We start from the raw sequence: 57671 nt of genomic DNA, 5'->3' as shown, positions 1-57671 counted from the left end.
TTATCATCCAACAATAAGGAAGAAGATCAGGAAATCTTCTTGCAGGAAGATGGTAGTTATTTTGTCGATGGATCAGCTTATATCCGTGACGTGAACAAGTCACTTGAATGGGATCTGCCAACCGACGGTCCAAAGACCATGAACGGACTGATCACCGAAACACTTGAATCGATCCCCGATGCCAACGTCTGTCTTCAGTTAGAGAACTATCGAATAGAGACGCTACAGATCAGTGACAATGTGATAAAAACGGCTCGAATCATTGCGCTTCCTAAAACAGAAGCTGATGACTAAAATACTATAAAAAAGGGCCCTAGGGGCCCTTTTTTTACGAATCCAGTTTATTCCTAACACTCTGAATCTTATCATCCATACTCTGCTCACGATCGTTCCGCGTTCCCAGCCGCATAGATGTGGTAATACGTGGCGCGCCCAATTCGTGAACGACTTCATGGCAGCGTTTTACCGCCGCCATAACTTCATCCCAGTCGCCTTCCACATTGGTACCATAGGCGTGCATCTGATGATCAAGCTTCGCATCCTGCAGCACTCTTTGACATGCAGCCACATATTCAGAGACAGACACCCCTACACCCAGAGGAACGATACAGATATCGATCATCACTTTCATGGCTAGCTACTCTACCGGTTCGCCTTTTTCGCGAAGGACAATTTTTTTCCAGATCGCTATTTTCTGTTCGTTATCGTACGTGCCCCATTCACCAATTTCGATACCGGTGCGATGGCACGCTATACAAACATCATTTTCATCTAACGCACAAACACCAACACAAGGGCTGCGAACAGGACTCAGATCCTGAGATACCATAATTAATTTTCCTGCTTTTTAAAGCTGCTATTAAATCTACGCATATTATCCACATAATGCTGAGCATTTTGCTTTAAGCCAGCAACCTGCTCATCATTAAGGGGTCGTTTAATCTTGGCCGGAGATCCCACCACCAGCGAGTAATCAGGAATCTCCATACCCTCTGGCACCAACGCATTGGCACCAATCAGGCAGCCTTTGCCGATTTTCGCACCATTCAACACAACGGCACCAATGCCAATCAACGAGCCATCCCCTACTTCACATCCATGAAGCATCGCCATATGCCCAACTGTGACGTCAGCACCCAGCTTAAGTGTATAACCCGGATCAGTATGCAATACCGAACCATCCTGAATATTAGTACCCTCACCAATAATAATCGGGTCGTTATCACCACGAATCACTACGTTAAACCAGATACTACTTCGGTCATGTAACTCCACATTACCGATAACAGTGGCATTCTCGGCGACAAAATGCTCATTACCAATACAGGTAACTTTTTTATCTTCTAATGAATACAACACAACTCCCCCTCAAGAGTCATTCGAAAAACGGCGTACCTTATGCTCAGGTCGAGGCTTCATCGGAATCCTGGCATCGCACCCTTCATTGAGAAGCTCCACCAACATATAAGCCGTTAGCCCCCAAATCACATGCCCCTGATACTCCCAGGCTGGCACATAGAGGTTTTTACCCTTAAAGCGGATCTCATCCGTCGCATATCGCTGATCCGCCAGAAAAAAGCTTAGCGGCACCTCAAATACCTCATCCAGCTCACCAGGGTTAGCTACCAGCTCTAACTCTGAAGAGATAATCCCAACCCAGGGCGTCACCTGTAGACCATGTTTTGATATCACTTGTCCTAATGGACCGACCACCTCCACCGAATCAGGCTGCAGACCCACTTCTTCATGCGCTTCCCGCAATGCGGTGAACAGTAGATCAGGGTCTGTATCATCATGTTTGCCGCCTGGAAAGGCGATCTCACCACTATGGGTTGATAGGTGAGAGGCCCTTTTGGTTAAGATCACGCGAGGATCATCATGATCAGTCAAAGCAATAAGCACCCCGGCTTTGGGCTGATTACTTGGGAAGCTTCTGGGTTGAAAATCTTTTAATCGATCGCGTATCTTTTTGAGCATAAACCGTTCTTCTTATTGCTTAACCATAATAATATTACTCTGAAGCGGCCCTATAAATTAACCCCGCAGCTTGTTTTGTTTTCCTCTAGCTGCTCAGGATAGAATAAAGCATGACTATAGGAAGTGTGATATGAAGTTCTGTTCTAACTGTGCAGGCCCACTCGATTTGACAATCCCAGCGGGTGACAACCTGCCACGCCATGTCTGCAGCCAATGCGGAATGATCCATTATCAGAATCCGAAAATTGTAACCGGCTGCCTACCTGTCTTTGAAGACAAAGTACTATTGTGCAAACGTGCAATTGAGCCACGGAAAGGTTATTGGACACTTCCTGCGGGTTTTATGGAGAACGGAGAAAGTACTGAAGAAGGCGCTCTCAGGGAGACGTTTGAAGAAGCGAATGCCAAAGTTGAAATCAGCCACCTGTACACACAAACCTCCATTGTTCATGTTAATCAGGTGCAGCTAATCTATCTGGCCACTATGCCTGTAGCAGAATATTCAGCCAGCGCTGAATCACTAGAGGTCAGGCTTTTTAGCGAGAAAGATATCCCTTGGGAAGAATTAGCATTCACTACCATCAGGAATGCACTTACCTATTATTTTGCCGACAGGAAAGAAGATCATTTCCCACTCAGAAGCATCACTCTTCGGGGAAATTAACAGCGCTTTAAAAGCTCACGTTAGTCGGCAAAATATCGTTCGGTCAGATCATTCGCAGGAATTGGCTTTTCATAGTAATAGCCCTGCCCCTCGATACATCCGACCGAAGCCAGAAACTCAGCCTGTTCCGGCTTCTCAATCCCTTCAGCCACAGTGACCAAACCAAAGTGGCTCGCCACATCGATAATCGCCGATGTGATAGCCGCATCATCCGGGTTTTGTGGCAGATCACTAATAAAGGCGCGGTCAATTTTTAACTGATCCAGATTGAAGCGCTTCAGATAAGCCATACTTGAATAACCGGTGCCGAAATCATCCAGAGACAGTTGAACGCCCAGCTCCTTAAGCTCGTGCAGAAGAGTCAGGGTTTTCTCCTCATCCTGCATCAAGGTACTTTCGGTAATTTCGATCACTAAAGATTTTGGACTTAATCCGGAGGTCAAAAGCGCTGAACGGACCTCTTCAACCAATTCGGGACGGAACTGACGCACAGAAACATTCACAGACATTGTGAAAGGTTCTGTAGATTTTGCCGCCCACTCAGCCCCCTGTCGGCAGGCCTCAACTAACACCCAGCTGCCTATCTGCAGAATCAAGCCGGTCTCTTCCGCCAGTGGTATAAATCGGTTTGGTGGTACCAAACCCTCATTCGGATGACGCCATCGAATCAAGGCCTCAACACCTGCAAGAGAGCCATCACGGAGATTCAACTGCGGCTGATAGAAAAGCTCAAACTCTTGGTTTTCAACTGCTTTACGTAAGGATATTTCAACCTGCAATCGTTCAGATGCACGCTGATTCATTTCCGCGGTATAAAACTGGTAGTTATTGCGCCCCTGACGTTTAGCAAAATGCACGGCTGCATCGGCATTACGCAGCAACTTATCAAATGAATCCCCATCATTTGGATAAACCGCTATACCCACACTTGGGGTAATCATTAGGTGACTATCATTTTCCAGCGGTTGGGCAATATTGTGCAGAATTCGCTCGGCCAGATTAGCTGCCTGCTCAAGCTTATGTAGCTCAGGCATAAGGATCATGAATTCATCACCACCCAGGCGGCTTACTGTGTCACCTTCACGAACTAACTCAGTAATACGCTTGGCGACTTTCTGCAAAATCTCGTCACCAAAACGATGACCCAGACTGTCGTTGATATTCTTGAAGTGGTCCAGATCGATATACAACAATGCAAATTGTTGATCAGGCTGCCTGCGACTCAGAGATAACGTCTGGTCTACCCGATAGCCCAGCAGCCTTCGGTTAGGCAAATTAGTCAGCGGATCAAAGTCAGACAGGTAACGCAGCTTTTCTTCTACTTGCTTTCGTTCCGTCAAATCGGTGATCGAAGCAATATAATTACGCGCCATCCCAGCAGAATCAGTCACTGCCTGAATCGACAGCCATTGCGGGAACACCTCGCCATTTTTCCGGCGGTTCCAAATCTCACCACGCCAGTAACCGGAGGTATTAATCATCTGCCACATACTGCGATAGAAAGTTTCATCATGGCGCCCGGACTGCAGAAATTTTGGATTCTTGCCAACAACTTCATCTGCACTGTAACCCGTGATATCAACAAACGCATCGTTTACGGTCAGTAGACGATTATCGGAACCCGTTACCATGATGCCTTCACTGGCATTATCAAACACTTGTGAAGCCAGACTCAATGCTCTTTGTTTAGATTCAATTTCCCTATGGTATTCCGTGAACTTACGATTCAACCAGCCGGAAAACAGCAGCGAAAAGCCTAAGCTAAAAATTGTCGCCAAGAGCAGAAATATATAGATCTGCACCTGATCTTCCTGATGGGTCACTTGCAACAGATTTTTCTGCTTTTGAACTAACTCGCGGATATCCTCCGGATAAAAGCCGGCAACCAGAACCCAATCAAGGCCAGGCACACGATCGACCAATGACACTTTTCGATAGGGCCCATCACCATTTGGCAGAAACCATTCGTACTCAATAAAACCACCGCCAGATCGGGCTTTATTATGAATTTTTTCCAGAATCCGCTCTTCCTGTTTGAGGTACTGAGGGCTCAGCGACTGCTCTTTTTGCGATGTAATACCCGCAGAGGACAATAACTTACCCTCTGAATCAAACACCGCGATATAGCCATGTTCCCCAAACCGAATAGCTTCTAAACGTTTCAGGGCCTGAGCTTTCAGATCGTTTTCAATCTGATACAGATAATCACCGGCACCAATAACCCACTCAAAAGGCTCGAACGCTTTCACAAAGGCGATTTTGTCCGCCATATTTTTCTGGTCATGCGGGGGGTACCAACGATAACGGGAATAACCTTCTCGCTGCGGGTTTTCAACCGCCTCTAAAAGGCCACGCATGATGTAATGACCCGTATCATCCTGATTATCATACAGGGAGCGCCCTTCAACATGCGGCGCAGTTGGCAGCAGAATGCAGAGACCTTCAAAATCATCAATAAAGATATAACCGCGGCCATTAAAGAATCGAATATCCCTAAGCGCTTCGGTTACCAGCGTTTTAATTTCCGAGAGGGGACGGCGGTCTTTCTCACGCTCGTATAGGGTTGTTGCTATGACATGCGCCTTAAGAACTTCATCTTTTGACTTTTCTTTCAGCACCGTCTCTGCCTGAGAGACCATATAACCGATGTAATCTTTAGCGCTTTGCGTTTCTTTGCTGAGCTGCTCACGTCCACGCTCCATAAACTCTTCTTCAAGAGCAGCAAGACGGTTTTCATTATCGGTTTGATTTTTATAAAGAAAGTGAGCGGCAACGGAGGCGAGCAATAGCACAGTAATTGCTACTGTTCCCAGTAACAAGTAGCGCGGCAGCGCAGTAACATTCATCTGTGCCATAGATTGTTTCAACGTTTCTTAAGAAGGGAAGCTCGGCCTTGAATTCCCAAACCGTGCACATACATCCTGATTGTGCATTAACCGCCGCTTCAGCTACAACGGAGCCAACTCCCGACTCTACCAGAAAAAAAGCCCAACAGACCAGATGACCGGTCAATAAAAATGACCCAGATCAATCTCTAATTAACTATAGTCGTTCAACGCTATTATTTCTTCATGGTAGCGCCGGTAATCCGGACTATCACTACGGCTGTAATTTAGGTTCCTAAACAAGCCAGTAAGCTTAACAAAGTGATCTCTAACCTGTTGTTTATCCGTGAATTCCTGATCATTCATTAAACATCCACGTAACATCTCAAAAATAGCTTGTTGCCGTTCGATCGGGACCGAGATATCCACATCATCAAAAGCATCCTGCTGAAGGTAAACCTGATCCAGGCAGATCGATTTGTGATAGAGAATATAGTCTTTCAAGGTGACTCCCTCCTCGCCAGTCACCTGCATCATCTGTTGAACCGCTTCTCCCTGAATAAGTAACTGCTGCATCTCCTTTACCTGAGCCACCCATTCATCACCCAGATTCTCCGCATACCAGCCAGACAACTGATCAAGATACCGCGACCAGGATATCAGGGGGTCTACTGCAGGATATGCACGTTTATAGGCACGCTCCGCGCTTAACCCCAAAAATGTCTTTACCGTACGCAGGGTCGATTGTGTAACAGGTTCCTCAAAGTTGCCCCCTGCTGGTGAAACCGTACCGATGAGTGTCAGACTGCCCTGATCACCGGCGTTGTTCTGAATTAACCCTGCCCGTTCATAAAGCGCTCGTACAGCGGAATCAAGGTAAGCAGGAAACGCTTCCTCACCAGGGATCTCCTCTAACCGCCCCGATGTTTCTCGCATCGCCTGCGCCCAACGCGAGGTTGAGTCAGCAATTACCAGCACGTTATAGCCCATCTGCCGATAGTACTCCGAGATGGTGATCCCGGTGTAAATAGACGCTTCCCTGGCTGCGACCGGCATAGAGGAAGTATTACAGATAATAACTGTGCGATCCATCAGCGTTCCCCCTTTCGGGTCCGGCATATTGGGGAATTCTGTAATGGTTTCCACAACCTCACCCGCTCGCTCTCCGCAAGCAACAATCACTACGATGTCGACATCGGAAAAGCGCGAGATCAGACTCTGAAGTACGGTTTTCCCTGCGCCAAAAGGTCCAGGAATACAAGCGGTACCGCCCCTTGCTACAGGGAAGAAAGTATCGATCAGACGTATGGAGGTTAGCAACGGCTCGTCCGGATAAAGTCGCTGACTCAAGCCTTCCTTAAGTAAAGGCTCACTTACTGGAATCCTTACAGGCCACCGCTGTTGCATGGAAACTTCTTGCTCTTCACCATTTTGCGTCCGAATACGAGCCACCGGCGTCGCAATAGTAAATGAACCTTCCTGAATCCAGCTGATTTCCGCGTCCCCGATCAGACCAAAAGGCGCCATAATCCGATGCTTAAATCGGCCCTCCTGAACACATCCGATGACATCGCCGGCACGTACGATATCTCCCACTTTAACAACCGGCTGAAATGACCAATGCTGTTGTTGATCCACACCATCGACTTCCAAACCGCGTGGCAAGAAAAAGCCATGCTGAGAAGCAATCAGCTCGAGGGGATTCTGTAAACCGTCATAGACCTGACCTAATAGGCCAGGTCCCAGCGAAACGGAAAGCATATGACCACTTTGCAGCACACCATCACCCACCGCGACGCCACGGGTATTTTCAAATACCTGTACGTCGGCTTCGCCATGCCGTACACGAAGCACTTCCGCCTGCAGATATTCTTGCCGGTCATCCCCCCCCAGACGCTTCGGGCAGATGTAGACAACTTCGTTTTTCAGAATAGGGTAAAAGCTGCCTGCAGCATCTTTCAGCAACTCGATAGTGACAATATCATCCCTAACGGCAACAACCTGAGCAGTACTTTTCTGATCCACTAACCATTCCCCTGTAACTGGATGTCCAGACCTGATTTTGCCAATAGCCTGGATGTCGTTTGATTAAATTGCCTTAATGCGAGAGCACCATCCTGCTGCAGCCGACGTTCAGCAATTCCCCAACGTAAAACGAAGCAAACCACCGCTTCAAACTGAAAGTTATACTCATGCTCGGTTCGGACCAGGTCCTGCCAAAGTAACTGATCCAGCTTAGCGTCTAATTCTAAAGACCTGCCTTTATCTAGCAGTCGCTTTATTTCAGGCAGATATGGGCACAGCCCTTCCAGAGAAAAGCCAGGCTCAAACCAATGTTTTCTAATATGAGCCACCCAGCGCCCTAATCCAAAAAACAGAGCGGGGTTATCCATACCTGCGGCGCGACTCCTGAAAGCAGCAAGCAGAGTTCTGACCTCCATATGGAAATGCACCTTCTCTGCCAATACCGGCGAGTTAACCGCATTCACTCCGTTCTGCCACTCAAGCACCAAAGCCTTATCGGTCATATCAAGCAGCGCTTTTTGGCTCGGATGATATAAACCCTCCAGGCGCATCAGTTGCTCACTATCCTGATCAGACAACATGCTTAAGCGGCGGTCCAGGGCAATCCGGGACAGCGGCAGCTGCTTGCATTGCTCCAGTTCTGGCAACCAGGGCAGCGCGGTGATCAGCGTATAGTAATCCGACACTAGCGAATCACCCCTTCAATAATCGCGCGAAAACGCGGCTGGAGGTGCTTAAGCAGTAATTTCGAGACCGCTTCACTACTCAGATCCACTTCCACCTCTTCACCACTCAACCGCACCCGTATTCCTTTACCGTTGTGGAGCTCAAAGTTAACACCATCACGCATCTGCTCAGCAGCCAGGGATTGTACAAACTGACTCAGCTTACCCTCACGATACTCTTTCGGGTTGCGGCGCAGCTCATCCAGACCGATGAAATCATCAGGAAGTAAGACCTCAATCTGCTGCGCGTGGCTGATACCGTGATCATGATTAGCTTTAGCGACCAATGCCATGATCAGATCACGCATAAAGCCCTGATTATCCATCTGCGCTGCGACCAGACGTTCCACCTGATCGGTAAACGAGTGAGAGAGGGTTTCGCGTACTTCAAGGTGCATGTCACGAGCGGCAATTCGCAGGGCATCCTCCCCCGCCTGTTTCAGTTGTGCCGCTTCCTTCTGCGCTTTTGCCACCAACTGCTCAGCCTCCTGCTTGGCTTGCGAAAGAAGCCAGTCAGCGCGATGTTCAGCTTCCTCAATCAGGCGAGAGGCTTCCTGCTGCCCCTTTTCAACGCCCTGCTGACGTAGCTTGTCTATCAGCGCTTCTACCCCAGAAGAAGCATGGGTTTTATGTTGATCACTCATACGCCCTCCTAAGCAGGCACACCCGCACTAATCACCAAGGCAAAGATAAACGCAAACACAGCAAACCCCTCAACAATAGCCGCCGGCGCCAATGACATACCAAAAATTTCAGGACGGATTTTTGAGACGTTGATAGCTGATGCACAGCAGCGTCCTTGCCAGGCGGCACTAAACAGAAGAGCCAAACCGCATAGCAAGCCGATGGCTGCCAAACCCGGCGCATTCTCTGGCGTAATTTCCCGGTTTAAAGCAAACATCACCACAATGCCGTAGATCGACTGCGACGAAGGCATCGCAGCTATCCCGATATAACGCCCATGGCCTGTTTCGGTTTCCAGCAGAGCACCGCAAGCTGCCTGACCTGCTTGAGCACAGCCGATCATACTGCCAATTGCCCCCAGTGCCATAGGACCATATAAACCAGCCCATCCCAGGGCCATGATCAGGTTATCCAAGGTGAAACCTCCCGTTTAGCAAACGGTTGAAAGGCATAGCCCTCATCCGCCAGACTCCAGTTATAGAATTCGATTAGATTAAGACGCAATCCATGGATCACACCACTGATCACGGTAAGCACAAAATTCAGAAGATGCCCAACCAACAGGATCAGCACCTTAAACAACAGGCCGATTGCCGGTAGTGCCGCAGCCACATCCACCGCAAGCTGATTGAAAGTCATCGCGAGTGACGCACTTGCCAGCCCCAGCGCGAACAAACGCAGGTAGCTGAGCACATCGCCAAACAGTTTGGTGATACCGGTCAGGGCCAACAAACCATCCAGAAATCTTTTTAATCCCCAGCCGCGCTGCGCAGAAGAGAACAGCAACACCAGACAAAGCCCAATCGCAATAAACAGCCAATGCAGCCAATGAAATCCCTGGACCCAGCCGATCAGCGCTGTAAAAACTGCGAGAGCCCAACCCACTGAACTTAACGCCTGAACCGATTTACGCCTGACCCAGGCCATCATTAAATTGCCTAATACCAGATGCAGTGCGCCAATACTGATCGACAACAGCATCATGCTATCGAAATCATTCAGATCCAGAAGTTTAAAGCCAGCTAACCAGGCAAAGGGAGCCTGGGCACCAAAATAACTCCCCACCAGCACGCCCCATATGAAACCGGCTCCCGCCAATGCAGCGCCCATCGCTCTTAATCTTAAGCCTGTCGCCGATTGGCCCATACTCTGCCAATAGAAAATCAAAATGACTCCCAGCAATAATGAGTAGCCGGCATCCGACATAATCAGGGCAAAGAAGGAAACAAAAGAGAAGAACACCACTCTCGAAGGGTCCCAGCTGCGATAGCCCGGCATCTGGAAAAACTGCACAACCTCTTCCCCTCCAGCCAGCGCTGTAGGGTTTTCCAACAACGTGGGAGGCACTTCGTCCTCATCAGGCTGCTCAATGAGCAATACCAGGCCACAGCTATCGGCAAAGGCCTCAAGCTCGCCCTTACGCTCCTCAGGAAACCAGCCCTGCACCGCAAAGATTTGCTCTCGGTCTAATGTTTGGTCAGACACTTCAGCAAGCTGTGCATGATCCTCGGTCCCTGCAATCGAGCGCTGCAGCAGATAGATCCAGCGCGTTAACGCTTCCCGCTCCGCTTCGACAGTCTCCAGTTCAACTTCAATATCTTCCAGTTCGCTTTTCAGATCGAGTAAAGGAACCGAGCCCGTATGGGTTCTTACTACCGGCATTTCATTGAGTTCAGGCTCATGCTTTGAAATAACGGCAACATAACTATGCCGGTTATCGCGGTGGACTAGCTGCCAGGGAAGTGAGGTACATTCAACCTCCTTCATTTTGTAGTTCGGCACCAGATAGAACCACAAACGCTGACCATAAAGATCTTCTTCAGCCGGAAGAACAAAGCTTCCCCAAGGCTGCAGATCTTTAATCCTTTTCTGCAGAAAATCATGCCGTTCAACCAGTGTCAGCCGTTTTGTACGATTAATTTCTACAGCATCAACCACCGCAGGCAGATCAAAATGCCTTTCACTCAGCACCTGTTTTCGCTTCTGCTTGCAGCTTAAAAGATAATGCAACCCACCATGTAACTGCTCCGGACTTACCCCCTGCGCTAAGTGTTCAACCGGGGTAGCCGTCGTTTTAGGGGCCGAGAGGGGGATAATGTGCATCACACCCAGTGCCTGCAACTGATCGAGAATGATGGCTTTCTCTTCCGTCAAACCAACCAACGTGGCTTTTTGTAAAGCACAGATACTCATAAAGTACCTCGCCGAAGCTGCACAGCAGCCAGTTTAGCGCGCTTATTCTTGGCAATTTTAGCCCGAACCACTCCTGCTCTTTCCGCGTCAGACAAGGCGATCTGTATCTTGCGAATGTTGGCGCGAGCCTGCGGGATAAGTACTTTATCGAACAAATTCAGGCGCTGAGTGGTCTTTTGCAAGCCCTCTTCCAACAACGCCAGGCGCTGCCGGTAAATCTGAATCTCAATTTCAGCTTTAAGCGCCCGTTGCTGAAGATCAAGCAATACATCAACCCAGTGGGGATAGAGCAAACGTGAATACTGGGCTAATTCAACCTCAAACTGGCGCAGTTCGGGTAGCTCCAACCCCACCAGATTGATGTACCCTACATCACAGGTTCTAATCTGTAATAGTGAAGCAAGTTCAACATCGGAATTAGCCAACATAGGCAACTGATCAGCAACCTCTTGCTGCAGATCAGCCAATAGCTGCTCAGTCTGCTCCAAACTCTTTCGTGTTTCCTGACGGGCCGAGAGTAACTGCTTTCGCTTCAGATCTAACGCAGGCACAAACTGACGAAAAGATTTTAGTTTGCGCCCTTCACGATTAAGGGTGGTTTTATTCAGTGCCAGCTTCGCCACAGAATCAACCCTCGCTCTGTCCAACACCAGATAACGTATTAATATCTGTTGGGAAATACTTATCCACAAGCGCTTGTTTCATAAGTAACTCGTGAGGTTCAAAGCAAGCAGCCAGCGTTTCCCAGCAGAGATCTAACGCCTCTTCCAAAGGCATGGTTACCCGGATATTCATAAACCGCTCACGGAATAAGCTACCAAACCTCAGCAATCGCTCATCGTACTCACTTAATTCAAATGACATCGCCTGTTTCTGAGCAGCATCCTGCGATTCGGCATAGAAGCGCACCATAGTGTTCATAATCTGACTATGGTCTTCACGAGTCACTTTGCCAATAACATGCTGCTTCAAACGGGAAAGGGAACCGAATGGGTCGATGACCCCGTCATGCAGATAAAACTGCCCCTCGGTGATATAGCCCGTGTTATCAGGAACCGGATGGGTCACATCATCACCCGGCATGGTTGTAACTGAAAGAATCGTTACCGAACCTGCTCCTTTATAATCACAAGCTTTTTCATAGCGCCGCGCCAACTGCGAATACAGATCGCCGATATAACCACGGTTGGAAGGTACATGCTCCATTGAGATACCGACCTCTTTCAGTGCATCGGCATAGGCAGTCATGTCCGTCAGCAACACCAGTACCCGCTTGCCTTCCTCAACAGCAAAGCGCTCTGCCACTGCCAAAGCCATATCCGGTACCAACAACCCTTCCACCGTCGGGTCAGATCCCTGATGAACAAACATCACGGTTCGGGCCAACACACCGGCTTCCTCGAAAGCCTGTCGGAAAAAATGGTAATCATCGAACACCAAACCGATCCCGCCAAATACGACAACATCGGCATCAGCATGCGTTCCTATCTGGGCCAGCAGCTGGTTGTATGGCTCTCCGGCCACAGAAAAGACCGGAATTTTCTGGCTCTCGACCAGACAGTTAAAGACATCAATCATCGGCACATCGGTACGAATCATGTGCGAAGCAAGTACCCTTCTGGCCGGATTGACAGTTGGACCATCGATTTCAATTTTAGGTTCTTCGGTCAGCGTGGGGCCATTATCGATCGCCCGCCCTGTTCCTGAGAAAGCACGGCCAAGAATATTCGGAGAAAATGTCACTTCCATGGAACGCCCGAGAAAACGCACCACTGAATGAGTTGAAAGACCTTTAGTACCGCTGAAAACCTGCAGCGATACTTCCTCCCGTTCGAGGAGAATAACCTGAGCCAGGGCGGCCCTCTGTGCGCTATTCTCCTCATTTTCGATTAAGGCAAGATCGCCAAAACAGATCGGCGAGCTACCCTGTTCCGACAGGGGAACATGAACTTTGACGATGTCCCCAACAATTTCCAGTATTTTTGAGTATCGTACTAACAGCTGCGTCACGTAATCTTCCCTTTATCGCTTGCCTGGCTTTTATATGTTTTCTAACTTCCAAACATCATAAGCTGGCTCTTCATAAGGATGGGCTTGCTTCATGGCCCAAACCGCCTGATGAATCAGTTCATCAGTGCAGACTAACTCGACCTTCCACTCTTGCACGGTTTCAATCACTCCATGCTCACCTATATGCGGATTGCTACCTGAAAGTGGCCTGAACTGCCCCTGTCCAAGCACTTGCCAGCAGCAGTTATCATAATCGCCTATCTTGCCCGCCCCGGTTGCGAAGACAGCCTGCTTGACCGCTTCAAGATTTTCTTCAGGGACAAAAAAGCTCAGTTTATACACTGTTGTTTTTCCGTATTATGTCAGAGGACAATAAATTATCTAAAACTTGTTCCAATGCACTTTTATACACCTGCATCCGTCGCTCAAGTTCCGGCGATAGCCCCTGCATTGCATTGCATTTTTTTAGCTGTACCAGAAACAGACTAATCTTAGGCTCAGGTATCTTTAACTGTCCAAGCAGCAACCAGTATTGCACCAGATCCAATGTATGACTACTCAGATGCGGCTGAGCCGAACCAAGCAGCTCCGCACCCTCTGCAATAAACCGGAACTCACCTGGCAGTAATCCAATCTCAGCAGCATCCACGACCACAATTTGCTCATATTGCTGCAAAACAGCAAACAATTCGGCACCTGGAGCACTGATATTGATTCGCTCAGCCTGCGTCTCCAGCATATCCACCAAAAGCCAGCCTAACTGATCATCTCCATGGGCGGAACCCAGACCCACAACGGCACAACTCAACTCACCGCTCCGTCGTCAGTTTCAGAAAGTGTGTCGCACAGGAGATGCAGGGGTCATAATTCCGAACCACTTTTTCACTGTGCAGACGCAGCAGTTCATCCGCTTTATCCAGGCCAAACGCAGTTAACGATTTCTCAAGATCACGTTCAATTCGCGCCTGATTCTGACTAGTTGGCGGGACAATTTTCGCCGCAGTAATGATCCCCTGCTCATCAACAGTATAGCGGTGCCATAACAATCCTCTGGGTGCTTCACTCCAACCAAAGCCGGCACCTGCACGTACTGAAAATTCAGCACTAGGTGTATCAGGCTGATAGCTTTGTAAAATGCTGATCGCTTCATGAAGTACCACACAGATCTCAATCGCTCTGGCCAACATACTGTGAAACATATTCCGGCTGGGGAACGGATCACCTAGCCTGTTAAGCAGCGTTTTCAGAAAAGCCGGTAAACAATCATGATTCAGATTAAGACGAGCGAGCGGGCCCACTAGATAATCCTGACCGTCCATAAGACTCCAGAGCGCAGTGGAGTGGGGTGATTGGGACTCCGTAAAGTGAGCTTCGTATTGATCTTCTGTGATCTGCAAACCCTGCGAGTTCCTGAGCAGCCCCGCTTCTATGGCAAACTGTTCAGTACTTAAAGCAACTGAGACAAATTCCTGCTCATCCTCAGGCAGTTTAATCCCTGCGACCCATTCAGCCAATGCAACGGCTTCAGGTAACCTCTCTTGCAAGAATTCGAGTAATTCCTTTGCCTCCTCTGCAGAAGGGGCCCTGTGGAAACCACCCACTTTCAGCCCTACCGGATGCACCGATCGGCCACCTAAAAAACGGATCAGCCGATTGCCCGCTTCTTGAATGGCAAAGCCGCGTTTAACCACTTCAGGCTCTTTCGCAGCCAGCCCCAAGACACTCTCCTCTGAGAAGTAATCCGGAAGTGCTAGCAGGTGAATATGCAGGCTGTGACTTTGAATCCACTCACCACAATAGAGCAAACGCCGCATCTGTTTGATCCAGGGCGTTAGAGGTGCCTGAAACAATGATTCCAGCGCATTCACCGCGCTTACCTGATAAGCGACAGGGCAGATCCCACAGATACGTGCGACAATATCCGGCACTTCAGTGTAATGCCGGCCTTCAAGAAACTTTTCAAAAAAACGGGGCGGTTCATAAATTTTAAACTGCAGCGCATCCAGCGCCCCTTCCGTTATCTTAAGGTGTAAGGCTCCTTCGCCCTCAACTCGCGCAAGGCTGGGCACATCGATCTTAATCCTTCGCTCGGTCATGCCACTCACCTCTCATTCTGTTGCTGGGGATCTGGGTGGATAAGATGCATACGTTTCTGGATCGATTCAGGAGGCAGCCCCAATCCCTCCAGCCTTTTTCGAAGTCCTGATTGATTGGAGAGTTCAGCCCCGCCATAACAGCCATAACAGGCACGCCCAAACGCTGGGCATAAGGCCCCACAACCTGCACGAGTGACAGGACCAAGGCAAGGCTCTCCGCCTGTTACCAGAGTACAGATCTTGCCTGCTCGTTTACACTCTATACAAAGTTTCTCCTGGTTATCCAAAGGCTCAGCGCCATTCAGCAATGTCGCAACGGCTTCACTGACCTGAAGACTACTTACCGGGCACCCCCATAGCTCAAAGTCCACTTCGACATACTGCTTAATAGCCGAAGACCGATCCAGACTGTCGATAAACTCCGGTTGAGGATAGATCTGCCCTATCCAGTCAGCGGGGTTATCCGCCAGGTTTTTTAGGGCCTGAATACCACCCGAGGTGGCACAAGCCCCCATCGAAATAAGGTAACGGCTATTACTTCGTACCCTTCGAATACGCTGCTGATCTTTAGCGGTGACAACACTGCCCTCAACCAAAGCAATATCTACTTTTGCGTCTTCGTTGACCAAGCCCGCTTCGACAAAGTGCTTAATCTCTACATGCTGGGCGAGATCTGCCAGCGCCTCGCCCATGTTTAACAAAGCTAACTGACAACCATCGCAAGAGCTGAACTTATGCACCGCTAGAGTAGGTTTGCTCATATCAAACGCCCTCCAGCATTAATCGATCGGCGACATCGGGATAGACAAACACAGGGCCATCTTTACAGATAAAATCAGCGCCCATCTGACAATGACCACAATGACCCACTGCACACTGCATGTTGCGCTCAAGGCTGACATAGATCGAATAACCCGGCATACCCAGGCTGAGCAAGCGTCGTGCGGCGGCGTCCATCATTCCTTCCGGGCCACAGATCAGTGCAACGCTATTGGCAATATCCACGCTAACCTTGTCCAGCAGCTCGGTGATTCGGCCTTGATGAAAAGGCCAGGCCGGACCCGATTCATCAGCGGCCAGATTCACTTCTACATTGTGCAGTTGTTGCCATTCTTTATACTGCTCTTCCCAAATAAGGTCGTCGCTGTGTTTGACGCCCTGAACAATACTGACTTTCCCATAGTGCTCACGCCGCTGTAATGCATAGTTAATCGCCGCGACAACCGGCGCACAACCTAAACCACCCGTGATAATTAACAGATCTTTTTCACGGCCAAGCGCCATCGGCCAGCCACGACCAAAAGGGCCACGTAACCCGACCTGGTCACCCTCTTTAAGTTTTGCCATGGCTTGGGTAACCCGCCCAACAATTCGGATAGTATGCTCGATTAAGGTTGGATCGTCCGGATCCGATACGATCGAGATCGGCACCTCACCAACGCCAAACATATACAGCATATTGAACTGCCCCGGCATAAATTGGTACGCGGCACGATCAGCAGCATTTGTCAGTCTGAGTTTCAGGGTAAATATACTTGGGGATTCTGATACATAACTTTCCACCACTGCCGGCATAGGGGTTAAGAATGGATCGTTCATTCCTGCTCACCTCGCGCAATCAGATTGGCTTCCGCAACAAAATCTATCTCAGCCGGACACCAGGTCATGCAACGGCCACAGCCAGTACAGCCAGAACGCCCATACTGCTCCTGCCAGAAATCCAGCTTATGGATCATCCACTGCTGGTAGCGACTTTTTACCGAATCCCGAACCTGAAAACCGGCCAGTTGACCATGGGATCCCCCAAAACAGCTGTCCCACTCCCGAACATGCTGGCTATCAACCCCATTCACCTGTGCTTCCTCTGTCTGGTGATGGCAGAAGCAGGTTGGGCACACCATCGTGCAGTTTCCACAGGCCAGGCAGCGCTCCGCGATATCGTCCCAGCACGGGTGTGCTCGCTTTTCTGCCAGATCTGTTTTCTCAATTGTCCTCAGCTGCCTTGATTGGGCCGCAAAGACCGTTTCTTTCTGCTTCTGCTTTTGCTGCAACATTGATTCAGACACCGCAGTGAGAGGAAGCATTGCCATCACCTCTCTACCTTTTTCAGACCCCGCCTGCAGAATGAAACCATCCTCAAGTTCCGTCATCACCATATCAAAACCCGTACTGGCTTCTGGCCCATCACCCGTAGAAGCGCAGAAGCAGGTAGACGCTGCAGTCGAGCAGTTTACAGCGACCAGAAACAAGCTTTTTCTCCGTGCCTGATAAGCGGGGTCTGGGTATTCCCCCTCCAGAAAGTGCTGATCCTGTAGGGCTAACGCTGAGAGATCACAAGATTTGACACCAATGACGGCTACTGGCGAAATCGAGTCGTCAGGAACAATAAATTCAAGGGAGCCATCAGCTTGGCGTTTAGCTTGCCAAAGAATATTGCGCGGTGGGTTAAGCAGAGGCTTCAAGGCCTGGGGACCATTTGCCCAATGAAAATAGCGAACAGAATCTGTCTGATTTAGCCGGTAGCGGCCCGGTGCCTGCTGATCACTCCAGCCCAAGGGTAACTCAGCCACTTGCTCTAGCGGCGAGTAGACCAGTGCACCATCCTCTACTTTCGGACCAATTACCTTAAACCCCTTGGTAATAAGGCAATCCAACAGTCGTTGCAGTTCATTGCGGAACAGAAATTCAGGCAGCTTATCTTCCATCACAATTCCTCATAGGGCATCGCCTAATACCAGCCTAAACCAGAGTGACCGAGATAACTATAGTCACAGATCAAAGCCTACAAGAAATTAACAGATCCGTTCAACAGACATAAAAAAACCGCCATACGGCGGTTTTTACTGAAGTAAGGGGAGGCTTACTTAAGCCCAAGAATATCCTGCATATCGTACAAGCCTGTTTCCTGACCCTGTACCCATTTAGCAGCACGTACAGCGCCTTTGGCAAAGGTCAGACGGTTGCTTGCTTTGTGAGTAATCTCAATTCGCTCACCTTCTGTCGCAAACAGAACCGTATGATCACCCACAACATCGCCCGCACGAATGGTCTCAAAACCAATTTCACCACGAGGACGAGCACCAGTCATACCTTCACGACCGTATACCGCGCACTCTTTCAGATCACGACCTAAAGCATCCGCAACCACTTCACCCATTCGTAATGCAGTACCAGACGGAGAATCCACTTTGTGACGGTGATGCGCTTCAATCACTTCAATATCGTAATCGTCATTGCCTAAGGCTTTTGCTGCAACTTCCAACAGCTTAAAGCATAAGTTCACACCGACACTCATATTAGGTGCGAAAACAATGGCACTGGTCTCAGCAGCCTTGTCCAGATGCGTTTTCTGCTCATCGGTCAGGCCTGTGGTACCAATAACAATCTTCTTGCCATGGGTGTTGCAGAAACGTACGTTTTCCAAGGTCACTTCAGGCGCAGTAAAGTCGATCAGTACATCAAAATCTGCGACAGCTTCGTGCAATGAGCCGACAACAGAAACACCCAGCTTACCCACACCGGCCATTTCACCTGCATCAACACCGATCAGTGAACTATCGGGTTCTACAATGGCAGCCCCAAGTTCAATGCCTTCAGCCATCTGAAGCGCTTCGATGTTTGCTTTACCCATACGACCAGCTGCGCCAGTCACTGCTACTTTAATCATTAACTGTTTCCGCCTTACTTTTCTTTGTCGTGCAGAATATTCTGATCCATATCCAGTGCAGGCTTATCGCACTGAGGATGACCAACCGCTCTCGCAGGCACACCTACCACCGTTGTATGTGCTGGAACACCGTCTAAGACAACACTGCCACCACCAACTTTAGCGCCGCTACCGATCTCAATATTGCCGAAAATCTTAGCACCCGCTGCGATCATAACACCTTCGCGGATTTTTGGATGACGATCACCGCACTCTTTACCGGTACCACCGAGCGTTACCGACTGCAGAATAGAAACGTCATTTTCAATCACACTGGTCTCACCTACAACGATACCTGTCGCGTGGTCGAACATTACCCCCTGACCGATCTTCGCCGCAGGATGAATATCAACCTGCAAAACACAGCTAACCCGGCTCTGGATATAGAGCGCCATGCTCTTACGGCCCTGATTCCACATATGATGAGCCACACGATACGCCTGTATCGCATGGAAGCCTTTCAGGTAGAGAAGTACCGTCGAGTATTTATCGATCGCCGGATCACGGTTGCGAACGGCTGCAATATCTGCACAGACCGCCTGCAGGATCTCAGGTGCTTCACGGAATACTTCTTCGATCACTAATCGAAAAGTTACCGCAGGCACAGCATCATCATAAAGCTTGCGACTTAGCAGATAAGCTAATGCCGAACATAAGCTCTGATGACCAAGAATATTCGCATGGTAGAAGCCAGCCAGTACAGGCTCCTCTATCACTTCTCGCTCTGCTTCAGCAGAAATTTCATCCCAAAGCCAGGTTGGGCATTCTGGATTCTGGCTCATGCCATCTCCAATTACAGAAAAGAAAGGGACAATGATTGCCCCTTAACTTTAGGTCATATCTTCAAAAAACTTCTTCACTGAATCGAAGAAGCCGTGCTTTTTCGGGCTGTGCTTATGCGTACCCTGCTCCATCTCATCCTGGAACTCACGTAACAGCTCTTTCTGTCGGCTGCTCAGGTTAACCGGCGTTTCCACCACAACCTTAACCAGCAGATCACCCGTCGAGCCACCACGTACAGGTGAGATACCCTTACCACGCAGACGGAACATCTTACCGGTCTGAGTTTCAGAAGGCACTTTCAGCTTAACGCGACCATCCAGTGTTGGAACTTCAAGTTCACCACCCAATGCTGCATCAACAAAGCTGATCGGGACTTCACAGTACAGGTGCTTACCGTCACGTTCAAAGATCGGGTGATCCTTAACATGCACCTGAACATACAGATCGCCCGCAGGACCACCATGAGTACCTGCTTCGCCTTCACCGGCCAAACGGATACGATCACCCGTATCAACACCCGCCGGAATCTTAACGTTAAGGGTTTTGGTTTTCTCTATACGGCCATGACCATGACAGTCATTACACGGGTCAGAGATCACCTTGCCTTCGCCATGACAGGTTGGGCAGGTCTGCTGTACAGAGAAGAATCCCTGCTGCATACGAACCTGCCCCTGGCCACCACAAGTACCACAGATCTTTGCTGAGGTACCTGGTTTAGCACCAGAGCCATCACAGGTTTCACAACCGACAAGTGTTGGGACACGGATCTCTTTTTCAACACCACGAACCGCTTCTTCCAGTGTCATCTCCATGTTGTAACGAAGGTCGGCACCACGCTGCACAGAGCTGCGACCTCCACGACCACCGCCGCCACCGAAGATATCGCCGAAGACATCACCGAAAATATCCGAGAAGTTACCCTCAAAACCACCACCGTGGCCGCCACGCATATTTGGATCGACACCGGCATGACCATACTGGTCATAAGCGGCTTTTTTCTGCGCATCAGACAGGACTTCGTAGGCTTCGTTAACTTCTTTGAAGCTTTCTTCTGCTTCCTTATCGTCCGGGTTACGGTCCGGATGATATTTCATCGCCATACGGCGGAAAGCTTTCTTGATATCGCGATCAGATGAATCTCGGGAAACACCTAATACTTCGTAATAATCTCGTTTCGACATGCTCAATACTCAAATAGAGTCGCTACACTAATACAGTCATCACACTGATTTCGGCTTTGTGCCGGATACGACAACGCGGGCATGAAGCCCGCGGTGCCGAGTATCTTTCCTCTGGAACACTCACCGCATTCCAGAGGCTACGCTTGTTTAGCTCGATTCAGCTATAAGGCGACTTATTTTTTGTCGTCTTTAACTTCTTCGAACTCAGCGTCTACTGCATCATCGTTACCGCCAGCTTGCTGCTGTTCAGCACCGCCTGCAGCTTGCTCAGCTTCTGCTTGCTGCGCTGCTTCTGCGTACATCTTCTGTGCAACGCCAGAGATCGCTTCAGTCAATGCAGTCGTTTTCGCTTCGATAGCGTCTTTGTCGTCGCCTTTCAGCACTTCTTCAAGTTCAGCAGTTGCTGCTTCAACAGCCGCTTTCTCTTCGTCAGTTGCTTTATCGCCCGCTTCTTCCATCGTCTTCTTAGCAGAGTGAACCATTGCATCACCCTGGTTACGCGCTGCAGTTAGTTCTTCGAACTTCTTATCTTCTTCAGCGTGCGCTTCTGCATCGTTTACCATCTGCTCGATTTCATCATCGCTCAGACCAGAAGATGCTTTGATCACGATAGACTGCTGCTTACCTGTCGCTTTATCCTGTGCAGATACGTTCAGGATACCGTTGGCATCCAGGTCGAAAGTTACTTCGATCTGAGGCACACCACGTGGCGCAGGTGGAATCTCAGCCAGGTCGAAACGACCCAGTGATTTGTTCTGTGCTGCCTGCTTACGCTCACCCTGTACAACGTGGATAGTTACCGCGCTCTGGTTGTCGTCTGCAGTAGAGAAGATCTGAGACTTCTTGGTTGGGATAGTCGTGTTCTTCTCGATTACCGGCGTCGCTACGCCACCCATCGTTTCGATACCCAGCGTCAGAGGCGTCACGTCAAGCAGCAGAACGTCTTTAACATCACCTGCCAGTACCGCACCCTGGATTGCAGCACCCATCGCTACCGCTTCGTCAGGGTTAACGTCTTTACGTGCTTCTTTACCGAAGAATTCAGCAACTTTTTCCTGAACCATTGGCATACGAGTCTGACCACCAACCAGGATAACCTCGTCGATTTCAGATGCACTCAGGTCAGAATCCTGCAGAGCAATTTTACATGGCTCCAGAGAACGCTGAACCAGCTCTTCTACCAAAGATTCCAGCTTCGCACGGGTGATCTTAACGTTCAGGTGCTTAGGACCCGTCGCATCTGCCGTGATGTATGGCAGGTTCACGTCAGTCTGCTGTGCAGAAGACAGTTCAACTTTAGCTTTCTCAGCACCTTCTTTTAGACGCTGCAGGGCTAGTGGATCGTTGTGCAGATCGATACCTGTGTCTTTCTTGAACTCATCAGCCAGGAACTCGATCAAACGCAGATCGAAATCTTCACCACCCAGGAATGTATCACCGTTTGTAGACAGTACTTCGAACTGGTGTTCGCCATCGACTTCCGCAATCTCGATGATAGAGATGTCGAAAGTACCGCCACCCAGGTCGTATACAGCGATTGTTTTGTCGCCTTTAGACTTGTCCATACCGTATGCCAGTGCAGCAGCGGTTGGCTCGTTGATAATACGTTTAACTTCAAGGCCAGCAATTTTACCAGCATCTTTAGTTGCCTGACGCTGTGCATCGTTGAAGTAAGCAGGAACGGTAACTACCGCTTCAGAGATCTCTTCACCCAGGTAGTCTTCCGCAGTTTTCTTCATTTTCTTCAGAATTTCTGCAGAGATCTGTGGTGCAGCCAGTTTGTCGCCTTTTACTTCTACCCAAGCGTCACCGTTGTCCGCTTCGATAATTTTGTAAGGCACCATTTTGATATCTTTCTGTACAACATCGTCTTTAAAACGACGGCCGATCAGACGCTTGATCGCAAACAGAGTGTTATCTGGGTTGGTAACCGCCTGACGCTTAGCAGGCTGACCTACCAGAATTTCACCTTCATCAGCGTAAGCGATGATAGATGGTGTTGTACGATCGCCTTCCGCGTTCTCGATTACTTTTGCGCTGTCACCGTCCAGGATGGAAACACATGAGTTTGTGGTTCCCAGGTCAATACCGATGATTTTACCCATTTGAATCTGCTCCAGTTGTTTCTAGCTGCCCGGTAAGGACGGACAGTGTTTAATTCTGTTTGGCTGTTTTTCAGCCAGCTTGAAACCTATATAAGTACGATTTATAAGGTTTCAAGTCCGAAAAAATAAAAAATCTTAGCCTTTTGCCACGATAACCATCGCAGGGCGCACCAGACGACCGTGCAGGGTGTAGCCTTTCTGCATCACGTCAACGACTGTGTTTGCCGCTGTATCAGGCACAGGAATCATAGACATCGCCTGATGCAAAGCCGGATCAAACATCTCACCCTTCGGGTTAACCTGCTTCATTTCGAATTTCGCAAGGCCCGAGACAAACATGTTCATCGTCATCTCTACACCTTCACGCATTGGCTTCAGACTTTCATCATCGCCAAATGCTTCAATCGCACGTTCTAAGCTGTCCACAATTGGCAACATCTCGTTGGCAAACTTCTCTACGCCAAATTTATGTGCTTTTTCTACATCCTGTTCCGCACGACGACGAACATTCTGTGCTTCCGCCTGAATACGCAGCATCTGGTCTTTCAGGTTTGCTACTTCTGCGGTAGCCGCTTCAAGATCCTGAGCCAGCTTATCGGCATCGACGACTGAATCAGCCTGTGCCTCAGCGTCTTCAGAAGCAACAGCTTCCTCCGCCTGCTCTGCATTCTCGTTTACCACTTCTTCAGTCGGGTTAACGGTTTGCTCTGCATCTTGCTGCTGATCAACAGGGTTCAGTTCTTCATTTGCCATCATCTTTCTCCAGAGGTGAAAGGGTTCTATATAAATAACGTTGCCCCTTATATGGGGACAAGTCCGAGCCTTTCAACAGTTATTCTGTGAATTTTTTAACCTAAAAACAGATAAAGATTGCATCTGCTCAAAATTTGGCTTATACAGAAAACACTGTATAAAAACACATGTATTTTATTATGCTGAATCAGTTAACTATTCGCGACTTTGCGATCGTCGAACAGCTCGATCTGGAACTCAAACAAGGTATGACCGTGGTCAGCGGTGAGACCGGTGCGGGTAAATCAATCATGCTCGATGCCTTGGGCCTGACACTAGGTGACAGGGCCGAAGCTGGCGCGGTACGTCACGGCGCAGACAAGGCCGACATTAGTGCCAGCTTTAATATCGATACGATCCCTGAAGCCGCGCAATGGTTAACCGACAATGACCTGGATAATGACGGAGAGTGCATCCTTCGCCGCGTCATCACCAAAGAGGGGCGCTCGCGTTGCTATATCAACGGCCGCCCCACGCCTGCCGGGCAAGTCAAACTCTTAGGTGAGCACCTGATCGCTATCCACGGTCAGCATGAACATCAGCGACTACTTAAAAAGGATCATCACCGCGAGCTATTGGATAACTTCGCCGGTGAAGCAAAACTCGCCAGCAAAGTGCGTGAAACCTACCATGACTGGCAGAAACTTGCGCAAGAACTAAAGCAACTATCCGAGCAAAGCGCCGAACAAACCGCCAGAGTGCAATTACTCAGCTACCAGATCGAAGAACTCGATCAGTTGGGATTACAGCCAGATGAACTCAAGCAGTTGGAAGAGGAACAAAAGACTCTGGCGAATGCAGGAGAGATCCTTAATACCGGCCACCAGATGATCAATCTGGCCAGCGATAACGAAGATAACAACTGTGTGCAGCTACTCAATCATTGCCTGCACCTGCTGACCGATATTCAGTCAGAATCCCCTTCGGTACGCCAGGCCAGCGAAATGCTCAATTCAGCGCTAATCCAAGTTGAAGAAGCCAGTACCGAAATTCGCCACTATTTAGACCGTGTCGAGATCAATCCAGAACGCCAGCAGGAAGTTGAAGAACGCTTATCCAGCATCTATGAAATTGCCCGAAAACACCGCATTACCCCGGAGCAACTTGCCGACTTTCATCAAAGTCTTAGTAATGAGCTCGCCAACCTAAATCGTTCAGACGAAGAACTCGAGCAATTAGCCGAGGATGTTGAAGCTGCACAGGCTGTGTTCCTCAAACTCGCCGACAAGCTCAGCGGAAAGCGCGCCCAGGCGGCAAAAAAGCTCAGCAAGCTGGTCGATCAGCAACTGCATAGCTTAGGCATGCCATCGGCACAGATCTCCGTTGATCTGAGTACGCTGGAAAAGCCATCGGCGTCAGGGCTGGAAGAGATAGAGTTCCTAATTATTACCAACAAGGGCCAGCCGGCTAAACCGCTGGCAAAGATCGCCTCTGGTGGCGAGCTATCCCGTATCAGTCTGGCTATTCAGGTGATCACCGCACAAACGTCCACCACACCCACCTTAATTTTTGACGAAGTCGATGTCGGTATCGGCGGCGCGATTGCCGAAGTGGTTGGCCGCCTGTTACGACAGCTGGGTGAAACTGCACAGATTCTATGTGTCACTCACCAGCCGCAAGTGGCCTCGCAGGGCCATCAACATCTGTTTGTAAGCAAGCGTAGCGATAAAACCAAAACCCACACGCGTATTGATCAACTCGATCAGGATAACCGGATTCAGGAGATTGCGCGGATGTTGGGAGGCATTGATATTACTGAGCGCTCTGTCGAGCATGCCCGGGAGATGTTAGGGGTCGTGTGAAGCGTCAAACATCATCACAAACTGCATGGATATAGCAGATACTAAAAGACCAGCATAATGCTGGTCTTTTAGTCATCACCTAAGCGGTAGGCAAGCATACTTACTTATCTTCAGCATCCTTGTGAACACCGTATAGATAAATCGTACGGTCAGTCACAGTAAAGCCCATGTTCTCAGCGATCTCATTCAGCAGTTCATTCAGGCGAGGATCGTTAAACTCTTTAACGATGCCACTTTTCACACAAACGATGTGATCGTGCTCTTCATCACGTGCCAGTTCAAATACAGAGTGACCACCTTCAAAGTGATGACGTGTCACCAGGCCAGCGGCTTCAAACTGAGTCAGTACACGGTAAACAGTCGCCAGACCTACATCTTCACCTTTTTCCATCAGCAACTTGTAGATATCTTCAGCACTGAAGTGGTCGCCTTCGCCCGCTTGTTCCAGTATCTGATAGATTTTAACGCGTGGCAGGGTAACTTTAAGGCCCGCTTTTCTGAGTTCCTGATTCTCAAGTGACATAATTGTTCTCTATATTTGCTGTGGGTGACTACTTAATATTCAATAGGCAAAAAACAAGATAACTTGTTCATTTACGCCTGAATCTTTATTATCCGCATTTACGCACAATAGTGGAAGCGAAAATCAGATGCAAAAACTTCTTATCGTCACAGCCCTCTCTTTTGTATTAGCAGGCTGCTCAGGTTTTCCTGGTGTTTATAAGATCGATATTCCTCAGGGTAACGTCGTCACTCAGGATATGGTCGATAAGCTTCGCCCAGGCATGACCGAAAGCCAGGTTCGCTTCATTATGGGCTCCCCTCTTATCACTGATACTTTCCACGAAGGTCGCTGGGATTATCTTTACAGTAAGAAAAGCGGATCTGACGGCAGCTATGTGCGCGAACGCATCTCGCTTTACTTCACCGATGGCAAACTGAATGCCCTTAACGGCGACTTCCGTCCAGGTGGTGGTCGCAGCTAACCAGCAACGACCACTATTGTCTTTACGCGCGGTTATCCAGCTTCTTTCTGAGCCTTCATCTTAGCTGCGCGTTTTGCTCTTGCCTCTTTCGGGTCCGCAATCAACGGACGGTAGATCTCTACCCTCTGACCTTCTTTAAGCACTGTTTCTTTAGGGTTCTTAATCGCCTTGGCAAAGATCCCCATCGGATCATTATCCGGATCAATCTCCGGGAATATATCCGTAATGCCCGATTTAATAACCGCCTCATAGGCAGTACAGTCATCCGGCACATTCAGTGAGATAATTTTTTGCTCAGTAGGCAGTGCAAACGCGACTTCAACAATCATAATCTGCTCTTAGTCATAAATCTGATCAGCTCGAGTGACAAAGGCATCAACCAGTGTCGTAGCCACCTGGTTAAACACCTTGCTCATCGCCAGTGAAGCAATTTTACCAGAAAACTCAAATTGCAGATTCAGGCTTACCTTGCAGGCCTCATCGCTGAGTACCTTAAAATCCCAGACACCGGTTAAAGAGGCAAACGGTCCCTCTTCAAGCTCCAGGGTCATTTTAAGGGGGCGGGAAAGCTGGTTGCGGGTGGTAAAACTGTATTTAAGTCCGCCTTTGGACAGATACAGGGTAGCAACCAGCTCATCATCAGTCTGACTGACGATCTCAGTTTTGGAACACCAGGGCAAAAACTCAGGATATCGCTCTACATCATTAATAAGATCAAACATCTCTTCTGCAGTGTGCAATACCAATGCACTGCGATCTACCTGAGTCATGCCTTTAATACTGTCCTAGCTGAGCTTCTCAACAAGGTTGAGAATGAAAATGATGGCTACCGCTACTGGCGATACAAAACGCAGAGCAATATACCATGCATTGAACAGCAATGGTGAAGAGATTGCCAACTCGTCCTCAGCCATCTTACGGGTGATAAACCAACCCGCAAATATCGCTATAAACAAGCCACCTAACGGCAACATCACATTGGCAGTCATAAAGTCGAGGAAATCAAAGGTATTGAAACCAAAGATCGTGAAGTCCGACATAAAGTTGAATGAGCCAAGCGCAGCAATACCCAGGCTCCACACCAACAGACCCAGCGCAATACACGCAGGCACACGGTGCCAGCCAAACTTCTCAACCAACCAGGCCGCAGCCGGCTCGATCAGAGAGATCGCTGAAGTCCATGCAGCGATACCCACCAACAGGAAGAAAACAAAACCGAAGATCTGACCACCCGGCATCTGACCGAACGCAACCGGCAGAGTAACGAACATCAGGCCAGGGCCTGCACCCGGATCCATACCGTTAGCAAACACGATAGGGAAGATCACCAGACCGGCAATCAATGCAACCAGCGTATCCATCAGGGCAATCGTTACAACAGAACCACCAATAGAAGACTTCTTAGGCATGTAAGAACCGTAAGCCATAATCGCCCCCATACCCAGAGACAAGGTAAAGAAGGCATGACCCAGTGCTACCAGCACTGCATCCCAGCTTAGCTCTGACGGATCAAAGTGGAACAGGAAGTTCCAGCCTGCAGAGAAACCTTCTGTCTGCATGGAGTAGCCCAGCATTACCAGCAGCAGCACAAACAGTGCTGGCATCAGGAATTTAACCGCGTTCTCCAGGCCTTTCTTAACACCACCCGCAATAACCAGCATAACCATGGCAACGAAAACCGTATGCCAGATCACCAGCGTTTGCGGATCTGCCAGCAGGCTGTTGAACTTAGCACCTGCTGCATCACCATCGATGCTGGCGAAGTCACCCACGCCCATGCCCGCGATGTAGTAGAGCACCCAGCCCGCTACAACCGAATAGAAAGAGAAGATCATGAAGCCAGCAAGCACACCCATCCAGCCCACAAGTGACCAGTTACCTGAATGGTTCGCTTCGATAGCAACCTCTTTCATCGCATTGATTGGGCTCTGACGCGCACGACGGCCGATTAACACTTCAGCCATCATGATCGGCACACCGACCAGCAGAATACAGAATAGGTAAACCAGAACGAAAGCACCGCCGCCGTTCTCCCCTGTGATGTAAGGGAACTTCCAGATGTTACCCAGGCCTACGGCAGAACCCGTAGCCGCCAGTATAAAGATCCAACGTGATGCCCAGGCACCGTGGATAGACTTCTTTTCCTGCATGAAATGTTCTCGTTATTAATTGTAAGATGGCAAAAAGGCGGCGATTTTTTCATCTTTTGTCGCCCAAGTACATTCATTATTGAACATTTTTTAAACAATTCTAAAGATGGGCTTTTTTTCAGAAAATTCCACTAAAAAAAGGCATAAAAACAGGGCTTTTTAATAGTTAAAAACAGGGAAGGGATGATCATTTGGCAGCGGATCAATACACCGGCAGAAAGCCCTGCCAGCATACATCAGCACTTTCCTTGAACACAACAGCACTATATAATCGCCCGCCATGGCTAAAAAGAAGAAAGCCCCATCGGGCAACACCATCTGTCAAAATAAAAAAGTACGTCACGAATATATCATTGAAGATAAATTTGAGGCGGGCTTGTCCCTGACCGGCTGGGAAGTGAAAAGCTTGCGCGAAGGCCGCGCTCAGCTTGTTGATTCTTACGTAGTCATCCACAAAGGCGAAGCCTGGCTGGTAGGCGCGCACTTCACACCGCTGAAAACTGCCTGCACCCATGTAGTTGCCGACCCAACCCGTGACCGTAAGCTGCTGCTACACCGCCGTGAAATCGATAAGATCATCGGCGCAACTCAAGCGAAAGGTTATACCTGCGTTGCTCTGTCTATCTACTGGAAGCAGAATCACATTAAGTGTGAGATTGCGCTAGCGAAAGGTAAGAAGCAGCACGACAAACGTGCCGCTGATAAAGACCGTGATTGGGCTCGCCAGAAACAGCGTTTAATGGCTGCAAAATAACCAGCCGCTCCACCGTTTCCGGAATTCCGTCGGAACTGTCATAAAAAATCCATGTCGAAGTCACAAAGGGACTCGTTTAAACCTATAACAATAGGTATAATCGCCCGCTATCTGGGGATGACTTGGCTTCGACGCCGATTGCAAAACCTTAGGTGCATGTCGAGATTGTAGTGAATCTCGTAAATACATCGCTACATCAGTTATAGTTGCTAACGACGATAACTACGCTCTAGCTGCATAAGTCAGCTTGTGCCTCTCCTCCAGGTGTCTGTAACTAGAGGGTTTGAGGTATCATTCGAGACAGAATCGCCCGGAAGCCTTGTCTCAGGCTGAACGGTTAAAACCTTTAGAGGCTCGCCCATAGCACCCTGGCTCTCGGGTCGCGACGGGTTAACTCAATAGAGTAGCCTAAACATGTAGATCTTGAGGCGGAGGATTGACGGACGCGGGTTCGACCCCCGCCATCTCCACCAAACACAAATCCTGTGACTTCCTAACAGGTCCCGCAGGCCTTGAAATACCAAGGCCTGCGGTCTACTCTCTATTCCTATAACTTCCATTTAGATTCCTTACAAGCCCCCCACTTTAATGGGGCCTGATATGGGGCTTTTGGAAGCCACCAACACCGAAGCCCCCACTTAAAGCAAAGGATATTGCTATGCCACTTACTGATGTGAGTATCAAAAAGGCCAGTATTAAGGAAAAAGACTATAAACAGTCAGATGAAAAAGGCCTTTACGTCCTAATCAAGAAAAATGGCTCCAAACTCTTCTACATGAAATACCGCTTTAACGGTAAAGAGAAAAAGCTTTCCTTTGGCCCGTATCCTGAAGTAACTCTAAAGAAAGCCAGAGAACAACGCGACGATGCCAGAGCCCTTTTAAGACAGGGCATAGATCCATCAGCTCACAAGAAAGCAAAGAAAGCGGCTCATCAACTCAATTCTCAAAACTCCTTCCAATCAATTGCTCTCGAATGGTTTGAAACCAAACAAGCCGATAAAACACCTGGATATCAGCAACGCGTTCTACGAGCACTGGAACATGATTTATTCCCATCTATTGGCAACACCCCCATAAATGAAGTAACAGCCCCTATGCTTCTCGAAGCCTTGAGAAAGGTAGAAGATAGAAATGCGATAGAAACCGCTCACAGAGATAAGCAGATCGCCAGCCAAGTATTCAGATATGCCATTGCTACCGGCAGAGCCGAACGAGATCCGGCACCTGATCTAAAGGGAGCTTTAAAGACCCCAAAGAAGAGACACTTCTCAGCAATCACGACCCCGAAAGAAGCTGGCCGCTTAATGGCTGCGATTGATCAATTCGAAGGTACACCTGTCGTTAAAGCCGCTCTAAAGCTCTCTGCCCTCTTCTTCTGTAGACCTGGCGAACTTCGTCACCTTAAGTGGTCCGATATAAATCATGAAGAGCTACGAATTGAGCTAGTAGCAGAGAAAACCCACCAGCAGCACATCATCCCTTTAAGCGAACAAGCCCTGACAGTTCTTAGAGAACTCAGAGATCTCTATCCCTACATTGGTGAAGATGAGTATATATTCCCATCTGCTCGCGGCCGCAGCCGTTGTATGTCCGAGAACGCTATCAGGGTAGCTCTGCGAACAATGGGCTACGACAACAACACAATGACAGCTCATGGCTTCAGAGCCATGGCCAGAACACTTTTAGACGAGGTATTGAATTACCGCGTTGAATGGATTGAGCAACAGCTAGCCCATGCTGTAAAAGATGCTAATGGCAGAGCCTATAACAGGACAAAACACATAGAGCAGCGTACAAAGATGATGCAACATTGGGCAGATTATTTAGATCAGCTTAAAGCACAGGCTTTGGCTGGTAATGTGATAACAGCAAACTTTGGAAAGGCTAATTAGCCAAGGAGAAAAAAGTGGCAAATCAACATTTCATTATAGAACTACTCAGAAGTAACAATCTTCCCTATAGGGCTGTTTGCAAACCAACTTCCTGTTGGGCGCTAATGGAGATGACCAGAAGTATTCCGCAATTAAAGCTAGAAGTTGGTGATCGGATTTATATCGAGGATAGGCCTCCAGCACCAGGGAAAGTAAGCATTTCTAGTTCCGGTATTCTAAATAGACATAAATCTAATTCTCCTTGCAATCATGGAGTAGTGTTGAGAGCCGTCTTCGAACCTATACAATAAAAGTGAAGTTCCAGCACCTAGGGTAGCCCCCGACATCCTGCTCCCTGACAGGCTGGTGCTTTATCTCAGAAGGGAAGCATTAAGGGAATGCCATGAGAAGCTCTAAACTAATACGCTATCTGTCTGAACTAGCATGGTTCGATATAGAGCAATATCTACATTTGAACAGTAATTCCCCATCATGGTGGAGGGATGAGCTTGCAATAAGGAAAATAAAAATAGAGCGATTCACCTTAGTCCATTTTGTAGAGCAACATCCTGAAGACAAAAGCCCACTTCTTGAAGACATACGCAAACTCAACGAGAGCATCAGGGCCTCATATTCAGGAAAAGAATTTTCAATTAAGTTAAATAAACCTCCAATTGATGCGCTAAGGGCTGAACATGTTGGTTCTTTTAAAAAGATAATGCCCAAACCTGGTTTCTATACCCAGGAACAACTAAAGACATACTCTCCACATGAAAACTATCCATCCCTGTCTTTTCTTAACACACCTACCGAAACCTTTATAAAAGTAGACCTTGAGTATCCAGATACCGCCTTGATTGAAGCCTTCAAGCAACATCTGAGTGACGCTAGAAACGCCCTAGAAACAAAACCCATCATCCCTACCAAAATTACACACCAAAAAATGAAGAAGCTATACGAATATAAAGTCTTAGCCATTCTTGATTTGCGCATATGGGAGCTAGAACATAATGTAAGGATAAAAAAGTCTACACTTGCAGCCAAAGTTTTTGACGGGAGCAAAGGAGAAAAAGAACTTATTGAATCGGTTTTACCCTTTGTCGATCAGGCATGTACACCGGCCTTTTTAGAAAGCTTGAGTTTATTACCTGAAAAATAGTTCGAACTTTTTTTCGTAAAAAAATCCCCCAGAAAAACAATTTTTAAAGTCCTGTATAAGCCAACGCCAGCCTGTTTCACCATTACCTCATCAAATCCAGATTGGAAGCGAGAGGTAGCATATGAACACAAAAAGATTAATTCGCAGAAAAGAAGTGGAGCAGCTAACGGGCTTAGGCCGAAGCTGTATCTATGCCCGCATGTCCCGTAATGAATTCCCTAAAGCCATTCCCATTGGAGGGAGGCTAGTTGCTTGGGATGAGTCTGAAATCCAGCAATGGATTTCAGATCGAATTGAAGCAGCTCAAGCGGCATAGGGGATCTGATAATGAAGAAACTAGCAGCCGCCACCACAACGGCCACCAGTCCTAAGAAACTACCGAAGAAGATCATAGCACTGAAATACCTGATGTTACGATCAATGATCCAGCCTGAAGCGCATGAGCTCTACGGCGAAACGTGTCTCCATACCACCATAAGCACTTTATGGAATGACCATGGAATCGCTTTTGAAAGAGTCGCGGAAACTTACGGCAAGTTTGATTCACGATTCACTAGATACACCCTTATTGAAGCAAGTAGAGAACGAGCTGATCAGCTTATCTCAACTTACACTCCCACAGATAAAGCGGCTTAACAGCCGCAATTCCTGCTATGACCCAAAGTTTATTGAACTCCCTCTTAAAACGGGGGGATAAAATATCGATTCATCAAGGTATCTTGCAAATAGATCCAGCTAGTGGGAAACCTGTCCCAGACACATGGCTAATGAAGCATCAAGGTGAATTAGTATCTGAAATATGCAAATCATGCGGAACTCATTCATTCAAGTTCTACAAATATAGTACTGGCAATTACTGCAAAGCTGGTGGTGTCACACTCCACTTCATAGACCTATTAACAGGCTCTGACGCATATTGTATTTACAATGTAGCTCTTACCCGCAAGCACGCCTCCAAGCATGGATCGAAAGGTAGCTCATTACCTAAAGGAAAATTCCGAGCTGGCAGCAGAAGCGATTTTGTTAAATTCTGGATCAGATCAGGACTTCAACTACCAAAAGACAACTCATCCTTTCATGACCGAATGGGAAAGCTAAAAAAGATAATCTTCACTGCTGAATACGATCGAAATGAGAGAATCATCAAACAATCGCTAGCCCCCCTTTCAATCGAGTATGAACATTTAACGGACATGCTCTTGCCACTTAATACAACTGAGAAATCTCGGGGAAAACTCAGGGAAATTTCAGGGAACCTACAGGGAAAAGTTTCAGGGAACGATTACCCTGATAGTCTGATATCACAGGGGATACAGAAGAATTCAAGTACGGGGCAGAGAAACTACGGTAATAAGGTAAACAGTAAAGAAGGTATACAGGGTATAACCATACAACCAATAGAAGACAAATTACCTTCTGAACAAACTGTCGATGAGTGGCTTCAGGATTACACTAAAAGCGCCTAAGCTACATAGAGATATATAGAGACCACAACGGCAACAAAACGGCATGGAGCAACAATGGAATATTTGATAGCAGGACTGCTGGTGATGATTGTTTTCGCTACTTGTTTATTCTGGCCACGAAAGCAATCTCCAATGAGTGAAAACAAGCCAAGGCAAATATGCATTCACTCAAAGGACAAAGATGGGAACGATATAATTCTGACTAAAGAACTAAGGAATTGAACAATGCCCTTTTCCCACTTACTCAACCATAGAAGATCTACAAAACAGAATTAACCCAACTTCTGCTCAAGCTTATAATTATTACTTAATAAGTCCTTTATCTGAGTATTATCGAAGCCCAGCTGCTCTAAAAGATGCAGTTGAAAAATTGCTTCCATCTTTTGACATATCGACCATAACTCAGAACCTCTAGACGCCCTACTTTCAAGCTCTTCACTAAAATGAGTAAAGTAATTCCTCGTATCCACAATACTTCTGATTAATTTTGTTCGTTCCTTGTTATTACCAATAATTTCTTTGTAAGGCTCGATAATTTTTTTAATTCTTTGCCCTAAGCTAATTTCATTTCCATATCGAAGCCTGCTTATCAACCAAACTCTATGCTCTTTCGGGCAGAGCCTAAGAAGGTAAGCCAGCACACTTCGAAATCTATCAGGCTCCATCAAAGTATCCATGTTTGTTCTTCGATGATACGTTTCCAGACCCTGAGCCAAAGCTAAAAACCTGCCATCCATATACCTATGAGAACCTGATACTGCTGAAAAATATAAACTCAGAGCAGGCCTTATCGTCTCATAAGCCATTAGCCAGTTATTAAAAATTGATTGTGCATTTTTCTCGATGTCTTTGTATGTAAATAACATTCTAAACTTATCAATCGAAGGCTCTCTTTCTTCAAAAGGCAGGCTTGGATAATAGATATCTAAAAGTTCGGGAATAGTCTCATTTTGAAGGTTACATAAAATTGACGGAGAAGTGCCTTTAAGTTCCTGAACACTAACGGCTGAATCTATAGCTAAACATAACAAGCTGGTTATCTGATGTATGATTGGAAGATATTCATCCAACTCCAGAGGCTCTTCTGAAGAAAGCCTCAAATAAGCTTTTTGCGTAATCTGTGCGGCTGTGTTGCTTCCAAGATTCGGTAGGTTATACGCAAAAACGATACTTAGTAAAAATCCGTTGTTCAGAGATAATGTTATTGCGTCCTTTGGAGAATAACTTATCGTTGCTTCAGTATGATTCTCATTAAAATCTACACTGATTCCTGTTATCCCAAGCCACTCATCTAACCCTTCAACAGAAAAGCTAACCGTATCAAAATATATTTCATCAACGTCTTCAAAAGATGCTCTTACAAACGCTCGGCGGACCCTTAACAGCGATCGAGCAACTCCCCCAAACGCATACGCCTTCTTCTTGAAGAAGCATCTCTCAAGGGTGACATAACCATCCCCTTCCACTTGACCAATTATCTTTGGTATATCATCACCTCTAACAAGAGGCTTAAAACCCTCATCGAACAAACCCACTATTTCTAAATCAATGACCCCTCCGTCATTGATGATGAGAGTACCGGGGATTCTTTTATTCTCTTTTCCTGGAAGCCAGAAAAATCCCGTCTTTTGATACTTTTCCTTAACTCTCATTGCTCCCCTTATGTTTTATCCTCTTCATGGAGATCTTCTGAAAACCATTGATTAGAAGTACCTTGGGCGATCTTTCTTTGTTTGACCTTCTTTGATAGCAATTTCTAACTCCAAGGAGTTTATTTGTAGCTCTACCAAACGATCGGCTCGCGGCTGTACCGAAAATTGCCAAGCCAGTAAACCAAGAACACCAATTCCTATACCAACACCAAATGACATGCTTAGTATCTTCATATAGAATTTTTTGTTCTCATTTTCTATCTGAACCATCGTTTCCAGTAGCTCTTTCCGCTCTTTGTCAGCCTGGTCAGCTCGCGCTTTTTTCTCTATTAAACGTATTTCTTCAGACCAGCCTAATGTTCGTGCCCTATTCGTATCGTACACATAAACAAATGCTAAGACCGATGAGAGAATTAAAGCCAAACCCAGTAAGGCATAAAATTTATAGATATTATCGGTAGGAATTGAGAAACCTGGCGTCATTCATATAGTCCCTTGAAACGTATAAAATTATTGAGGGTATTGGTTTACTAATATTAATAAAATAGGATTTTTTCTGAATTACCAGCGATATCGTTCTTATAAAATTACTGAAAGTGTTTTAGATACTTATTCTCTGTACGATCAAAAGCTCCAATAGTGATATAACCACCGCAAAAGAACCAGTTACGATTTTCAGCTTTTTAATGACCGCATAACATTGCCTGCCATGAGCTCATTGACACGAGGCTCATACTGTTAACAATATAGCTTCATAGAATAAATTTAATACGGATGTTACGTTATACATGGACTTACATCAGCACTACCTCTCAGCTTCATTGGCAGTTCCTCTTTCCTCATCCTTGTACATGGCATCAGAGCTAACCCATGGGGCTTTGATTTCAATAAAAAGCCCCCTTTTCAACAAATAAACAATCTACTTGACGCAATAGCCTCATAGCGACGATCACTTTCTATACCTTGAGCCAATATGAAAAGTTACAGAGAAACCAATTCACATCAAGCATCCAAAGCCTGGGACAACCACCTAGTTTCCACAAATAGAAGAAAGAAGTATGCTCGAGTGAAACATTTTCGCAGATACGGTTCGCTGGGAAAGGGTAAAAGCTTTTCTCGCGCCGAATCAGAGAAGGTGCTTGATTACATTGAGTTAATGAACCCGGGTTATCGAAGTCGTCGAAGGCTGTCCCGAAACCACCAGATTGTTCTCCCTGAGAAGTTTTGCTTCATTTCAAACCCAAATGGCGCCATTAAAGCGATTGTTAATATCGTCAAATCCTACAGAGACGATAGAGTCAAACACATAACACTTAATCATTCACAAGTCTCTGAATTCAGCCTTACATCTGAGGTCCTTCTAGGGTTAGGAGTGAACAGGGCACGACTGCTTCTTCGGCGCGGAAGAAAAATAAAAAAGCGTGTATCTGGTTACTTCCCTTTAGATCCTGATCACAAACAACTTTTAATGGAAATGGGAGTTGTTAAAGAAATTGAGGCTAAAACGAAAAGCGGCGCACCTTTTAGCCGGGAAAAGCAGCATTTATTTGCCAAACACAGCATCAACTTCAGCTCAGCAAACGCATATAGTGTAGATGACCATTCCCTTGCAGCTGAAGCTTTTGTTAAGCACGTTAATGAATGTGTGCAGGATTTTGAGAAATCACTAAGTGAAGACGCTGAGACTGAGTTACTAAGGTGTGTAGGAGAAGTTCTTGATAACGCTCAACGCCACTCATCAAAGAAAAAAAATGACTACAGCTGGTTTATAAGGGGATATCTTAACAGCCACTCTGACAATAAAGATTTTGAACTTTCTATATTTAACTTTGGTCGAACCATTGCAGAGTCCTTTGAGGATCTGCCAACTGGGCATTTCAGCCTAAACCTAGTAAACGATTATGTAGAGCTTCACAAGAATCGTTTTACTCGAGAGCAACTAATTACCGTTGCTGCCTTACAGCAACGTTATAGCTGTAGAAATCAAACTTCTCGTGACACTAACGGACAAGGAACTATACTGCTTATTGAGTTTTTCCAAGAGCTCTACAAAGAGTTTCACGCGCTACAAGGAGAAACAGAAGAGCAAAACAACCACCGAATGAGTGTAGTTTCAGGGGCAACCCATATTTATTTTGATGGGACTTACAAGCTGAGAGATCTTCATGAAGACTCTGATGATGAGCAGATGATCATTGCTTTTAATAACCAAAACACATTAAAATTGCCGCCCGACTCTTCTAGTGTGAGACGAATGAAGGATTGTTTCTTCCCTGGGGTAGCGATTAGTATACGCTTCCCTCTTAAGAAGAGGAGTTCGTAATGGAGAGAGTGATGATAATTGATTTAAACACCTTAAAAAAAGAAGGGAAACGCCTTCTTTCGGGTCGTGATAACGGTCATCAAGCCTACGAGCTGTTTGAGCTTGCTCAGCATACATCTGAAACGAAGCTTGTTCTCAAAAACGGCAGCGATCTGGTGATTACTAATTCATATTTCCTTGGAATGCTCGAAGAGATCATCAAGAAATATGAAGTAAAAGCTGACCTGCTAAACCACATGGATTATGACGACGTCAGTCAAAACAATAGAAAAGAGCTATTGCGTGGTATCAATCGTGGGTTTTCTGAAATCGTTAATCCTATTAGCTAGTATCCTATTATCCAGTCAGGCCCTGGCTGACAAGTCCGAAATTAAAATTACTTATAACCCCGATAACACCAAAGAAGTTCTATATTCGAAAGGGACTGGGGTTTTCAGCAATATTGAATTTGGCATTAGGGAAGTTGGTATTTTAATCGGCATATCCTTAGGCCTGTTCAATATTGGCTGGAATGTTTATTCCAAACGTAGAGATGCGAAGAAATCAATAAAAGATGATTTTTGGTTTCGGACAGTTCTGTTTCCTCCATTGAATGAAAAAATTGTAGCCCTCCATAAACAGTGGAAAAACGCAGACTTTACCAAACTCAATTCCTCTTCCAGCAAGAAATCCCAAAAAAAACTTGAGAAATTTGTCTCAGACCTGAACGAACTCAGGGATATGACATCCTTTTTAAGTACCATCTCACAAAATTTGCCATCAAGAATGAACACCCTCATAGATGAACTTGAAGAAAGTGTTCTGGATGACGCCTCACTAGCTTTCGACAATTTTAATAGAAAGTTCTACAACATACTTTTTGAAGAACATGACACCCTTCTTTAATAAGTCCCTCAAGCCATAAGAAAATAGCTTCATACTCATAGACCGAATATAGCATTTACTACCTTGAGCATGATGTAGCGGGGGCATAAACAGGGGCTCACCGAAAAAAACCAACCATAAAAAGCTTTAAAAAACAAACAACTAAAAAGACTATTCGTTAGACGCCATCCCACCAAATACCCATAAAAAAGCCACCTTCGGGTGGCTTTTTTATTGCTCGCATCTAGCGAATCACAACTTGCCCCTGTGTCTCTTTAACCTAACACGCGTGCAACATATTAGATAAACACTATATAATCCTGAAAGTGGTCATTTTCCAGTCCTTTAATAGGAAAGCATCAATGCCGTTTCGCCACCTTTATCTCTGTTTGATCATCAGCTTTTTTGCCGCCACCTCGCCGGTGCTGGCTGATTCCCCTCGGGTGATGGTTATTAGCGGATTGCAGGCGCCTCCTTACGTGATGCTGGATGAGAAAGGTAAGGCAACCGGTATTCTGGTCGACCTGATAACCCAAGGGTTACAGCCACTTAATATCCAACCGGTTTTCAAAATTTCTAACTGGGCCCGCGCGTTTGAAGAAGCCAAGCAGGGCAGAGCCGATGCCATTATCCCAACCATCAAGAGTGAGGACAGAGAGACCTTTTTTATCTTCCCTGCAGAGCCTCTTACACGATTACAGATGGCTTTTATGAAACATCCCGATGCCGAGATCGCTTTCACCGGCGATCTTGATTCATTAACTAGGTACCGTATCGGAAAAATTCGCAAAGCCCGAGTATCACCCACCTTTGATGAAGCGGTCTCACAACAACAGCTTCAGATCGAAGAGCGCACCTCATTTGGCTTGCTTGCACTTGCTGTAGCGCGTAATCGCCTAGACCTTTTCGCTGGGGATGAACTGATGGGGTTATGGGGCGCCGCAGAGAATGGCGTACTGGATGAAGTCGAAACCATCACCCCCTATTTAGCGGAAGTTCCGGTATATATGGCGATTGGCAAGTCTTCCATTTTTGCCAATGAATCTGAGCTTATTTCACAAGCGCTGGCTGAGGCGAAGAACCATCAGGATTTCAGGTCATCATTGGCGGGTTATGAAAAGCTCCTACGTAAGGAGTTTTTTGATAATTTGATAAAACACACTAGCCACTAGAACCCAGCCCCTCGCATCTATCAAGCCCGAACCACCTTCAACTCCCGCCAACTTGTCGTATATCTGGGCGACAAGTGCTGGCGCTGCATGGCCCAATCCTGCTTCTGCCCCTGTCCGGCAAAGCTGAGCCCACGATGAAAACGCTGATTAACCTGATCGAGAGTTTTCATCAGTTGCAGGGATTTAGTTGTGCACAAATCAGGGTTAAACAGGTCCGCCTGGTAGTTATCCTCTGGCTGCAAAGCATTCAGTATCACCCCAGCTTTCATATAACGATAGCCATCACGGTAGATCCCTTGTAACAGACGCAGGGCGATCTTCATTATCACTCGGCTGTCATTGGTCGGGCTAGGCAGTGGATAAGTCGCACCATTGGCATATTTCATCTCAAACTTGGCATTTGGATTGGTGCGTATATAGATCGAAACACTACTGGTCAGGCGTTTCTCTTCGCGGAGTTTTTCGGCCGCGCGTACCGCATACTCCCGGATCGCTTCCTGCATCGGCTGTAGACAGGTTAACCGATGACTGAAGGTACGGCTGCATAAGATCTGCTGCTTAGGATTCGGCTGTTCATCAAATCCGATACAGGGGATACCCCGCAGTTCCAGAATCGTTCGTTCCAGCACCACCGAATAACGACGTCGCATGGTTTCCGCATCGGCTCTCGCCAGATCAGCCGCAGTGTAGATATCTTCTGCACGCAGCTTCTCCACCGTTCGACGCCCCACCCCCCAAACTTCCGATACATCGGTTTTTTTAAGCAGGCGTTCACGCCAGCCCGGTTTCGAAAGATCCACCACACCCTGAGTCTGCGGGTAATGCTTGGCCGCATAATTTGCCAGCTTCGCCAGCGTCTTTGTCTCGGCTATACCGACCCCGACCGGGATACCGATCCAGTGGTTGATCCGCTTTATGATCTTATGCCCTAGCTCAGTCAGATCCGGCTCGGTTCGCATGCCGCTCAAGCCAAGGAAGGCCTCATCAATTGAATAAACCTCCACCTCAGGCACCAGCTCTTCCAGCGTGGTCATTACCCGTGCGGAGAGATCCCCGTATAGGGCGTAATTGCTGGAAAATACCTGTAACTGCCCACGCTCATAAAATTCCCTCACTTCAAAGAAGGGGACCGCCATTTTAATCCCCAGCGCTTTCGCCTCTGCCGAGCGTGCCACCACGCAACCATCGTTATTGGAGAGCACCACGACGGCCTTATCCTTTAACTCAGGACGAAACAGCCGCTCACAACTGGCATAGAAGCTATTACAATCCACCAGCGCATACATAACCGTACCTAGCGCAAGCCGTGGATAACATTAGTCACCACACCGAACAGCTCCAGATCGGAGCCTTCAGCAATGGTGATAGGTCGATAGGCATTATTACGCGGCAGCAGGCGACATACCGGCTTCAACTGCAGCTGTTTAACTGTCAGCTCCCCCTCAACCGCCGCAATCACAATATCGCCCTCTTTCGCGGTCAGGGAACGGTCCACTATCAGAATATCGCCACTATGGATGCCAGCGCCGATCATTGAGTCACCTTCGGCACGGACAAAATAGGTTGCCGCCGGCCTTTGAATCAGCAGCTCATTGAGATCCAGGGTCTTTTCCACATAATCCTGCGCCGGGCTGGGGAAGCCGGCCGAAACAGAAGAGAGGAATAAGGGGATCTTAAATGCAGAGCGAAGCCCACTCTGCCCGAGCATAACCACAGACATAACGCACAACCAAATACTGTATTTATATACAGTATAATTAAGTTACACTGTTTTTCAAAGATGCCTAGAGAACAGGCACAAAAAAACCGCCTGAAGGCGGTTTTTTTTAATGCATTAGAACTTATGCGATCTTCGGATCCAGCTCACCGCTTTCGTATTTCTCTGCCATGTTTTCCAGAGAGATCGCAGTGATCTTAGACGCATTACCTGCTGTGCCGAACGCTTCGTAGCGGTTCACACAGATTTCAGTCATCGCTTCCATCGATTTCTTCAGGTATTTACGTGGATCGAACTCAGCCGGGTTTTCAGCCAGGAAGCGACGGATTGCACCGGTAGATGCCAGACGCAGGTCAGTATCGATGTTTACCTTACGTACACCGTACTTGATACCTTCAACGATCTGCTCAACCGGCACACCGTAAGTTTCTGGAATCTCGCCACCGAATTCGTTGATCACCGCCAGCCACTCCTGCGGTACAGAAGAGGAACCGTGCATTACCAGATGTGTACCTGGGATACGTTCGTTGATCGCTTTGATGCGGTCGATCGCCAGAATGTCACCTGTCGGTGGACGGGTAAACTTGTAAGCACCGTGGGAAGTACCACAAGCGATCGCCAGCGCGTCTACGCCCGTTTTCTTAACGAAGTCTGCTGCTTCATCAGGGTCCGTCAGCATCTGGTCGTGAGACAGTGTGCCTTCCGCACCGATACCGTCTTCTTCGCCCGCCTGACCTGTTTCCAGAGAACCCAGGCAGCCCAGCTCACCCTCTACAGAAACACCACACGCATGTGCCATCTCAACCGTACGGCGAGTAACATCAACGTTGTATTCGTAGCTTGATGGTGTTTTACCATCAGACATCAGTGAACCGTCCATCATGACAGAGGAGAAGCCCATCGCGATAGTACGCTGACAAACCGCAGGAGACGTACCGTGGTCCTGGTGCATACATACCGGGATATGCGGGAATTCAGCAATCGCCGCTTCGATCATGTGACGCAGGAAGTTAGAACCCGCGTATTTACGTGCACCGGCAGATGCCTGAACAATCACTGGAGAGTTAGTCTTGTCTGCCGCTTCCATAATAGCGCGCATCTGTTCCAGGTTGTTCACGTTGAATGCTGGAATGCCGTAGTCGTTTTCAGCAGCATGATCCAGCAGCTGACGCATGGAGATCAGAGCCATTTTGTCACCTTTAAATATTTGTTAACTTCGTCGAAAGACGGGGATGGGCAGAGTTTACCACCCATCCGACATTAAAATCAGTTTCTTATGAATTCTTTGCTTCTAGAGCAGCTACTGCAGGTAACTTCTTACCTTCAACAAACTCAAGGAACGCACCGCCACCCGTTGAGATGTAGGATACTTTATCTGCGATATCGTACTTATCCACAGCCGCCAGTGTGTCACCGCCGCCAGCGATAGAGAAGCCCTGGTTTTCAGCGATCGCCAAAGACAGTGTCTTGGTACCTTCACCGAACTGGTCAAATTCAAATACACCGACTGGGCCGTTCCAGATGATCGTACCTGCATCTTTCAGCAGCTCAGCCAGGTTCTGTGAAGACTGTGGGCCGATATCCAGAATCATGTCATCTTCAGCCACATCATCAACGGACTTAACGGTTGCTTCAGCCGTTTCAGCAAACTCTTTGGCAACCACAACATCAACCGGCATCGGGATGTTTACTTTCTTCATCAGATCCTGGGCAACCGGAATCAGGTCATGTTCGCACAGAGATTTACCCACTGGCTTACCTGCCGCAGCCAGGAAAGTGTTCGCAATGCCACCACCGACGATCAACTGATCAACCTGATCAGACAGCGCGGTCAGTACTTCCAGCTTGGTAGAAACTTTAGATCCGCCAACAATCGCAGCCAGAGGGCGCGCTGGCTTATCCAGCGCTTTACCCAGCGCATCCAGCTCACCCGCCAACAGAGGACCAGCACAAGCCACTTCAGCAAACTTTGCTACGCCATGCGTAGACGCTTGAGCACGGTGGGCTGTACCAAACGCATCCATCACGTAAACATCGCACAGTGCAGCCATCTTCTGGGATAGCGCTTCGTTGTCTTTCTTTTCACCCACGTTGAAGCGAACGTTTTCCAGCAAGACTAGCTCGCCTTCAGCAACGTCAAAGCCGCCATCCAACCACTCTTTGATCAGTGGAACTTCACGACCCAGCAGCTTGCCGATGTGGTTAGCTACAGGCTGCAGAGAGAACTCTTCGTTGTATTCACCTTCCGTTGGTCGACCCAGGTGAGACATAACCATCACCTTAGCACCCGCTTTTAGTGCCAGTTCGATGGTCGGCAGCGATGCACGGATACGCGCATCCGAAGTTACTTCACCATTCTTAACTGGTACGTTCAGGTCTTCACGGATCAGAACGCGCTTGCCGCTCAGATCCAGTTCGCTCATTTTCAGTACGCTCATTGACGTGCCCTACTTAAGTTTTGAAAAGTTTAAATCAGGAATTCGTTTCTTCTGGGTCAGTTTCAGGCCCAGCTTTTAAAGCCAACCAGTGCTGCGCTACATCTAACATACGGTTGGCAAAGCCCCATTCATTATCAAACCAGCACACCAGTTTGATCAAACGCCCTTCAGACACTTTGGTCTGGGTACCATCCACTACCGCGGAACGGGAATCGCGGTTGAAGTCTACCGAAGCATGTGGCTCTTCGGTATAACCCAATAGTCCCTGTAACGGACCTTCCATAGAGGCACGCTGCAGCAACTGATTCACCTCTTCGACACTGGTCGACTGTGTCACATTAATAGAGAGGTCCATCATCGATACATTGATCGTCGGTACACGCACATGCAAGCACTGAAACTTTCCGGCCAGATGTGGAAGCAAGCGATCGATACCTTTATCCAGCCCTGTATCTACCGGCACGATTGAGTGCATCGCACTTCGGGTCAGGCGCAGATCGGTCTGATGATAGCTATCGATGACCGGCTGGTCATTCATCGCTGAATGTATGGTAGTTGTGACACCATTTTCGATCCCCAGATGTTTATCCAGCAGATCCAGTACCGGGATAATGCAGTTGGTGGTACAAGAAGCAGCAGAGACAACCGTATGCTCTGGGCGTAGCAGTTGCTCGTTCAGGCCAAAGACGATTGTGGCATCCACTTCATCGGTCGCAGGCTGAGAAAACAGCAGACGCTGGGCTCCGCTATGCAGATGCAGTTCGGCCAGAGAGCGGGCTTTAAACGAGCCGGAACATTCAAATAGAAGATCAATACCCAGATCGGCCCAGGGCAGATCCTCCGCATCCGATTCACTGAGAATCTGAATGGTGTCGCCATTGACCAGTAGCTGCTTACCATTGTGCCCCACCGGGACAGGAAAGCGACCATGGGTAGTATCGTAGCGGGTCAGGTAGGTCACAGTCTCCAGATCAGAAAGCTCATTGATAGCCACAACCTGAAACAGGTTTTCTAAGCCGCTTTCATAAATCGCACGCAGGACACACTGACCAATTCGACCATAGCCATTGATTGCAACGCGATAACTCAATCTGAAACCCTACCTTAAGAAATAAAAAGACCCGGATACCCGGGTCTTTTTACGCGTTCTATTACAGAACAGATTTAACCGTTTCAACTACGTTTTCAGTAGTGAAACCGAAGTGTTTGAACAGCTCACCTGCAGGCGCAGATTCACCGAAGGTACGCATACCTACGATGGCACCGTTCAAACCAACATACTTGTACCAGAAGTCAGCCTGCAGGGCTTCAACCGCAACACGTGCAGTAACCGCCGCCGGCAGTACCGATTCACGGTATTCCGCAGACTGCTGATCAAACAGACCGGTTTCAGGCATAGAAACAACGCGTGCTTTCACGCCGTCAGCAGCCAGCGCTTCAGCTGCATCCATCGCCAGACCAACTTCAGAACCGGTAGCGATAAGAATTGCATCTGGCTGACCGTCTGTATCACGCAGGATGTAACCACCCTTAGCGATGTTAGCCACCTGCTCTTCAGAACGCGCCTGGTGCGGCAGGCCCTGACGAGAGAAGATCATCGCCGTTGGGCCATCGGCACGTTCAAGTGCTGATTTCCAGGCAACTGCGGATTCAACCGCGTCACATGGACGCCAAGTGCTCATGTTTGGTGTGTGACGCAGGTTAGCCACCTGTTCAACTGGCTGGTGAGTCGGACCGTCTTCACCCAGACCGATAGAATCGTGCGTGTAAACATGGATCGCACGCTGCTTCATCAGTGCAGCCATACGTACCGCATTACGCGCGTATTCCATAAATACCAGGAAGGTCGCACCGTAAGGGATGAAACCACCGTGCAGTGCGATACCGTTCATGATCGCGGACATACCGAATTCACGTACACCGTAGAACAGGTAGTTACCAGATGCATCATTCTTCTCTACACCTTTACAGCCAGACCACAGTGTCAGGTTAGAACCCGCCAGGTCAGCAGAGCCACCCAGCAGTTCAGGCAGCATAGGGCCGTATGCATTCAGTGCATTCTGAGACGCTTTACGGGACGCAATTGTTTCGCCTTTCTCTGCAATCTCAGCGATGTAAGCATCTGCTTTTTCAGAGAAATCAGCTGGCAGTTCACCAGAGATACGACGAAGTAGCTCATCCGCCAGCTCAGGGAATTCCGCACGGTATGCAGCGAAACGTTCGTTCCACTCATTTTCAGCGTGAATGCCTGCTTCCTGTGCATTCCAGTCTTCAGCAATTTCAGAAGGAACTTCAAAAGCAGGATGAGTCCAGCCCAGACGCTCACGTGTCAGAGCGATTTCATCATCACCCAGTGGCGCACCGTGGCAGTCTTCCTTACCTTCTTTATTAGGAGAACCAAAACCGATAATTGTTTTACAGCAGATCAGCGTTGGCTGCTCTGTGTTTTCTTTCGCCTGTTCAATCGCTGCGCGAATCTGATCAGCATCGTGACCATCAACACCTGGGATCACCTGCCAACCGTAAGATTCGAAACGCTTAACGTTATCGTCGGTGTACCAACCTTCAACTTCACCGTCGATCGAGATGCCATTGTCATCCCAGAACGCGATCAGTTTGCCCAGACCCAGCGTACCTGCCAGGGAGCAAGCTTCGTGAGAGATACCTTCCATCAGACAGCCATCGCCCATGAACACATATGTGTTGTGGTCAACGATCTCATGACCTTCGCGGTTGAACTGAGCCGCCAGGGTTTTCTCTGCAACAGCAAAACCTACTGCGTTAGTGATACCCTGCCCCAGAGGGCCTGTTGTCGTTTCAACACCTGGGCAGTAACCGTATTCAGGGTGACCTGCTGTTTTAGAGTGAAGCTGACGGAAGTTTTTCAGGTCTTCGATCGATACATCGTAGCCAGTCAGGTGCAGCAGGCTGTAAATCAGCATAGAGCCATGACCATTGGACAGTACGAAACGGTCGCGATCAAACCACTGCGGGTTAGTTGGGTTGTGCTGCATGAAATCATTCCACAGCACTTCAGCGATATCCGCCATACCCATTGGGGCACCCGGGTGACCAGATTTAGCTTTCTGTACGGCATCCATGCTCAGCGCGCGAATCGCGTTGGCAAGTTCTCTACGAGAAGACATTAACTCAGCTCCTGGGCGTTTTGCCCAAAATTGAAGGTTCAGGAAAAAATTGGGCGCAATTTTCTCGCAGATAGAGGAAACCTTCAAATAAGAATTGCACTTTAAGGGTAAAAATGAGCGTTTTTCATTCAAAAATCGATAATTCTCATCTTGGCAAACGGGAAAGATATGCATTTAACCTTAGTCGCAGGTAGAATATGCGCTTATTTTTCCGGATGGCTAACCGCCTGCTAAACTTTTCAAGTCATTGGCGTCCAAAATCAGCCACCCCTGAACATCTGTTGAAAGGTATTAATAACGATGAGCGAATACAGCTTATTTACTTCAGAATCTGTTTCCGAAGGTCACCCGGACAAAATCGCAGACCAGATCTCCGATGCCGTACTGGATGCCATCATTGCTGAAGATAAACATGCACGTGTAGCCTGTGAAACGCTGGTTAAGACGGGTGTTGCTGTTGTGTCCGGCGAGATCACAACGTCAGCATGGGTTGATCTGGAAGAACTGGTACGTAAAGTCATCAACGATATTGGCTATACCTCCTCTGATGTAGGTTATGACGGTGACACTTGCGGCGTGATCAACATCATCGGTAAGCAGTCCCCGGACATTAACCAGGGCGTTGACCGTTCAAAACCAGAAGATCAGGGCGCGGGTGACCAGGGTCTGATGTTCGGATATGCATCCAATGAAACGGATGTACTTATGCCTGCACCGATTACCTATTCTCACCGTCTGGTTGAACGTCAGGCGGAGGCGCGTAAATCAGGCCTTCTTCCATGGCTGCGCCCGGATGCTAAATCCCAGCTGACATTCCGCTACGAAAATGGCAAGCCGGTTGCTGTTGATGCACTGGTACTGTCGACACAGCATAACCCTGATGTTTCCCAGGCAGACCTTCGTGAAGCGGTAATGGAGCTTATCGTTAAACATGTGATTCCAGCTGAATGGATCACCAAAGATACTCAGTTCCACATCAACCCAACCGGTAACTTCGTAATCGGTGGTCCTGTAGGTGACTGCGGTCTGACGGGCCGTAAGATCATCGTTGATACTTATGGCGGTATGGCACGCCATGGTGGTGGTGCGTTCTCCGGTAAAGACCCATCAAAAGTTGACCGTTCCGCAGCTTATGCAGGACGTTATGTAGCGAAAAATATCGTTGCTGCCGGTCTTGCTGACCGTTGTGAAATCCAGGTTTCTTACGCAATCGGTGTTGCGGAGCCAACGTCTGTATCCATCAACACCTTTGGTACAGGCCAGATCTCGGACGAGAAGATTATCCAGTTGGTGCGTGAGCACTTCGACCTGCGCCCATACGCGATCACTAAAATGCTGGACCTGCTACACCCTATGTATCAGCCAACAGCCGCTTACGGTCACTTTGGTCGTAACCCATTTGAGATGGAGTACAAAGGCGAAACCTTTACTGCGTTCACTTGGGAGCGGACTGACAAAGCCGACGCACTTCGCGAAGCAGCCGGTCTGTAAGACGACTCAAAACAAACGTTTTAAAATAAAGCACCTTCGGGTGCTTTTTTATTGCCTCCGCACCTTTATATGTCAATAATGAGCACTCTAATAGTTAATAATTATAAAGATGCAGCTTAGTAACTTTCGTATCCAACAAAAGCTGATAGGTTTAGTCGCTATCCTGGCACTGGGAATACTAGCGACTTCCAGCCTAGCGTTTTATTTTTCCTACCAAGACACGCTGGCCGGTAAGAAAGACCAAATTCGCAGTGTAGTGCAGGCAACATCCAGCCAGGTCATAGCCCTTAGGTCAGAAAAAGCTGCAGGCAATATTTCTGAGAATGTTTATAACAACCGACTTAGAAATCTAATTAACGACGTTAGCTATGGTCACTCCGGCTACATCTACCTCATGACTCAGGACCTGCGTGTCCACCTTCACCCCAAACGCCCTGAGCTTGAAGGCTTCCTAATTAGTGAACTGCCATCACTGAGTCACCCGCAGATGATGATCGACGGTTTTAAACAGGTTATTTCCTCCCCCTCTGGTTCGCACTTCTGGGAGCTATACTGGCCCAAGCCCAGTGGCGGCCCTTCCGTTGCCAAACTCACCTATGCCGAACTGATCCCTGAGAGCAATCTGATCCTCGGTACAGGCATCTATATTGATGACCTTGTTCCCCTGTATATTCAGCGAGCCTTTAGTTATCTGATTATTACCATCGTGGTACTCTGCGCTGCGCTGCTCACTGCCGCACTAATCTCCCGCAACATTGTCAGGCCTATAGCATCGCTGTCTAAACAGATGAACGATGTAGCGCACGACGATATTGATCAAGAGATCTTGTATACAGAACAGCAAGACGAAATCGGATCTATGGCCCGGGCACTTGAACATTTCCGGGAACACCTGATTGAAAATAAGCGCCTGCGTTATATGCAGGAGCATGTTCAGTTTCTGGAAAACTTTGACCCTGTAACCCGCCTATACAACCGCCGGGCAATGGGCGAGGCGCTGGAACGTGAAGTTATACGTAACTTCGAAAGCCAGGAACATGTCTATTTCCTGTTTATCCGTCTGGACCTTTTGCGCAATCTGACAATCGAGCTCGGAGACGAACAACGTGACCAGATCCTTATAGAGACGGCCAACCGGCTCCGCCAGCGCCTCTCAGTGAATCACAGTTTGGGACGTCTCTCTGAAGGCTGCTTTGGTTTAATGATTATCGATAAACCAGATGATGTAGACCTTGATAGTCTCACCACAGAGCTACTCCATACCCTCGAGCAGCCTATTCAACTTGATAGCATACAGATTCAAATTGCAGCGCGAATTGGTATCACCTCCTTCCCGGAAGATGGAGATCAACAGTTTGAGCTCATTGGTCGTGCTGAGATAGCGGCAAAAACTGCCAAAAAGCGTGAGCAGGGCTGGCTCTATTTCAATCAGATTCGTGATACTCAGGTTAAGCAGAAAATGGAACTGTGGCAGGACCTTTCCATTGCTATGGAACAAGATCAGTTTTATCTGGTCTTCCAACCGCTCTTTGACCTGGAAAGCAACACCCCCCTTTCGGCAGAAACCTTGTTGCGCTGGACTCATCCCGAGCATGGCCCCATATCCCCCGCAACCTTTGTTCCGCTTGCCGAGCAGAGCGGACTCATCTCCCGCCTTGATCATTGGGTGCTGAATGCTGTCGCCAGACAATGCAGACTATGGCTTGACAATGAACTGACCCTTCCGCGAATCGCCATTAACTTGTCAGGAATCAGCTTCTTAAGAAATGATTTTGAACAACGTCTGACCAACACCTTTAAAGCACACAACGTACCGCTCCATCATATTGAGCTGGAACTGACTGAAGGTGTATTAATTGAAGATCTCGCCCGTATTCAGGAAAAGCTCCAACGGGTGCGAGACATGGGCATCAGCGTTTCAATCGATGACTTCGGTACAGGTTACTCTTCACTAAGCAGAATTAAAAACCTACCGGTAGATCACATTAAAATTGATAAATCCTTTATCGACGATATTGATAAAAACCCGCAAGATCTCAAAATCGTTCAGGCTATTATTCTGATGGCCCAGGGCCTGCAACTGAAAGTTGTTGCTGAAGGGGTTGAAACTGAGAAGCAATTGTCTATCCTGCGCGAGGAACACTGTGATGTTGTACAAGGCTATCTGCTAAGCCGACCGCTCAGTGTCGAAGACTTTGAATCCCTGATTGATGAAGACCTAATAATTGAAGGTGCTTAAAACCTACCTATGAGAATCCCGCGCTTTTACGATCCCCAGCCCCTGAGCGAAAAGAGTGAAATCCAGCTAAGTGATGAAGTTGTTCAGCATGTTAGCCGCGCTCTCAGAATGAAGGTAGGTGACCAGCTCATTTTATTTAATGGCAATGGGGTCGAGTATCTTGCAGAGCTCAGTCAGGTTGAAAAGCGTAAAGCCAGCGCCCATATAGTTGAGACGATCCAAAGCAATAGCGAAACTCCGCTGACTGTTCATATCGGGCAAAGCTTGTCACGGGGTGAGCGGATGGATTACGCAGTACAAAAAAGCACCGAGATGGGCGTACACCAGATAACCCCGCTCTTCTCAGAACGCTGTGAAGTAAAACTGCCTGAAGAGAGGCAAGCGAAACGAATCAATCATTGGCAACAGATCGCTATTAGTGCCTGTGAGCAGAGTGGCCGGGTGAATCCACCTCTGATAGCTAAGCCGGAAAACCTTAAATCATGGCTAGCGCAGCAGGATGCAGAGCTCAAACTGGTTCTGCACCATCATAGCGAGATGCCGCTTCAGGAGATGAAGCCCCCTTCAAGTGTTGCCTTATTAATAGGCCCGGAAGGCGGCCTAACCGAGGACGAAGTTGAACTTGCTCAGGAGTTTGGGTTCAAACCTCTGACACTCGGCCCCCGAGTTATGCGTACGGAAACCGCTCCAGTTGCAGCGCTAACCCTGCTTAACTATCTATGGGGCGATTTGGGCTAGTTAACAGAATATACAGAGAACCGTTTGACGGTACAGGATTAAGACAAGATGACAATCAAACTTGGCATAGTGATGGATCCGATTGATAACATCACTTTCAAAAAAGACAGTTCTCTGGCGATGCTATGGGCTGCTCAGCAAAAAGGCTGGGAGCTTTGGTACATGGAACAGCATCACCTTTTTTCACTGGATGGCAAAGCCCAGGCTAAAATGGCTCCGCTTGAAGTGAGAATGGATGAAAACGATTGGTTTGATCGAGGCGAATATGTCACTCGTGACCTTTCCGATTTGAATGTCATCCTGATGCGGAAGGACCCTCCTTTCGATAATGAGTTCATCTATACAACTTATCTGCTAGAGCAAGCAGAAAAAGAAGGCTCACTGATCGTCAACAAACCCCAAAGCCTCCGTGATTTCAACGAGAAGCTATTCGCGACGCACTTCCCTGAGTGCTGCCCACCGGTGTTAGTCAGCAAAAATGATGAGATGCTTCGACAGTTCCATAAAGAGCATGGCGATGTCATCTTTAAGCCTCTGGATGGTATGGGCGGTTCGCAAATCTATCGCATTAAAGAGGATGGACTGAACCTCGGCGTTATCATTGAAACGTTGACCGACCACGGTCAACAGACGATCATGGCACAGAAGTACATCCCGGAAATTGTCGACGGTGATAAACGCATTCTTTTAGTTGATGGCGAGCCTGTTCCTTATGGACTTGCTCGTATCCCGGCTCAAGGTGAAACGCGGGGTAACCTGGCAGCAGGCGGTAGAGGAGAGGGACGAGAACTTACCGAGAGGGAATACTGGATCTGCGAACAGATTGCACCCACACTGAAGGAGAAAGGTTTGCTTTTCGTAGGACTGGATGTCATCGGTGATTATCTAACCGAGATTAATGTCACCAGCCCGACCTGTATCCGCGAGCTTGATAACCAGTATGGCCTGGATATTGGGATGCAATTGATGAATGCCATCGAAGAAAAACTTGCTTAACCCCAAGGAACAATAACAGCGTGAGTAGCATTGCGACACCTGCAGTATCTGCAATAGAGCGATTTGGCTTTACGCTGTTTTTCGCCACAGCCATACATGCTGTGGCGATTATTGGTATCTCCTTTACCTCAGAAGCCGTTAAACCACCGCTAAAAACAATCGAGATCACCCTTGCTCAGTTTCAGCAAGAAAAAGCCCCTAAAAAGGCAGATTTTATTGCCCAGGCTAACCAGGAAGGTAGCGGCGAATCTCAGAAAAAACTGTTACCCGCAACGCCACAAAAATCATCCCTACGCGATGACAAAGTAAATCCCCAACTGCCTCAACCCGTGGTTGCGCAAACACCACCATCACCAACACCCGCTGAACTACCAAGCAAACCTGAAAAAACAGCTACCCCAGCCAAACAGGCTCAAGCTGCTTCTTCGAAAAGCCCAAAAACCGTTGCCACCATAAAGCCTAAAGCGCAGAAAACAGCGGATATCAGCAAAAAGCCACCAAAAGAGAAAACCAAACCGCAAAACCAGGATCGCCCCACTACCTCCCTGCTCGCGCGAAGTTTGGAAATTGCCAGCTTACAGGCAGAGATTGATAGCCATCGAGAGATGATGGCTAAACAACCCCGCGTTAAAAGGCTAACCTCCGCCTCGACCCAAAAGCGTGAGGATGCGCTTTATTTGGATAATTGGCGCAAGAAAATTGAGAACGTGGGTAATATAAACTACCCAGAAGAGGCCCGACGCAAGAAAATGTATGGGAGCTTGCGTCTGCTCGTTTCAATCTATCCAGACGGTTCAGTTAAAAGCATCGAGATCCTTCAGTCCTCAGGCAAACCTGTACTTGATGACGCTGCTAAACGTATTGTTCAGCTTGCGGCCCCCTTCCAGCCCTTCCCTGTAGAGATGAGAAAAAGTACGGATGTTTTAGAGATAATCCGTACCTGGAAGTTTGAGAAAAGGGCCTACATATACTAAGTGTTAATACAGTGCATATAACCTGAGCCTGCTCTTATGACGTCACCGAGCTATTCTCTGCGTAATCATTTTCTTATCTCTATGCCTCATCTGAATGATCCGCACTTTTCACAAACAGTTACCTATATTTGTGATCATAGTGAATATGGGGCGATGGGGCTGGTCGTTAACCGGCCGGTGGGAATCACTTTATCTGACCTTTGCGACCACCTGAATCTGCCTTGTATCTCTAATGAAAATCAACAGGATGAAATTTTCAGTGGCGGTCCTGTGAAGCCCGAACGGGGCTATGTGCTTCACAGAAGCTCCGACCCCTTCGAGTGGCCCTCTAGCCATTGCGTAGCAGAAGAAATTTTCCTTTCAACTTCGGTTGATGCCATAGAGGCTGCTGCCGAAGGAAGATTCAAACACGAATACCTAATAGCCTTAGGTTGTGCTGGATGGAGCCCAGGTCAACTTGAACAGGAAATCAGTGACAATGTCTGGTTAAGCTGCCCGGCAAATTCGGATATACTATTCGGCATTCCGGCTGGAGACCGCTTGCAGGCAGCCGCATCAATATTGGGCATCAATCTCGACCTACTGACGGCCCATCCAGGACACGCCTGAGCACTTACCCCAGGCATGTCAGTCATGCTAGCGTAAGGCTTTGACACTGAATGAATAATACCTTTAACCAGGCTCTGGCCTTTGACTTTGGGACTCGCAGAATAGGCGTAGCTTCTGGTCAATCTGTCACTGGTACTGCTTCACCACTGACTCCCCTAATAGCAAAAGATGGCATCCCAAACTGGGATGAGATCAGCAAGCTAATATCCGAATGGCAACCCGATGCTTTGGTCGTCGGCATTCCACTGAATGCTGATGGCACAATCAGCGATATGGCCCATCGGGCCCGCAAGTTTGCCAACAGACTCCATGAACGGTATAAAACGCCATGTTTTTTAATGGATGAACGATTATCCACAGCGGAAGCTAAAGAGATTCATTTTGCTTCAGGTGGAAGCGATAACTTTAGAGAGGAATCCGTTGATGGGATCGCTGCACAGCTAATTCTTGAAAGCTGGTTTAACTGCGACATTCGTATTCCTAGTCACACCCGATTGGAGGAAGTGTATGACCTCAAACACACTTAATGCGGAAGCATTGCTAGGTAAAATGCAACAGGAGCTGAGTTCACTAATCACTTCGGGCACAAAGCCAGACCCTCTGATGATTGGTATTCGAACAGGTGGCGTATGGCTCGCTGAAAAACTTCACGAGGAACTAAACCTGAATAGCCCTTTAGGGGTTTTGGATATCTCGTTCCACCGTGATGACTTTGACCAGAGTGGGCTAAATCCCAAAGTACAGCCTTCAAAACTGCCATGCACAACTGAAGGCAGGCACATTATTCTGGTGGATGATGTGATTATGAGTGGCAGAACGATCCGAGCTGCGATGAACGAGCTATTTGATTTCGGCCGCCCCGCATCCGTCACTTTGGTCACTCTGCTTGATCTGCAACAACGTGAGCTACCTATCCAGGCCGATATCATTGGCGGAACGCTGGCGATTGGCAGTAATGAAATTGTTAAATTAACCGGTCCAGAGCCGCTGGCTTTGGAAATCCGCAACCGTTCTGAAGGCTGAGTTAACCCATGTTTGAGCAAACGGATCCCAATCAGATTCAACTCACTGAAGAAGGCGAACTAAAGCACTTTATCACTACCGAAGGGCTTTCCAGAGAGCTATTAACCGAAATTCTCGACACTGCTGACTCTTTCGTCGACATGAGCGCTAAGCAGGTCAAGAAGGTACCACTACTGCGCGGAAAAACCGTTGTTAACCTGTTTTTTGAAGCCAGTACTCGTACTCTCTCAACTTTTGAACTGGCGGCTAAGCGCCTCTCGGCCGATGTACTGAACCTGAACATCAGTACCTCCTCTACCTCTAAAGGGGAGACGCTTAAAGACACCCTGATGACATTGCATGCGATGCATTCAGATATGTTTGTGGTACGCCACTCAAGTAGTGGTGCAGCGCATTTTATTGCTGAACACGTCACACCGGATGTCGCGGTTATCAATGCTGGAGATGGTCGTCATGCCCATCCAACCCAGGCGATGCTGGACATGCTGACCATCCGCCAGGCAAAAGGCGATTTTGCGCCCCTGACGGTTGCCATCGTAGGCGATATTCTCCATTCAAGGGTTGCCCGCTCACAGATTCACGCACTTCGCACACTTGGCGTGAATGAGATTCGGGTTATTGCGCCTAATACCCTGCTTCCTCGCAATATTGAGACCTTAGGCGTCAAAGTATTCACCAATATGCAGGAAGGAATTAAAGATGTAGATGTAGTTATGATGCTACGCCTACAGAAAGAACGCATGAATACCGCGTTACTACCGAGCGAGAGTGAGTTTTATAAGCTTTATGGCCTGACTATGGACAAGCTTCGCTTAGCTAAGCCCGATGCAGTTGTGATGCACCCAGGCCCCATCAACCGTGGCGTTGAGATCGCCTCGTCAGTTGCGGATGGTGACCGTTCGCTGATTCTGGATCAGGTGACTAATGGTATCGCTGTACGTATGGCGGTGATGTCCATGTCGATGAGTGGTCAGATGAAAAGCCGTGGTAACGAGCTTTAAGAGGAGAAATAACGATGAACATTCTTATTCAAGGCGGTCGCGTTATTGATCCGGCAAATCAATTGGATAACGTTACCAACCTGTATATCAGCGATGGAAAAATACTGGCGGTTGGCGAAGCCCCAGATAATTTCAGTGCAGATCAGATTATTGATGCCAGCAACAAAGTTGTTTGCCCCGGCTTTATCGATCTGTCAGCACATACCTGTGAACCTGGCCCTTCACAAAAAGGCTCTATTAAAACCGAATCAGATGCAGCAGTGGCAGGTGGGGTTACCACACTTATGACGCCACCTACTACGGCCCCGGTCATTGATACTTCCGCCGTTGCCGAGCTTATTAAGGATCGTTGCGAAGAAGCAGGGAAAATGCAGATCCTGCCGATGGGAGCCCTGACCAAAGGGCTGGATGGCGAGCAGCTTGCGCCAATGGCAGCCTTAGCGTCTTCCGGCTGCGTTGCCTTCAGCAACTGCCGAAAGCCTGTAGCCAATTCACTTATTCTGATGCGTTGTCTTGAATATGCAGCGACGCATGACCTTTTAGTCGTCTTTCAAGCGCAGGATGAAGCACTTGCTAAAGGTGGCAGCATGCATGACGGTAGCACATGCACCCGCCTTGGGCTAAATGGCATTCCGGAGTCGGCAGAAACTATCGAGGTAGCTCGTTGCCTGCTCATGGCAGAGCAAACGGGTGTTCGTGCCCATTTTGGTCAGCTATCATGTGAGCGCTCAGTGAGAATGATCTCCGAAGCGCGGGAGCGTGGTCTTCCAGTTACAGCAGATGTCTCTATTCAGAACCTACTGCTAACAGACGAAAACGTTAATGGCTTCAACAATGACTTCCATCTGATTCCACCGTTGCGCAGCCAACTGGACAGAGCAGGACTGATCCAAGGTTTACTTAGCGGCACTATTCAGGCGATCTGCTCAGACCACCAGCCACACGAAAGAGCCGCCAAAGAAGCCCCCTTTGCGGATACCGAGTCCGGTATGATCGGCCTTGAAACTTTGCTTTCATTGACCTTGATTCTGGTTGAGCAAAACATGCTTGAGCTTCCACAACTGATCGAGAAACTAACGTCTGCACCTGCAGAAATTCTTGGGCTGGAGACAGGTACTCTGACAGTAGGCAAACCTGCAAACATTGCTATTTTCGACCAGGAAATGGAATGGGCGCTTAATGCTGAAACCTGCCATTCTCGTGGAAAGAACACACCGTTTATGGACTACCCGCTTAAAGGCAGAGTCTGCACCACACTCTTTAAAGGCAAGGTCGTCTACCAGTTAGAAGACTAACCATTTTGAAATAAAAAAACCGTGGTATTTACCACGG

At 48.0% G+C, this 57671-nt stretch carries 59 protein-coding genes and 1 other RNA gene (1 of these 60 cut by a window edge); 25 read left to right on the top strand and 35 right to left on the bottom strand.

The genetic code is table 11. The features are described 5' to 3' along the window. Positions 1-294, top strand: partial view of an HlyC/CorC family transporter gene (locus MED92_RS12710; protein ID WP_040662685.1) — the 3' portion only. 981 nt of this gene lie to the left of the window's left edge; the window shows 294 of its 1275 coding nt (coding positions 982-1275); the start codon falls outside the window, past its left edge; its stop codon occupies positions 292-294. Between the two features lie 34 nt (positions 295-328). On the opposite strand, the gene MED92_RS12705 is transcribed toward MED92_RS12710, so the two are convergent. Genes MED92_RS12705 through MED92_RS12690 form a run of 4 tightly spaced genes read right to left on the bottom strand, consistent with a single transcriptional unit; the run spans position 329 to position 1977 of the window. Beyond that, entirely contained in the window at positions 329-631 is a 303-nt protein-coding gene (locus MED92_RS12705) for an MTH1187 family thiamine-binding protein (RefSeq protein WP_007021957.1), read from the bottom strand. Between the two features lie 6 nt (positions 632-637). Then, a complete protein-coding gene (locus MED92_RS12700; protein ID WP_007021956.1) occupies positions 638-829 on the bottom strand; it encodes a DUF1289 domain-containing protein in 192 nt (63 codons plus the stop codon). A 2-nt stretch (positions 830-831) separates the two neighbouring features. Beyond that, the gene (locus MED92_RS12695) at positions 832-1356 is read right to left on the bottom strand and encodes a gamma carbonic anhydrase family protein (RefSeq protein ID WP_007021955.1); all 525 of its coding nucleotides are present in this window, start codon (positions 1354-1356) and stop codon (positions 832-834) included. A gap of 12 nt (positions 1357-1368) precedes the next feature. Continuing rightward, a complete protein-coding gene (locus tag MED92_RS12690) occupies positions 1369-1977 on the bottom strand; it encodes a CoA pyrophosphatase (protein ID WP_007021954.1) in 609 nt (202 codons plus the stop codon). A 130-nt stretch (positions 1978-2107) separates the two neighbouring features. Between MED92_RS12690 and MED92_RS12685 the strand changes: the two genes are divergently transcribed. After that, on the top strand, positions 2108-2641 hold the full coding sequence (locus MED92_RS12685; RefSeq protein ID WP_007021953.1) for an NUDIX hydrolase: 534 nt from the start codon (positions 2108-2110) through the stop codon (positions 2639-2641). Positions 2642-2661: 20 nt separating this feature from the next. On the opposite strand, the gene MED92_RS12680 is transcribed toward MED92_RS12685, so the two are convergent. The 19 genes from MED92_RS12680 to grpE form a co-directional block, all read right to left on the bottom strand. Next, positions 2662-5496 (bottom strand): bifunctional diguanylate cyclase/phosphodiesterase, encoded by a 2835-nt coding sequence (locus MED92_RS12680; protein ID WP_007021952.1) that lies wholly within the window; start codon positions 5494-5496, stop codon positions 2662-2664. 183 nt (positions 5497-5679) lie between these two features. After that, positions 5680-7491, bottom strand: a complete 1812-nt coding sequence (locus MED92_RS12675) for a V-type ATP synthase subunit A (protein ID WP_007021951.1) — start codon at positions 7489-7491, stop codon at positions 5680-5682. After that, positions 7491-8177, bottom strand: a complete 687-nt coding sequence (locus MED92_RS12670; RefSeq protein WP_007021950.1) for a DUF2764 family protein — start codon at positions 8175-8177, stop codon at positions 7491-7493. Before MED92_RS12670 ends, MED92_RS12675 begins: the two co-directional genes overlap by 1 nt. Then, positions 8177-8860: a hypothetical protein gene (locus MED92_RS12665; RefSeq protein ID WP_007021949.1), complete on the bottom strand. Its 684-nt coding sequence runs from the start codon at positions 8858-8860 to the stop codon at positions 8177-8179. The genes MED92_RS12670 and MED92_RS12665 overlap by 1 nt, the downstream gene beginning before the upstream one ends. Positions 8861-8868: 8 nt before the next feature. Further along, on the bottom strand, positions 8869-9315 hold the full coding sequence (locus MED92_RS12660; RefSeq protein ID WP_040662675.1) for an ATP synthase subunit C: 447 nt from the start codon (positions 9313-9315) through the stop codon (positions 8869-8871). Continuing rightward, a complete protein-coding gene (locus tag MED92_RS12655) occupies positions 9303-11093 on the bottom strand; it encodes a V-type ATP synthase subunit I (RefSeq protein ID WP_007021947.1) in 1791 nt (596 codons plus the stop codon). Before MED92_RS12655 ends, MED92_RS12660 begins: the two co-directional genes overlap by 13 nt. Continuing rightward, entirely contained in the window at positions 11090-11716 is a 627-nt protein-coding gene (locus tag MED92_RS12650; RefSeq protein WP_007021946.1) for a V-type ATP synthase subunit D, read from the bottom strand. The genes MED92_RS12655 and MED92_RS12650 overlap by 4 nt, the downstream gene beginning before the upstream one ends. 4 nt (positions 11717-11720) lie before the next feature. Next, positions 11721-13103: a V-type ATP synthase subunit B gene (locus MED92_RS12645; protein ID WP_007021945.1), complete on the bottom strand. Its 1383-nt coding sequence runs from the start codon at positions 13101-13103 to the stop codon at positions 11721-11723. Positions 13104-13133: 30 nt separating this feature from the next. Beyond that, positions 13134-13445 (bottom strand): YqfO family protein, encoded by a 312-nt coding sequence (locus MED92_RS12640; RefSeq protein WP_007021944.1) that lies wholly within the window; start codon positions 13443-13445, stop codon positions 13134-13136. Further along, positions 13438-13911, bottom strand: a complete 474-nt coding sequence (locus tag MED92_RS12635) for a hydrogenase maturation protease (protein ID WP_007021943.1) — start codon at positions 13909-13911, stop codon at positions 13438-13440. The genes MED92_RS12640 and MED92_RS12635 overlap by 8 nt, the downstream gene beginning before the upstream one ends. Before the next feature lies 1 nt (position 13912). Then, on the bottom strand, positions 13913-15199 hold the full coding sequence (locus MED92_RS12630) for a Ni/Fe hydrogenase subunit alpha (RefSeq protein ID WP_007021942.1): 1287 nt from the start codon (positions 15197-15199) through the stop codon (positions 13913-13915). Positions 15200-15204: 5 nt separating this feature from the next. Further along, positions 15205-15960 carry an NADH-quinone oxidoreductase subunit B family protein gene (locus MED92_RS12625; RefSeq protein ID WP_007021941.1) on the bottom strand — a complete coding sequence of 252 codons (756 nt, stop codon included), beginning with the start codon at positions 15958-15960 and terminating at the stop codon, positions 15205-15207. Position 15961: 1 nt separating this feature from the next. Beyond that, positions 15962-16798, bottom strand: a complete 837-nt coding sequence (locus tag MED92_RS12620; RefSeq protein ID WP_007021940.1) for an FAD/NAD(P)-binding protein — start codon at positions 16796-16798, stop codon at positions 15962-15964. Beyond that, positions 16795-17904: a 4Fe-4S dicluster domain-containing protein gene (locus tag MED92_RS12615; protein ID WP_007021939.1), complete on the bottom strand. Its 1110-nt coding sequence runs from the start codon at positions 17902-17904 to the stop codon at positions 16795-16797. The genes MED92_RS12620 and MED92_RS12615 overlap by 4 nt, the downstream gene beginning before the upstream one ends. A 155-nt stretch (positions 17905-18059) precedes the next feature. Then, a complete protein-coding gene (gene dapB, locus MED92_RS12610) occupies positions 18060-18866 on the bottom strand; it encodes a 4-hydroxy-tetrahydrodipicolinate reductase (protein WP_007021938.1) in 807 nt (268 codons plus the stop codon). Positions 18867-18880: 14 nt separating this feature from the next. Next, a complete protein-coding gene (gene cysE, locus MED92_RS12605; protein WP_007021937.1) occupies positions 18881-19687 on the bottom strand; it encodes a serine O-acetyltransferase in 807 nt (268 codons plus the stop codon). A 48-nt stretch (positions 19688-19735) separates the two neighbouring features. After that, positions 19736-20869, bottom strand: a complete 1134-nt coding sequence (gene dnaJ, locus MED92_RS12600; protein ID WP_007021936.1) for a molecular chaperone DnaJ — start codon at positions 20867-20869, stop codon at positions 19736-19738. Between the two features lie 173 nt (positions 20870-21042). Beyond that, the gene (gene dnaK / locus MED92_RS12595) at positions 21043-22974 is read right to left on the bottom strand and encodes a molecular chaperone DnaK (protein ID WP_007021935.1); all 1932 of its coding nucleotides are present in this window, start codon (positions 22972-22974) and stop codon (positions 21043-21045) included. A gap of 135 nt (positions 22975-23109) precedes the next feature. After that, positions 23110-23727: a nucleotide exchange factor GrpE gene (gene grpE, locus MED92_RS12590; RefSeq protein WP_007021934.1), complete on the bottom strand. Its 618-nt coding sequence runs from the start codon at positions 23725-23727 to the stop codon at positions 23110-23112. A gap of 179 nt (positions 23728-23906) precedes the next feature. Here grpE and recN point away from each other — a divergent pair, with 179 nt between their 5' ends. Further along, entirely contained in the window at positions 23907-25568 is a 1662-nt protein-coding gene (gene recN / locus MED92_RS12585; RefSeq protein ID WP_007021933.1) for a DNA repair protein RecN, read from the top strand. Positions 25569-25668: 100 nt separating this feature from the next. On the opposite strand, the gene fur is transcribed toward recN, so the two are convergent. After that, positions 25669-26091, bottom strand: a complete 423-nt coding sequence (fur, locus tag MED92_RS12580; protein WP_007021932.1) for a ferric iron uptake transcriptional regulator — start codon at positions 26089-26091, stop codon at positions 25669-25671. Positions 26092-26218: 127 nt separating this feature from the next. On the opposite strand from fur, the gene MED92_RS12575 reads away from it, so the two are divergent. Continuing rightward, positions 26219-26554: an outer membrane protein assembly factor BamE gene (locus tag MED92_RS12575; protein WP_007021931.1), complete on the top strand. Its 336-nt coding sequence runs from the start codon at positions 26219-26221 to the stop codon at positions 26552-26554. A gap of 32 nt (positions 26555-26586) precedes the next feature. Here MED92_RS12575 and MED92_RS12570 read toward each other — a convergent pair whose 3' ends face one another. Genes MED92_RS12570 through MED92_RS12560 form a run of 3 tightly spaced genes read right to left on the bottom strand, consistent with a single transcriptional unit; the run spans position 26587 to position 28704 of the window. Further along, complete coding sequence (locus tag MED92_RS12570; protein WP_007021930.1) at positions 26587-26883, bottom strand: RnfH family protein; 297 nt, start codon at positions 26881-26883, stop codon at positions 26587-26589. A 9-nt stretch (positions 26884-26892) separates the two neighbouring features. Continuing rightward, positions 26893-27324 carry a type II toxin-antitoxin system RatA family toxin gene (locus tag MED92_RS12565; protein WP_007021929.1) on the bottom strand — a complete coding sequence of 144 codons (432 nt, stop codon included), beginning with the start codon at positions 27322-27324 and terminating at the stop codon, positions 26893-26895. A 15-nt stretch (positions 27325-27339) separates the two neighbouring features. Then, entirely contained in the window at positions 27340-28704 is a 1365-nt protein-coding gene (locus MED92_RS12560; protein ID WP_007021928.1) for a sodium-dependent transporter, read from the bottom strand. A 280-nt stretch (positions 28705-28984) separates the two neighbouring features. Here MED92_RS12560 and smpB point away from each other — a divergent pair, with 280 nt between their 5' ends. The 7 genes from smpB (at position 28985) to MED92_RS12530 (ending at position 33956) form a co-directional block, all read left to right on the top strand. Continuing rightward, entirely contained in the window at positions 28985-29458 is a 474-nt protein-coding gene (gene smpB, locus MED92_RS12555; RefSeq protein ID WP_007021926.1) for an SsrA-binding protein SmpB, read from the top strand. A gap of 113 nt (positions 29459-29571) precedes the next feature. After that, positions 29572-29931: a transfer-messenger RNA gene (ssrA, locus tag MED92_RS18870) on the top strand. Positions 29932-30116: 185 nt separating this feature from the next. Next, positions 30117-31352 carry a tyrosine-type recombinase/integrase gene (locus tag MED92_RS12550; protein ID WP_007021925.1) on the top strand — a complete coding sequence of 412 codons (1236 nt, stop codon included), beginning with the start codon at positions 30117-30119 and terminating at the stop codon, positions 31350-31352. 382 nt (positions 31353-31734) lie between these two features. Continuing rightward, positions 31735-32490, top strand: a complete 756-nt coding sequence (locus tag MED92_RS12545) for a DUF6387 family protein (RefSeq protein WP_007021924.1) — start codon at positions 31735-31737, stop codon at positions 32488-32490. Positions 32491-32611: 121 nt separating this feature from the next. Continuing rightward, complete coding sequence (locus MED92_RS12540) at positions 32612-32806, top strand: helix-turn-helix transcriptional regulator (protein WP_007021923.1); 195 nt, start codon at positions 32612-32614, stop codon at positions 32804-32806. An 11-nt stretch (positions 32807-32817) separates the two neighbouring features. After that, entirely contained in the window at positions 32818-33126 is a 309-nt protein-coding gene (locus tag MED92_RS12535; RefSeq protein WP_007021922.1) for a hypothetical protein, read from the top strand. A 131-nt stretch (positions 33127-33257) separates the two neighbouring features. Beyond that, positions 33258-33956 carry a hypothetical protein gene (locus MED92_RS12530; protein ID WP_154715220.1) on the top strand — a complete coding sequence of 233 codons (699 nt, stop codon included), beginning with the start codon at positions 33258-33260 and terminating at the stop codon, positions 33954-33956. 272 nt (positions 33957-34228) lie between these two features. On the opposite strand, the gene MED92_RS12525 is transcribed toward MED92_RS12530, so the two are convergent. Together MED92_RS12525 and MED92_RS12520 are read right to left on the bottom strand one after the other, a co-directional pair. Further along, on the bottom strand, positions 34229-35608 hold the full coding sequence (locus MED92_RS12525; RefSeq protein WP_007021920.1) for an ApeA N-terminal domain 1-containing protein: 1380 nt from the start codon (positions 35606-35608) through the stop codon (positions 34229-34231). A gap of 51 nt (positions 35609-35659) precedes the next feature. After that, complete coding sequence (locus tag MED92_RS12520) at positions 35660-36091, bottom strand: hypothetical protein (protein WP_007021919.1); 432 nt, start codon at positions 36089-36091, stop codon at positions 35660-35662. 490 nt (positions 36092-36581) lie between these two features. Between MED92_RS12520 and MED92_RS12515 the strand changes: the two genes are divergently transcribed. The 4 genes from MED92_RS12515 to MED92_RS12500 all read left to right on the top strand — a co-directional run bounded on the left by MED92_RS12515 (position 36582) and on the right by MED92_RS12500 (position 39967). Continuing rightward, a complete protein-coding gene (locus MED92_RS12515) occupies positions 36582-37931 on the top strand; it encodes a hypothetical protein (RefSeq protein ID WP_040662670.1) in 1350 nt (449 codons plus the stop codon). Next, positions 37931-38260, top strand: a complete 330-nt coding sequence (locus MED92_RS12510) for a hypothetical protein (protein WP_007021917.1) — start codon at positions 37931-37933, stop codon at positions 38258-38260. Before MED92_RS12515 ends, MED92_RS12510 begins: the two co-directional genes overlap by 1 nt. Continuing rightward, a complete protein-coding gene (locus tag MED92_RS12505) occupies positions 38226-38816 on the top strand; it encodes a hypothetical protein (RefSeq protein WP_007021916.1) in 591 nt (196 codons plus the stop codon). The genes MED92_RS12510 and MED92_RS12505 overlap by 35 nt, the downstream gene beginning before the upstream one ends. Before the next feature lie 341 nt (positions 38817-39157). Then, entirely contained in the window at positions 39158-39967 is an 810-nt protein-coding gene (locus tag MED92_RS12500) for a transporter substrate-binding domain-containing protein (protein WP_007021915.1), read from the top strand. Between the two features lie 20 nt (positions 39968-39987). Here MED92_RS12500 and MED92_RS12495 read toward each other — a convergent pair whose 3' ends face one another. The 6 genes from MED92_RS12495 to tkt all read right to left on the bottom strand — a co-directional run bounded on the left by MED92_RS12495 (position 39988) and on the right by tkt (position 47268). Continuing rightward, a complete protein-coding gene (locus MED92_RS12495; protein WP_007021914.1) occupies positions 39988-41253 on the bottom strand; it encodes a Y-family DNA polymerase in 1266 nt (421 codons plus the stop codon). Positions 41254-41261: 8 nt separating this feature from the next. Continuing rightward, complete coding sequence (umuD, locus tag MED92_RS12490; RefSeq protein ID WP_007021913.1) at positions 41262-41687, bottom strand: translesion error-prone DNA polymerase V autoproteolytic subunit; 426 nt, start codon at positions 41685-41687, stop codon at positions 41262-41264. Between the two features lie 121 nt (positions 41688-41808). Beyond that, complete coding sequence (gene fba / locus MED92_RS12485; protein ID WP_007021912.1) at positions 41809-42873, bottom strand: class II fructose-bisphosphate aldolase; 1065 nt, start codon at positions 42871-42873, stop codon at positions 41809-41811. A gap of 85 nt (positions 42874-42958) precedes the next feature. Then, positions 42959-44122 carry a phosphoglycerate kinase gene (locus MED92_RS12480; protein WP_007021911.1) on the bottom strand — a complete coding sequence of 388 codons (1164 nt, stop codon included), beginning with the start codon at positions 44120-44122 and terminating at the stop codon, positions 42959-42961. Between the two features lie 34 nt (positions 44123-44156). Then, positions 44157-45212, bottom strand: a complete 1056-nt coding sequence (locus MED92_RS12475) for a type I glyceraldehyde-3-phosphate dehydrogenase (protein WP_007021910.1) — start codon at positions 45210-45212, stop codon at positions 44157-44159. A gap of 61 nt (positions 45213-45273) precedes the next feature. Continuing rightward, entirely contained in the window at positions 45274-47268 is a 1995-nt protein-coding gene (gene tkt / locus MED92_RS12470; RefSeq protein WP_007021909.1) for a transketolase, read from the bottom strand. A 300-nt stretch (positions 47269-47568) separates the two neighbouring features. Here tkt and metK point away from each other — a divergent pair, with 300 nt between their 5' ends. From metK to MED92_RS12420, 10 genes are all read left to right on the top strand, one after another. Continuing rightward, positions 47569-48759 (top strand): methionine adenosyltransferase, encoded by a 1191-nt coding sequence (metK, locus tag MED92_RS12465; protein WP_007021908.1) that lies wholly within the window; start codon positions 47569-47571, stop codon positions 48757-48759. 109 nt (positions 48760-48868) lie between these two features. Beyond that, positions 48869-50998, top strand: coding sequence for an EAL domain-containing protein (locus MED92_RS12460; protein ID WP_007021907.1), 2130 nt, complete (start codon positions 48869-48871; stop codon positions 50996-50998). A gap of 9 nt (positions 50999-51007) precedes the next feature. After that, complete coding sequence (locus MED92_RS12455) at positions 51008-51736, top strand: 16S rRNA (uracil(1498)-N(3))-methyltransferase (protein WP_007021906.1); 729 nt, start codon at positions 51008-51010, stop codon at positions 51734-51736. 48 nt (positions 51737-51784) lie between these two features. Then, positions 51785-52732, top strand: a complete 948-nt coding sequence (gshB, locus tag MED92_RS12450) for a glutathione synthase (RefSeq protein ID WP_007021905.1) — start codon at positions 51785-51787, stop codon at positions 52730-52732. 20 nt (positions 52733-52752) lie between these two features. Beyond that, positions 52753-53706 (top strand): energy transducer TonB, encoded by a 954-nt coding sequence (locus MED92_RS12445; protein WP_007021904.1) that lies wholly within the window; start codon positions 52753-52755, stop codon positions 53704-53706. Positions 53707-53742: 36 nt separating this feature from the next. Next, complete coding sequence (locus MED92_RS12440) at positions 53743-54315, top strand: YqgE/AlgH family protein (protein WP_040662667.1); 573 nt, start codon at positions 53743-53745, stop codon at positions 54313-54315. Positions 54316-54365: 50 nt separating this feature from the next. Further along, on the top strand, positions 54366-54842 hold the full coding sequence (gene ruvX / locus MED92_RS12435; RefSeq protein WP_007021902.1) for a Holliday junction resolvase RuvX: 477 nt from the start codon (positions 54366-54368) through the stop codon (positions 54840-54842). After that, positions 54823-55338, top strand: coding sequence for a bifunctional pyr operon transcriptional regulator/uracil phosphoribosyltransferase PyrR (gene pyrR, locus MED92_RS12430; protein WP_007021901.1), 516 nt, complete (start codon positions 54823-54825; stop codon positions 55336-55338). The genes ruvX and pyrR overlap by 20 nt, the downstream gene beginning before the upstream one ends. Before the next feature lie 8 nt (positions 55339-55346). Further along, complete coding sequence (locus MED92_RS12425) at positions 55347-56339, top strand: aspartate carbamoyltransferase catalytic subunit (protein ID WP_007021900.1); 993 nt, start codon at positions 55347-55349, stop codon at positions 56337-56339. A gap of 14 nt (positions 56340-56353) precedes the next feature. Next, positions 56354-57634: a dihydroorotase gene (locus MED92_RS12420; protein WP_007021899.1), complete on the top strand. Its 1281-nt coding sequence runs from the start codon at positions 56354-56356 to the stop codon at positions 57632-57634. Positions 57635-57671 lie beyond the last annotated feature (37 nt).

The sequence above is a fragment of the Neptuniibacter caesariensis genome, from assembly GCF_000153345.1.
In the GTDB taxonomy this organism is placed as follows: domain Bacteria; phylum Pseudomonadota; class Gammaproteobacteria; order Pseudomonadales; family Balneatricaceae; genus Neptuniibacter; species Neptuniibacter caesariensis.
Note: the sequence above shows the minus strand (reverse complement) of the source record. Positions and strands in the feature narration are given on the sequence as shown.

Excerpts from the sequence above, each read along its gene's own strand:
- MED92_RS12705 (WP_007021957.1), bottom strand. The coding sequence starts at position 631 with ATGAAAGTGATGATCGATATCTGTATCGTTCCTCTGGGTGTAGGGGTG.
- MED92_RS12625 (WP_007021941.1), bottom strand. The coding sequence starts at position 15,960 with ATGAGCAAACCTACTCTAGCGGTGCATAAGTTCAGCTCTTGCGATGGT.
- fur (WP_007021932.1), bottom strand. The coding sequence starts at position 26,091 with ATGTCACTTGAGAATCAGGAACTCAGAAAAGCGGGCCTTAAAGTTACC.
- metK (WP_007021908.1), top strand. The coding sequence starts at position 47,569 with ATGAGCGAATACAGCTTATTTACTTCAGAATCTGTTTCCGAAGGTCAC.
- MED92_RS12560 (WP_007021928.1), bottom strand. The coding sequence starts at position 28,704 with ATGCAGGAAAAGAAGTCTATCCACGGTGCCTGGGCATCACGTTGGATC.
- tkt (WP_007021909.1), bottom strand. The coding sequence starts at position 47,268 with ATGTCTTCTCGTAGAGAACTTGCCAACGCGATTCGCGCGCTGAGCATG.
- grpE (WP_007021934.1), bottom strand. The coding sequence starts at position 23,727 with ATGGCAAATGAAGAACTGAACCCTGTTGATCAGCAGCAAGATGCAGAG.
- MED92_RS12545 (WP_007021924.1), top strand. The coding sequence starts at position 31,735 with ATGAGAAGCTCTAAACTAATACGCTATCTGTCTGAACTAGCATGGTTC.
- MED92_RS12615 (WP_007021939.1), bottom strand. The coding sequence starts at position 17,904 with ATGGAAGATAAGCTGCCTGAATTTCTGTTCCGCAATGAACTGCAACGA.
- MED92_RS12620 (WP_007021940.1), bottom strand. The coding sequence starts at position 16,798 with ATGAACGATCCATTCTTAACCCCTATGCCGGCAGTGGTGGAAAGTTAT.
- cysE (WP_007021937.1), bottom strand. The coding sequence starts at position 19,687 with ATGAGCCAGAATCCAGAATGCCCAACCTGGCTTTGGGATGAAATTTCT.
- umuD (WP_007021913.1), bottom strand. The coding sequence starts at position 41,687 with ATGTCTGTGGTTATGCTCGGGCAGAGTGGGCTTCGCTCTGCATTTAAG.
- MED92_RS12700 (WP_007021956.1), bottom strand. The coding sequence starts at position 829 with ATGGTATCTCAGGATCTGAGTCCTGTTCGCAGCCCTTGTGTTGGTGTT.
- fba (WP_007021912.1), bottom strand. The coding sequence starts at position 42,873 with ATGGCTCTGATCTCCATGCGTCAGCTGCTGGATCATGCTGCTGAAAAC.
- MED92_RS12570 (WP_007021930.1), bottom strand. The coding sequence starts at position 26,883 with ATGATTGTTGAAGTCGCGTTTGCACTGCCTACTGAGCAAAAAATTATC.
- MED92_RS12460 (WP_007021907.1), top strand. The coding sequence starts at position 48,869 with ATGCAGCTTAGTAACTTTCGTATCCAACAAAAGCTGATAGGTTTAGTC.
- MED92_RS12440 (WP_040662667.1), top strand. The coding sequence starts at position 53,743 with ATGACGTCACCGAGCTATTCTCTGCGTAATCATTTTCTTATCTCTATG.
- MED92_RS12630 (WP_007021942.1), bottom strand. The coding sequence starts at position 15,199 with ATGACCGAGCGAAGGATTAAGATCGATGTGCCCAGCCTTGCGCGAGTT.
- MED92_RS12575 (WP_007021931.1), top strand. The coding sequence starts at position 26,219 with ATGCAAAAACTTCTTATCGTCACAGCCCTCTCTTTTGTATTAGCAGGC.
- MED92_RS12540 (WP_007021923.1), top strand. The coding sequence starts at position 32,612 with ATGAACACAAAAAGATTAATTCGCAGAAAAGAAGTGGAGCAGCTAACG.
- MED92_RS12515 (WP_040662670.1), top strand. The coding sequence starts at position 36,582 with ATGAAAAGTTACAGAGAAACCAATTCACATCAAGCATCCAAAGCCTGG.
- MED92_RS12525 (WP_007021920.1), bottom strand. The coding sequence starts at position 35,608 with ATGAGAGTTAAGGAAAAGTATCAAAAGACGGGATTTTTCTGGCTTCCA.
- recN (WP_007021933.1), top strand. The coding sequence starts at position 23,907 with ATGCTGAATCAGTTAACTATTCGCGACTTTGCGATCGTCGAACAGCTC.
- pyrR (WP_007021901.1), top strand. The coding sequence starts at position 54,823 with ATGACCTCAAACACACTTAATGCGGAAGCATTGCTAGGTAAAATGCAA.
- MED92_RS12565 (WP_007021929.1), bottom strand. The coding sequence starts at position 27,324 with ATGACTCAGGTAGATCGCAGTGCATTGGTATTGCACACTGCAGAAGAG.
- MED92_RS12500 (WP_007021915.1), top strand. The coding sequence starts at position 39,158 with ATGCCGTTTCGCCACCTTTATCTCTGTTTGATCATCAGCTTTTTTGCC.
- dapB (WP_007021938.1), bottom strand. The coding sequence starts at position 18,866 with ATGATTAAAGTAGCAGTGACTGGCGCAGCTGGTCGTATGGGTAAAGCA.
- MED92_RS12685 (WP_007021953.1), top strand. The coding sequence starts at position 2,108 with ATGAAGTTCTGTTCTAACTGTGCAGGCCCACTCGATTTGACAATCCCA.
- MED92_RS12665 (WP_007021949.1), bottom strand. The coding sequence starts at position 8,860 with ATGAGTGATCAACATAAAACCCATGCTTCTTCTGGGGTAGAAGCGCTG.
- MED92_RS12520 (WP_007021919.1), bottom strand. The coding sequence starts at position 36,091 with ATGACGCCAGGTTTCTCAATTCCTACCGATAATATCTATAAATTTTAT.
- MED92_RS12550 (WP_007021925.1), top strand. The coding sequence starts at position 30,117 with ATGCCACTTACTGATGTGAGTATCAAAAAGGCCAGTATTAAGGAAAAA.
- MED92_RS12455 (WP_007021906.1), top strand. The coding sequence starts at position 51,008 with ATGAGAATCCCGCGCTTTTACGATCCCCAGCCCCTGAGCGAAAAGAGT.
- MED92_RS12655 (WP_007021947.1), bottom strand. The coding sequence starts at position 11,093 with ATGAGTATCTGTGCTTTACAAAAAGCCACGTTGGTTGGTTTGACGGAA.
- ruvX (WP_007021902.1), top strand. The coding sequence starts at position 54,366 with ATGAATAATACCTTTAACCAGGCTCTGGCCTTTGACTTTGGGACTCGC.
- MED92_RS12420 (WP_007021899.1), top strand. The coding sequence starts at position 56,354 with ATGAACATTCTTATTCAAGGCGGTCGCGTTATTGATCCGGCAAATCAA.
- smpB (WP_007021926.1), top strand. The coding sequence starts at position 28,985 with ATGGCTAAAAAGAAGAAAGCCCCATCGGGCAACACCATCTGTCAAAAT.
- MED92_RS12495 (WP_007021914.1), bottom strand. The coding sequence starts at position 41,253 with ATGTATGCGCTGGTGGATTGTAATAGCTTCTATGCCAGTTGTGAGCGG.
- MED92_RS12425 (WP_007021900.1), top strand. The coding sequence starts at position 55,347 with ATGTTTGAGCAAACGGATCCCAATCAGATTCAACTCACTGAAGAAGGC.
- dnaK (WP_007021935.1), bottom strand. The coding sequence starts at position 22,974 with ATGGGTAAAATCATCGGTATTGACCTGGGAACCACAAACTCATGTGTT.
- MED92_RS12530 (WP_154715220.1), top strand. The coding sequence starts at position 33,258 with ATGAAGCATCAAGGTGAATTAGTATCTGAAATATGCAAATCATGCGGA.
- MED92_RS12480 (WP_007021911.1), bottom strand. The coding sequence starts at position 44,122 with ATGAGCGTACTGAAAATGAGCGAACTGGATCTGAGCGGCAAGCGCGTT.
- MED92_RS12680 (WP_007021952.1), bottom strand. The coding sequence starts at position 5,496 with ATGGCACAGATGAATGTTACTGCGCTGCCGCGCTACTTGTTACTGGGA.
- gshB (WP_007021905.1), top strand. The coding sequence starts at position 51,785 with ATGACAATCAAACTTGGCATAGTGATGGATCCGATTGATAACATCACT.
- MED92_RS12535 (WP_007021922.1), top strand. The coding sequence starts at position 32,818 with ATGAAGAAACTAGCAGCCGCCACCACAACGGCCACCAGTCCTAAGAAA.
- MED92_RS12510 (WP_007021917.1), top strand. The coding sequence starts at position 37,931 with ATGGAGAGAGTGATGATAATTGATTTAAACACCTTAAAAAAAGAAGGG.
- MED92_RS12690 (WP_007021954.1), bottom strand. The coding sequence starts at position 1,977 with ATGCTCAAAAAGATACGCGATCGATTAAAAGATTTTCAACCCAGAAGC.
- dnaJ (WP_007021936.1), bottom strand. The coding sequence starts at position 20,869 with ATGTCGAAACGAGATTATTACGAAGTATTAGGTGTTTCCCGAGATTCA.